This window comes from Streptomyces sp. NPDC044064 (assembly GCF_056434245.1).
Genome location: NZ_JBWKFN010000017.1, coordinates 172857 through 221373, shown reverse-complemented (window position 1 = coordinate 221373; position 48517 = coordinate 172857). Strand labels below are relative to the sequence as shown.

The window sequence follows — 48517 nt, the reverse complement described above, 5'->3', positions numbered from 1 at the left end:
TCAGCCCCTACAAGACCGTCGAACTGGGCGGCGTCCCCATGACACCGGCCCAGGCATACACGGCGGCACGCACCAAGCCCGACTCCGACGAATGACCTGAAACCCCGGTGCGGATATAGCCGTTGTACAGTTGCGCAATGTAGCAATCATGGCAACAGGTGCGGCCGTCCGGCGCGCACCGCTGCCCGGCGTGGAGAAGGGGTGGGTGGGATGCTGCGCAACGGACTGGAACCCTGGCACCTGCTGATCGTGGCGATCGTCGTCATCGTGCTGTTCGGCTCGAAGAAGCTGCCGGAGGCCGCTCGCGGGCTCGGCAAGTCGATGCGCATCCTCAAGAGCGAGGCCAAGGCCATGAAGGACGACGGCGTCGCGCAGTCGGCGGCTCCCGCCGACGGTGCGCCCGAGCAGTCGGTCCCCGAGGTCATCCAGACCGCCCCGGGCGAGGCGGCTGCGGCCCGCACGGTCGCCGAGGAGCCCGCCGCTCGCTGACATCCTGGGTAGCCGCGCGTGCGAACGTGAGTACGGCTACTCAGGCTTGTGTCGCCGTCCTCCGGGATCGTTGAAAGCCGGAAACGATCTCAGGAGGTTCTTCGGCGTGGACGGTTCGTCGCTCTCGCTCACCGCGAAGGTGCGCCACTACCTGCTCAACCGGGCGGCACTTGGCTATCTGGCGATGGTGGTCGGCGTCCTCGCCCATGTCGAGGTGGACGCGCACCTGGTCGAGCACCAGGACGCCGGCTTCGCCGGTCTGCTGCTGTTCCTGGTCACGGCGCCCACGTCCTGGCTGTTCCTGATGCTGCCCGAGCCCCTGCCGGTGACCGGGATCGTCGTGGGCGCCCTGTTCCAGGCCGTGGTGATCGGTGTCGCGTACCGAAAGCACTCCGACCGCCCCCGGCACCGCACCCGTCCGAGCGGTGCGTGAGGGGGCGGCCGAAGGCCTGCTGTCCGCCGGCTAGCGGGCGGTTCCGAAGTCCTGGGTCCAGTAGCTGTTGGGCTGCGCCAGGCCGACGCCTATCTCCTTGAACGAGCAGTTGAGGATGTTGGCCCGGTGGCCGGGGCTGTTCATCCAGCCCGCCATCACCTGCTCGGGAGTGGAGTAGCCGTAGGCGACGTTCTCGCCGTAGGCGCTCCAGCTGTAGCCGGCACGCGTGATCCGGTCGCCGGGGGAGGACCCGTCGGAGCCGGTGTGCGACATGTTCTGGTGGGCCGCCATGTCCTGGCTGTGGGCCTGTGCCGCCTTCGTCAGGGTCGAGTTCAGGGTCAGGGCCGAGCAACCGACCTTGCTCCGCTCGGCGTTGACGAGCGCCACGATGCGAGCGACGACCCCGGAGGCCGTGGCGGTCGGCTTCGGGGTGCTCGGCGGGGTGGGAGCCGCGGAGTGGGTCGGCGCGGGGGCACTGTGCGTCGCGGTGGGCTTGGGCCTGGGTTTCGGACTGGCGGTCTTGTGGGGGGCCGCGGAGGCGGTCGGAGTCTTCGACGGCGCCGCAGTGGGCGCGCCGCTCTCGCTGCCCTGCCAGTGGTGGTTCCAGTGGCTCTTGTGGTGGTGAGCGTGGTGCGCGTGGTACTGCCAGGTCTGGGCCGACTGGTTCCCGGCACCGCCGGCCTGGGGCCCGCCGCCGTTCTGCCAGTCGCCACAGGCCATGGCGACGGACGGTACGCCCACCGCACTCAGGACGACCGCCCCGATGACCATCCGCCGGTAGTGCTGCTTCTTACGATGCTTCGCCATGCGTGACCTCACCGGTAACTTCCTGCGGACCGTCATTCTTAGAAGGGCCTCACAGGGAGCGCAAAGAGCCCTCCTACTACCTTGCTTCGTAGATACGGAGGGCCCTTGCCAAGCGCAGGGGAGCGTGCTGGTCACGCGTTTGCAGTTTGCTCCGAGTGCTGTTGCCCCGTCAGAAACCCCATGAGTTTCGGAGAACGGGCGGGAACGCCGAGCCGATGGGATGTCGTCCCGCCTGACCTGTCAGGCGCTCGCATCAAACCGGACAAGTCCCATATGTCGCTAGAACGACATCTACTATTCGGCACCCCTAGCTCTCGGGGTGGCGTGACGGATGTCACGGAACCAAAGCTTCCGGTTCTCGTCGGCCGCCCACAGGGCGATCTGTGTGCGAGAGCGAAGGCCCAACTTGTCGCGCACCTTGTCCAGGTGCGTGGCCACCGTATGTACCGAAAGTCTGAGTCGTTCTGCTATCTGCCGGTTGGTCAACCCTTCCGTCACCAGCTCGACCACCATGAGCTCCCGCGCGGTCAGCCGTGACCGCTCGTCCGCGCCGCTCCTCGTCCGCAGGGCGTACGCGACGAGCCGCTCCCCGTGCAGCCCCCGTGCGCCGGCGACGGCGGCCTCCCGTGCGGCCGGCGACAGCAGTTTCCTGGCCCGGTCCGCCGCCTGCTCCATCGTGCGTCGCCAGGGTGCCTCGGGCTCGGTGTCCAGCCTGCGCCGTGCCTGTGCGCTCGCCTCGTACAACCGCAGGGCGCGCTGCGGGTCCCCGCGCTGGGCAGCCACGAGGGCCAGGCCCTCGACGGGATACAGCGAGTGGAAGCTCGTCCCTGGGGTGATCCGCAGAACTTCGGTGAACAGCTGCTCGGCGCTCTCCGGCTGCCCGAGGGCCACGCGTACGGCCCCCGCGGTGTGCAGCGCGGCCGCGGTCCGGGTCCAGGGCGCGTGCTCCCTGAGCACCGGCAGGCACCGCGCCATGATCGCGTCGGCCTCGTGCGCCTCGCCCGCCTGGAGCAGCGCCCAGGCCAGGTGATGGGCGCACCACGCGATCTCCTCGGGTGTGCCGAGCGAGGCGAGCACGTCCCGGCACTCGCGCAGGTCCGCGACGGCCTCGCTGAACTCCTCGCGGCACAGCCGCGCCGCGGCCCGGGCGTCCAGGGCGTTGGCCAGCCCGGCGGGGTCCCGGCGCGCCCGCTCCCTGGCCACTGCCTGCTCGCCCCGTCGCAGCGCTTCGTGCAGGTCGGCCTGCTGGCAGGCCACCCGCGCGGCGAGCGCGGGCGCCGCTCCGCCCGGCGCCGGGCCGTCGGCCGCACCCGGTGGTCCGGTCAGCAGCGCGCGGGCGGCCGACGGCTGCTCCTGCTGGTAGTGCACGCGGGCCAGCTCCAGCGTGAGCCGCGCCTGTACTGCCTCGTCGTGGCCGGTGGCGCAGGCCAGTACCGAGGAGAGATTGTCCCGCTCCACCGCCAGCGGGCTGCTCGCCTGGTCGGCGAACACATCCCCGCGGCCCCGGTCGGCCAGCCCGGTCAGCCAGGCGAGCGCTCGTCGCAGGGTGCCCGGCAGCTCGCCGGAAGCGCGGAGCCGTTCCAGGGCGTAGGCGCGGATGGCGCCGAGCTGTCTGAAACGGGTGGGCGCCGTGTCTCCCGGCAGCCGTACGACCAGGGACTTGGCTTCCAAGGCGCACAGAACGCGGAAGACCTGCCCCGGCCCGATGCCGCCGCCCACGCACACGGACCGTGCCGCGGCCACGTCGAACCCGCCGACCAGGACCGCCAGACGCCTGAACACGGCCTGCTCCGCCGGGTCCAGCAGCCGGTGGCTCCAGTCGACGGCGGCGGCGAGTCCGCTGTGGCGCCGGGGCCCGGTTCTGCTTCCGTCGGCCAGGAGGTCCAGCCGGCACAGCTGGTCGTCCAGCCCGGCCAGGATGTCGTCCGGCGCGAGGGCGCCGACGTGCCGGGCCGCGAGTTCGACGGCCAGGGTCAGGCCGTCCAGCCGCCGGCATATCTCGGCAACCGTACGGCCGTTGCCCCGGTCGAGGGAGAAACCGGGCGAGCGGCTCGACGCACGCTCGACGAACAGCCGCACGGCATCCGCCCGCAGCAGGTCCGCCACGTCGTCCCCGGTGTCGGCCGGGGGCAGGGACAGCTCGCCGACCCGGAACACCGTTTCTCCGGGCACCCGCAGAGCCTCCCGGCCGGTGGCCAGGATCCGCAGCCGGGGACAGCGGCCGAGCAGGGTCGCGACCAGCCGGGCGCACGGCTCGACCAGATGCTCACAGTTGTCCAGGACCAGCAGCCGGGAGGCGTCCCCGATGGCACGGACCAGACCGTCGGCACCGGTCCGGCCCGCTCGTTCGCCCACCCCCAGCGCGGCCGCCACGGACTGCGTGAGCAGGGAGCCGTCCTGCAGCGAGTCCAGCTCCACGAGGTCCACCCGGGCGAAGCGGTTCGGCAACCCCCGGGCGAACTCCAGCGCCAGCCGTGTCTTGCCCACCCCGCCCGCACCGGTCAGCGTCAGCAGACGTGTGCTTCTCAGGAGGGCGCGCAGGCGGGACATCTCCTGCTGCCGGCCGACGAAGGAGTCGAGCGCCGACAGCAGGACGGGGCCGTGGTCGTGGCCGGCAGCGGCCGACGGTTCGGACGGCGCGGGCCGCCGTGCTGCCAGTCGTCGCCGGAGCGCCCGTTGTCTGCAGGCGTTGGAACAGTACCGGGCCGGCCGACCGCCCTGCGGTCTCGTGATCAGTGCCGCGCCACATGCCTCACATGTTCGACTCCGGGTCATCCCCGATTCCTGGCCGCCCGCCGGGGTGGGAAAACCATCCCGTCAGGGCGTGGCGGCCGGGTCTATTCCGAGTACGACGGTTCCGGTCACGCCCTTGCCGAGGTCGCTGCCCGCCTGGGTGAGGGTCAGCAGGGTCGAGGACCCGCCGTTGCGGTAGATGCCGTCCCTGGCGTTGAGCGTGCGGGTCGCCGTGTTGTTCCGGTAGGGGGACAGGGCGGCGACCTTGGTGTTGTAGGTCTCCGGGAAGTAGAGCTGGCCCGTGTGGGACACATGGCCTCCGTGGTACGTCCCACCGGACACCGCGCCGCCCACATGCGTCTTGACGTGGATGTGCAGGGCCCGGCCGACGTACCAGCCCGGGTAGACGGTGGTGAACTCGGCCACGCCGGCTGCGTCGGTCAGCTGCACACCGCGCAGGAAGGTCGTGTCCGGAGTGGAACCGCCGGCCACGTAACCGGAGTAGATCCCGAGCGCGTCGCAGTGCCAGATGTCGACCGCAGTGTTGGGCAGCGGGGCGCAGGTGGCGCTGTTGACCACCGTGACGCGCAGGGTGAGCGGAACGCCGGCCCTGCCCTCCGTGATGTCCTTGCGGACCCTCTCCAGGTCCAGGTAATAGGGCCCCTCGGTCTGCTCGGGGGTGAGGACGCACGCGGCGGCGAGCCGGGCCGGGGTGCGGGGATCCGCGGCGGCCGCCGGCTGCGTTGCGGCGAGGCCCAGTGCCGCCACGCCGAGGGTGGCGCCGCCCAGGGTGGCGATGACCGATCTGCGGGTGGCGCCGGCCGGGGCGTCGGCCGGCTCGGGGGCACGCTGCGGTTCGGCGGTCTCGTGGTGGGGGGTGTCAGTCATGCTGCGACGATGGCGCGTGCGCCGGCGCCCGGGATCGTACGGACGACCGATGAAATCGGGGGCGTTACGAAACTACTGGGGCCCGTGCGGCAGACCTCAGGGAAGCGGCTGCCGCTCCGACTCGTCGGGAGCCGGGGGCAGTGCCAGGTGCGCGAGGTCGCCCGGCGGGGGCGTCTTCACCGGCCACAGCGGAGCGGCGACTCCGTCGGCGAGCGCGGCCGGTGCGTCGGTGAGGTTCATGCGCTCGCGCAGCCGGCCGTAGAAGTCCATGGGACCGAGCCGCACCGCCTTGAGCCGGCGGGGAGCGGCGTACACACCGATCCAGTCCCCGGGGCTGAGCACCCCGCGCACCTGGCCGTCGATACTGACGGCGGCCTGGCCCGACCGTTCCAGGACCCGCAGCGCGATGGGCTCGTCCGGGGCGGCCACGACCGACCGGTTGAACGTCATGTGCGGGGCCACCGGGGTGAAGATGAGGCCCTCGGCCCTGGGTGAGACGACCGGACCACCGGCGGCGAAGCTGTAAGCGGTCGAGCCCGTGGGCGTGGCCACCAGCAGCGCGTCGGCGGAGTACGACGCCAGCAGCCGCCCGGCGAGATAGACGCCGACCGACACCTGCCGGTCCCTTGCCAGCTTCTCCAGGACGACGTCGTTCAGCGCCGTGACGTTCAGGGCGACGCCCCAGTCGTCACCGGTCTCGCACTCGATGCGCACCGGGGGCGGGGGCAGCATCGGCCCACGGGCGTAGTGCACCAGCGCCTCCACCTGATCGGGCACCTCCAGCCGGCAGGACGCCCGCATGGTGAGGAGCATCCGGCTCTCGACGGTGATCCGGTCCTCCCGTACGGCGTCCAGCGCCGCGCGCACGGCCGTGGCGGGGACCTCCGTCAGGAATCCCACCCGGCCGAGATCGACGCCGAGGACCAGGGCGTCGTTCTCGGCCGCCAGCCGGGCACCGCGCAGGAAGGTTCCGTCGCCGCCCAGGGTGACGATGAGATCCGGATCGCCCGCGGTGTCCAGCTCCTCCCGGGCGCTGTGCCGCGCGCCCTCCTGCCACACGTCGATGTCGGCACACTCCACGGCGTGCTCGGCGCACCACTCGCGCACGGCGCTCGCGGCGGCCACGGCCTCCGCCCGTCCGCCGTGTACGACCAGGCCGATACGGTTCACGGTCATACCCGCCTCCAAAACGGCACTTACAGAGGGCCCTCCCCACCACGATCCCCGGCCCGCACCTGACACGCCACGCCGCTGCCGGGACAGGGGCCCGCCCGGCCCTAGCCTGTGCTTACGTGCCGATCCGACCGGATTTCTGTCACTGCCATGTCACAGCTGATCCGCAGCGGAACCCCTGGTCAGGTTGGTCTGTCTCTGTCCGTGACCACCGGCACGAGCCGGACGACCTGTTTGCTTCCGAAATCGGGGGACCCCATGCAGCACCGCAACACCATCCGCCTCACCGCCTCGGCGATGGTCACGATCGCCGCCGCCCTCTCGCTGAGCGCGTGCCAGTCGGGTGGCGGCGAACCGTCGGCCGAGAAGTCGTCCCAGGCCCCGTCCACCGCGGCTGCATCCCCGAAGGCCTCCGCTCCCAGCAGCCCGGCCACCGCGGCCTCGAAGCCCGCCGGCGGCACCTCCACCCCCTCGGGCGCGACCGTCACGCCGGCGTCCGACCCGTCGGGCGGCACCGCGCCGACGTGTCCGCTCACCGCCCTGAAGGTGGCGGCGTACCAGGCTGCCAACCGCCCGGCCGGCACCGGCACCGGAGCGGCGATCATCGAGTTCACCAACGCCTCCGGAAAGGCGTGCGTCCTGAAGGGTTACCCGACGGTGGCGGGGGCGGGCAACGGCGCGCCCGACCACAACGCTCCGATGAAGGTCACCCCCACTGGTACCGCGTCGAGCGTGAAGGTCGCGCCGGGCGGCAAGGCATGGGTGAAGCTGACCTTCGTCCAGGTGCAGGGCGAGGCCGACGGCTACTGCGTGTCCGGCGCGAAGCCCACCGTCTACCCGACGCTGGTGGTCGGCCTGCCCGGGTCGGGTGCCCACCAGGTCGCCCTGTCGGACGGTGAGATCGCCGAGTGCGACAACAAGGTCACCGCTACCGCCGTGTCGGCGGTCAAGCCTTCCTGACCTCGTCCGGAGCCGGGCGGTGTCAGCGGGCCGTCGTCGAGGAGACGGCGGCCCGGGCCGCCCGCTCCACCAGCGCGACGCCGTCCTTCATCGAGGTGTTGCCGTCCGACAGGACCGCGACGAGGTAGTGGTGCTTGCCGCTCGTGATCCGGCCGACGCTGTTGACGTCCCACAGCCCCGTCGTGTTGCGCTGCAGCCAGCCGTTCTTCAGGGCCCACTCGGAGCCGGCGGCGGCCGAGACGCCCCAGGACTGCTCGGGGGCGATGCGGCCCATCAGCGTACGGATGTAGCCGCGGGACGTGTCGCTGAGCGCCGGCGCGGAGCCCGCCTTCGGGGCGGGCCCGGTGTCGAAGACGGCGCACAGCAGACGTATCTGGTCGCTCGCCGTGGTCCGGGTGAGCCCCCACCTGACGTCCGGGCCGCCCTTGGTCGTGGTCAGTCCCAGCCGCTTGTTGGCCGCCTGGAGTCCCGGGGCGAGGCCGATGCGCCGCCACAGCGCGTTCGCCGCCGTGTTGTCGCTGTGTTCGATCATCGCCTGCGCCTGGGCGCGCTCCTTCGCGGTCAGGGCGTGCCCGGAGTCCTGCCCCTGGAGCAGCAACGCGGCGAGGATGTCGACCTTGATGATGCTCGCCGTGTCGTAGGCGGTGTCGTCGCCGTACAGCGTGGGCGTCCGGCCCGCGCCGTCCAGGTCCAGCACCGCGGCCGTCACCCGCGCCTTGCCCTTGGCCTGCACCGACGCGGAGAAGTCGGCCGGGGCGGAGCCGGAGCCCGTCGACATGGTGGCCGCGGCCACCGGTGCCGGGGCGAGCGCTCCGACCGCGAGCAGTACCGACGCGGCCGCGAGCACGCCGCAGATCGCCGCGCGGGGGCCTCGGGGGTGCGACGAGGAGCGGATTCGGTACGCCATGGAGAGGGCCTCGGCAGTTCGGGGACAGGGACACAGAACTGCGAACGTAAACAAAACGCCCGCTCCGCGAAGTGACCGCTGCCACGACAGGCCCCTTTAGGGCCGAATTGTGAGCAGAGCAACAGTGGGCGCACGTGAACAGAGCGCGACGGTCTGTCGCGCTACGTGAGCGTCGGTACGGCTTGCCCTCCGCACCCACGGGGAAGAAGGTGACCAGAGAGGCACACCGGGCCCGGGAGGCGTCATGAGCACATCAGCTGAGCCGAGAGTGTCGGGCCTGGAGATCCGGTCGATCGACTACGTCCCCCTGGACGAGCGGCACGGCAAGCTGTGGCATCTGGGCCCCCTGTGGTTCATGTCCAACGCCCAGATCGCCACCCTCGCGGTAGGGCTGATCAGCATCACCGAGGGCGGCAACCTGATCTGGTCGCTGCTGGCCATCGTCTCCGGTACCTTGATCGGCACCTTCTTCATGGCCTTCCACTCGGCCCAGGGCCCCCAGCTGGGCCTGCCCCAGATGATCCAGTCGCGGCCCCAGTTCGGCTACGTCGGCGCCCTCCTGGTGTGGCTCTTCGCCTACATCCAGTACGCGGGATTCAACGTCTTCAACAGCATCCTCGCCGCCCAAGCCCTGCACACCACGGTGCACGGCGGCGTCAAGCTGTGGGTGGTCGTGGTCACCGTGGTCGCGCTCGTCGTCGCCCTCGTGGGCTACGACGTCATCCACAAGGCCGAGCGGTTCCTGACCTACACCTTCCTCATCATCTTCGGGATCTTCACCGTCGGCGTCCTGGTCACCCTGCACTACCCCGCGGGCTCCTTCGACCTCGGCGCCTTCAAGTGGACGCCGTTCCTGGCCCAGTTCGGCGTGGTCGCCGGCTACCAGATCAGCTGGGCGATCTACGTCTCGGACTACTCGCGCTACCTCCCGCCGGACGTGACGGTCCGCAAGACTTTCTACTGGACGTACTTCGGCTCCGCCCTCGGCGGCATCTGGCTGATGGTGCTCGGCTCGCTGCTGGCGGCCTGGGCCGGCAAGGACTTCGAGACGATCGCCTCGATCAACGCCGCCGGGGACAAGGTGTTCAGCGGATTCGGCGCGATCGTGCTGCTCTTCTCCGCCCTGGGTCTGGTGTCCGTGACCGCGCTGAACATGTACGGCGGTTCACTGACCCTGATCAGCGCCATCGACTCGTTCAAGCGGGTCCAGCCGACGCTCGGCGTGCGGCTGCTGACCCTCGGCCTGACCGCGGCGCTCTCCCTGGTCGGCGCGCTCGCCGCGACCTCCAACTTCCTCGCGAACTTCAACAACTTCCTGCTGCTGGTCCTCTACCTGTTCATCCCGTGGACCGCGGTGAACCTCATGGACTACTACGTCGTACGCCGCGGGCACTACGCCGTCGCCGAGATCTTCAACCCGAACGGCATCTACGGACGCTGGGGCTGGCACGGCATCATCGCGTACCTGGTCGGCTTCGCCGTCATGATCCCGTTCTTCTCCGTCGGCACCCTGTTCGTCGGCCCCGCCGCCGAAGCGCTCGGCGGAGCCGACGTCTCCCTGTTCATCGGCCTGCCGGTCTCCGCAGCGCTGTACTGGTGGCTGACCCGCTCGATCGACGTGGAGGCCGAGACGCGCGTGGCGGAGGCGGAGGCCGCGGCACTGGAACGGGCGGCACACGAGCACCATGAACCCTGACGCGCGGACGCCGGCGCGCACGGTGCGTCAGGCGGTACGGGCCGGCGGCTCCTGCGACAGGGCCGGCAGGCGACGCGCGTCGTCCGGGCCGGCGGCGTAGCGGGCGACGCCGTCGGCCCCGCCGTCACGGCCTGAGTATCCGGTCCTGCTCCACCAGGGGCGCGCCGTCGTGCCAGGGCAGGGGCTTGCCGAAGCGGACCAGTTCGCCGTGGAGCGCGGGATCGACGCCCTCGGCGAACACCAGGTCGAGGACGGCCCGGGCCGCATCGGCGGGGGACTGGGCCTGGCTGAAGTCGCTGAACCACGGGCGGGAGGTGGCCGTGTCGACCATGCCGGGGCAGACGGAGGCGATCAGTGTGCCGTCGGCGAGGTCGTGTGCGCGGCGTTCGGCCGCGACCGCCCGGACGGCGGCGACCTGAGCCACCTTGGAGGGCACGTTGAGCCAGCGCGGCCAGCCCGCCTCCTCCGAGGTCCTGCCGTGGACCGCGCTGCGCCAGGACTCGACGGCGTACTCGACCTGGCCGAGGCTCGCGCCGTCGAAGAGGGGGTGCAGCCGCGCATCGAGGTGGCCGAGGGTGCCCAGGCTGCTGGCCACGACGAGCAGCCGGCCGCCCGGGCGCAGGACGGGTCCGAAGGAGCGCAGGATCGCGTGGGTGGCGGTGTTGGAGACGTCGATGAACTCGTCGGCGCGCTCGGACTGCGACTCGTCGGGCAGCACCCGGGCGACCGCGTTGGAGATCACCACGTCCACTCCGCCGTACTGCTGCTGGAGTTCACCGGCCAGCCGGTCGATGGCGTCGGTGTCGGTGACGTCCAGGACCCGGCCCTGGACCTGACTGCGGGTGGTGGGCAGTTGGGCCACCTCGGCGGCGGCCTCGGCGACGCGCCGCGCGTCGCGGCCGGTGAGCAGGACCAGGTCGCCGGCGTCCATCCGGGCCGCCAGCCCCTCGACTAGCGCGCGGCCGAGACCCTGGTTGGCGCCCGTGACGAGGGCGATTCGGGAAGCGTTCATGCAGGCAACGCTAGAAACGTGTGCGCCATGCGTCCAACGAAAGTTCGGCACCGCTAGTATGCGTAAACGTCATGGACTTCACAGATGTGTCGCTCACGGCGCTGCGCGTCTTCCGCGCGGTGGCCGAGCAGGGAACCTTCACCGCGGCCGCCGCGTCGCTGGGCTACACCCAGTCGGCGGTGTCCCGGCAGATCGCCGCGATCGAACGGGCCGCGGGCGCCGAACTGCTGGAACGCAGGCGCGACGGCGTACGGCTGACCGCGGCGGGCCGGGTCGTCATGCGCCGGGCGACGGTCGTGCTCGACGAGATCGACGCGGCCGCGCGCGAACTGTCCGGCCTTCCCGGGCAGGGCGGGACGGTCCGGCTCGGCTGGTTCCCCAGCGCCGGAGCGGTGCTGGTGCCCAGGGCCCTGACCGCGCTGCGCCGCACGGACCCCGGCCTGAACGTGGTCGGCCGGGAGGGCGGCACCCCCGCCCTGGTCCGTGCGCTGCGCGCCGGCAGCCTGGACCTGGCACTGTTGGCGTCGGCGCCGCCGTTCCGGCCGCCGGACGCCGAGTCGCCCCCGCTGGTGCTGCGCACCCTCACCGAGCGCGCCCTGCACCTCGCGGTGCCGGCCGCCCACCCGCTCGCCCGCGGCGACTTCGTCGATGTTGCCGACCTGCGCGGTCAGCGCTGGATCGCCGGGTCCTCCTCCGGGGAGGACGGGCTGATGGGAGTGTGGCCGGGCCTGGACGAACGGCCCGACATTGCCCACACCGCCCGCGACTGGCTGGCCAAGCTCCACCTGGTCGCCGCCGACTGCGGACTGACCACCGTGCCGGCCTCGCTGGCCCCCGCCGCACCGGCGGGCGTACGCATCCTGCCGGTCCGCGGAGGCCCTCAGGAGCAGCGCCGCCTGCTCCTGGCCCGGCTGCCGAACCCGCCGGACGAAGCGGTCACCCGCGTGGCAACAGCCCTGCGCGGCGCGGCCCTTGACCTCGACACACCGGAGGGGACACAGCCCTCCCCCTGATCGGCAAGGGTGCGGGGTCAGGCAGGTTCGCCCCGCCAGGCGCCGTCCCGTTGCGCCCAGCGCACGGCGGGGGCCACCGCGAACCCGGCCACGGCGAACACCACGCCGAGCACCGCCCAGCCGAGCGTGCCGTGGGCGATCGCGGTGACCGTGACCAGCGCCGGCCCCGCCATCATCCCCGCCGACATCCCGGTGCCGAACACACCCTGGTACACGCCGTGCGCCCGGGCGTCGGCGAGTTCGTACCCGAGGGTCCAGCCACCCGCAGCCGACAGCACCTCCGCGAAGACCTGCACCACCGCACCGGCGGTCAGCGACAGCACCGCCCACACGGGGGAGAGGCCCGCGGACAGGGCGTACACCGCGCAGGACACCGCCAGCAGCAGTCCCGCCCAGCGCATCGCCCTCACCGCGCTGGGCACTTGGGAGGCCCGGCGGGCGGCCCGCACCTGCAGGAGCGCCACCAGCACACAGTTGACGATCATCAGCAGCGCCGCCGTCCAGCGCGGCGCCTCGGTCCGCTCCACGATCCACAGCGGCAGCCCGACCTCGGAGAGCGTGTACTGCACGACCAGTACCGCGTTGAGCACGGTCACCGCGAGGAACGGCAGGTCACGCACCGCGCGCCAGCGGTCGACGGCCGGGGCGTCGGCGTCCGGCGCCACCCGCTCGCGCACATGCGACGCCAGCGGCATCCGCGGCACCAGCAGCGCGGGGCCCGCGAAGGACAGCGCGTTCACCAGAATCACCGTCAGATACGCGGCTCGCGTGTCCAGTTGGAGTGCAACCGCGCCGATCGCGCCGCCCAGACCCATCGCGACGTTCGTCACCATCCGCAGATACGCCCGTGCCTCCACCCGCGTCGCCGCAGGCAGCACGTCGGCGTAGAGCGCGCCCTGCACCCCACGGCTCGCCATCTGCAACGCCGTCGCACAGATCACCGTCACGAGGAACCCGGCGTAGGAGTGCACCAACGTGTACGCGGCCGTGGCGATGCCGGTGCCGCCCCACAGCAGGGCCCCCATCCGCCGGGCTCCCCACCGGTCCGCGGCCCGCCCGGCGGGCACCCCGGCGGCGACACCCACCAGACCCGCGACCGTCATCCCGACCCCGACCGCCGTCGCGTCCAGGCCGACGATGCGCGTGAAGTACAGGATGCCGAGCGGGAAGTACAGCCCGTTGCCGAGGGAGTTGACGGCGGTCAGTACGGTGGCGAGGCGCAGGACCGGGTCGGCCGGGAGCAGCCCGCCGGCCCGGGTCGCGCGGCTCGCCTCGGGACTGCCGTGCTGGTCAGGGGCGGGTGAGACAGGTGTCGTGGTCATGTCCGACAGCCAACCCCGTCCGCACCGGCGTCCGACAATGATTTAGCGTGGCACTCAATGATCGAGTTCCGCTTCGCCGTCGGCGACCTCGCCACCACCTCCTTCGCCTACTCCCCGCTGCAGGAGGCGGTGTTCTCGCTGCGCTGCCTGCACGACCCGGTCCGCTACCCGCACCACAGGCCGTGGCTGCGCCGCATCCGCCCGCGTCTGGAGACCCTCGACCGCGAAGTGCTCACCGCCCTGATCGCCCCCTGGCTCTGGGTGCCCGACTTCCTCACGCCGCGCCCGGCCCGCGCCCGCCCGGCCTTCGCCGAGGAACTCGACGAGGTGCGCCGCACCCCGCCGGAGGTCGTCACCGCCGACTTCCACGCCACGTACCGCACCGGTGACGCGCTCCCACCGGTCGTCGCACAGGGCCTGGCCGACCCCGCGGCCTTCCTCGCCCGGCTCACCGACGCCGTCGACACCTACTGGCACACCTGCCTCCACGACAGCTGGTGGCCGCGCGTGCAGAGCATCCTGGAGGCCGATCTCGCCCATCAGGCAAGGGTGTTGGCGGAGCAGGGAGCGGCGGGACTCTTCGTCGGACTCGACTCGCGCCTCGTGTGGACCGGCGCCCAGCTGCGGCTGACCCGCACCCGCGACACGGCCCCCTGGCCGCCGGCCGACATCCGCATCGCCGGGCGCGGCCTGGTGCTGATGCCGACGGTCTTCGCCCGCGGTGCGCAGACGGTGATCGATCCGTCGCGCCCGCCGGTGCTCATCTATCCGGCCCGCGGCCGTGCCACCCTCTCCGAGGCGCCGCCACCGGTCACCGACCGCGCCCTGATACGGCTCCTCGGCCGCCCCCGCGCCCGTCTGCTGAGCCTCCTCGCGGAACCCGCCTCGACGACCGAACTCGCCCACCGTCTGAACGTCACCCCCGGCGCGGTCAGCCAGCACCTGGCCGTCCTCTACGACGCTGGGCTGCTCAGCCGGACCCGCAGCGGCCGTACGGTGCGGTACGCGCGCACGGCCTTGGGCGACGAGCTGTGCCGTTAGATGTATTCGGGTGAAGATTTATCTCTGATGGTGTGTGGCCCCAAAAAGGGTCGGCTCGCTCCAGTAGTTTGGGACCATGGGGAAGTCCGGCCGGCCGCTCTCGTGCCGTCGTTCTTCTGCCGGGATCGCAGCAGTCGAGTCAGGACTCTGGATACGCCGGAAGTCTGCCACCCTATTGGTGTACGTCGTCATGGTGATGGCAATTTCGGGAATCTTTGCCCCCAGGGCGGCGGCTGCGCCCAGCTGCCGCATCGGGGCCTACATCACAGACCTGTATGGGCTGGACGTCTCGCCGCGTACCATCAACGCGGATTTCTGGCTCTGGAGCGTATGTCCGAGTGCCGACCTCGACGCCACCAAGCGCCTGGAATTCGTCAACGCCGCACAGGTGACCCAGAGCGACCGCTCCGTGGAGAAGATCGGCAACGAATACTGGTCCCAGGTGAAGGTGTCCGGCACCTTCCGGCAGCAATTCGACCTCAGTGAGTATCCGTTCGACAAGCAGGACGTCCAGATCCGGGTCGAGGACTCCGAGTACAACTCTTCCCAGTTCACCTATGTGCCCGACGCCGCGAACTCAGGATATGATCATGAAATCAGCCTCGGCGGGTTCAAGATCAGGGGTTTCAGTGCGCGGGTGGTGACACACACCTATCAGACTTCTTTCGGGGACCCGAGGATCACGCACGGGCAGAACAGCCGGTACAGCCAGTTCGTCATCGGTCTCGAGCTCGCCAGGGACGACGTGGCCGGATTCATCAGAGAGTCCTGGCCGGCCTACGTGGCTTTTCTCATCTCGTTCATCTCCTACTGGATCTGGTCGAAAGAACTTCTGTCCATCATCGGGGCACGCTATGGAATTCTTGGCGCATCTCTCTTCAGCGTCGTGGTGAACATGCGCTCCTCGAGTCTGGCAGGGACTCTCTTCGGAGTGACCTTGGTCGATCAAATCCAATTGACCACGCTGCTTTACACGCTGATCGCCGTGGGTTGTACCACCTACATCGTGTGGAGATGGGCCGATCACGAAACGGACCCGGCGGTGCGGCGGGTCAACAATTTTGTGGCGCTGTCGGCAACAGCCGCGTATCTGATCGCAAACGCCATCAGCATCGGTTTCGCGATCACGTAGAAGGGGACGCAGGCCGTCGGGACGCCGGCCTCCCCGGGCGCTTGACCGCCTGGCCGACGATCACCGTCTCCGCGCTCTCGACCCCCAGCCCGCCCAGGTCCTCGGTGATGAACCGGTACAGGTGGGCCAGATCCCGTACCCAGACGGCCACATGCAGGTTGTGCGCGCCGGTGGTGGCGAAGGCACCGTGCACCGCAGGGTGGCCGGCCAGGGCCCGTCCGACGTGGTCGAGGCGGCCCGGCGGGACGCGGGCCATGACGTTGGCGTCGATGCTGAGCCCGAGCCGCTCGGGGTCGGTCACGACATGGGTCAGCAGCCGCCCGGTCCGTGTGAGCCGGGCGATGCGGCGCCGCACGGTGGACTCCGGGTGGCCGGTGCGCGCCGCGACGGCTGCCGCCGGCGTCCGGGCGTCCTCCTCCAGCGCGCCCAGGATGTCGCGGTCGACCTCGTCCGGCTCGCCCGGTGGGGTCTGGCTTCCTCGTCGCGGCCCCCGCACTGCACGCCCCGCTGCGGCGGGCCCTGTCGGCCCGTGTCGGGGCCCGCGACGCCAGGGCCTGACGCCGCTCAGCGGAACGCGTCCATGCGCTGGGTGCCGATGACCGACAGCAGCCGCAGCGCCTCCTCGGAGGGCGAGCCGGGGGCTGCGGTGTAGATGACGACCTGCTGGTCCCGGTCGGTGATGTGGAGAACGTCGCAGTCGACGGTCACCGGGCCGACCACCGGGTGCTGGAACGTCTTGCACAGCGTGGGCTCGGCGGTCACGTCATGGGAGGCCCACAGCCGGGCGAACTCCTCGCTCCCGCCGCGCAGTTCTTCGATCAGGCCGGTCAGCTCGGGGTCGTCGGGGTAGCGGGCGGCGGCTGCGCGCAGGCGCCGGGCCGAGGCACGGGCGAACGCGTCGGCGTCGGACACCCCGTACAACCGCCGCCCACGGGGGCTCGGTCCGAGGAAGGCCCGGCGCACCAGGTTGCGCTCGCGTCGGGGCAGGGCGGAGAAGTCCTCCATGAGAGCGGCCGCCAGATCGTTCCAGGCGAGCACCTCGAAGGCCGCCGACGTCACGATCGCGGCGGCCTGCGGCAGCCGGTGCAGCAGGTCGAGGATGCTCTGGCGTACCTCGCGCGGAGGCCCGGGCGGCGGGCCCGGCGGCGCACCGGCGAGGTGGTGGAGGTGGACGCGCTCCGCGTCCGACAGACGCAGCGCCCGGGCCAGTCCGGCCAGCACCTCGCGCGAGGGGCGCGGGCCTCGCGCCTGTTCGAGCCGCGTGTAGTACTCGGTCGAGATGAACGCCAGCTGCGCCACCTCCTCACGGCGCAGCCCCGGGGTGCGGCGGCGCGGCCCGGTGGGCAGCCCCACCTCGGCGGGGGTGATCCGCTCGCGCCTGCTGCGCAGGAAGGCAGCCAGTTCTCGTCTGTCCACGTCCTCAGTGTGCGCGGGGTCCGGGCGGCCGATCCAGGTACAGCCGGTGCCTGGATCGGCTGCCCGGACCGACGCAGGCTCGCCGCCATGAACAACACATCCACCACCACTGCGCCGGGTCTGCTGGCCGGCAAGGTCGCCTTCATCACCGGTGCCGGGCGCGGCATCGGCGCCGCCGCGGCCCGCCTGTTCGCCCGGGAAGGTGCCGAGGTGATGCTCGCGGCCCGGACGGAGACACAGCTCCAGGCGGTGACCGAGGAAGTCCGGGCGGCGGGCGGCAGCGCGGACTACGTGCTGTGCGATCTGGCCGACGCGGCCGGTGTGCGCGCGGCCGTGGATCGCGTCGTCGACCGGTACGGCCGCCTCGACATCGCCTTCAACAACGGCGCGACCATCCAGCGCCCCGGGCCCATGGACCAGCTCCCGGAGGCCGACTTCGACCACGTCTGCGCCGTGAACCTCAAGAGCGTCTGGGTGGCCATGGTGGCCGAGGTCGCCGCCATCCGGGCCACCGCCGGAACCGGGGCCATCGTCAACAACTCGTCCATCGGCAGCCTGCGCGGCAACCCCGAACTGCCCGTCTACGGCGCGATGAAGCGGGCCGTCAACAGCCTCACCGAGTCGGCCGCCGTCACGTACGGCCCGGAGGGCATCCGGGTCAACGCCATCGCGCCCGGCGGCACGCTGACCGAGATGATCCGCACCTGGGAGGCCGAATCGCCCGGAGTCCTCGACCGGATCAGGGCACAGACCCCGCTGCGCCGCGCCGCGGACCCCGACGAGATCGCCCAGGCCGCCGCCTGGCTCCTCAGCGACCGCTCCTCCTACGTGTCCGGTACGGTCCTTCGCGTCGACGGCGGGGCGCGCGCCTGAGGCCCGGAACCGCATGGCCCGTGCCGTGTGTGATCTCTCCCATTGCGGTCGACGGGCCGATGCGGCCAACCTCTCGTCGAACGAATCTCCGAAGAACTGTTATCGGGGGCTCACCGGGCGGTCTCCCAGGTATCGGACAGCACCGTTCGGCATTCGAGGACAGGGAAGCGATTGATGAGTACAGAGCACACGGTGGCGTCGGCAGCCCTGGTGACCGCAGCCCGGGCGGGTGACGCGGCGGCCCAGGACGCCCTGGTCAGCGCGTACCTCCCGCTGGTCTACAACATCGTGGGGCGTGCTTTGAACGGCTCGGTCGACGTCGACGACGTGGTGCAGGAGACCATGCTCCGGGCCCTCGACGCGCTGGGCGGTCTGCGTACTCCCGAGAGCTTCCGCTCCTGGCTCGTGGCCATCGCGATGAACCAGGTCCGGACGCACTGGCAGGACCGGCAGTTCGCTTCGGGCGCCGTCGAGGAGGCCGAGGAACTCGCCGATCCGGGCGCGGACTTCGTGGATCTGACGATGGTCCAGCTCCAGCTGTCCGGGCAGCGCCAGGAGACCGCGCGCGCCACCCGCTGGCTGGAGCCGGACGACCGGGGACTGCTGTCGCTGTGGTGGCTGGAGTGCGCCGGCGAGCTGACCCGCGGCGAGGTCGCGGCGGCCCTGGAGCTGTCGCCCCAGCACACCGCGGTCCGCGTACAGCGGATGAAGGCGCAGTTGGAGGCGGCCCGCGTGGTGGTGCGGGCGCTGGACGCGCAGCCGCCGTGCACGGAGCTGCAGGGTGTGCTGGCCTCCTGGGACGGCCGGCCCTCCGCCCTGTGGCGCAAGCGAATAGCCAGGCACGCCCGCGGCTGCGTGCACTGCTCAGGGCTGTGGACCGGACTGATGCCCGCCGAGGGCCTGTTGGCCGGTCTGGGCCTGGTCGCGGTGTCGACCGTGCTGCTGGCGAAGATGGGTCACACCGCGGGCGGGATGGGCCTGGCCGGCTCGGCGTCCCGGCTGGACGAGTCGGCGGACCACGCCGCAGCGGGCCCGGCGGAAGGTCGCCGCGGCGCGCGCGGCAAGTCGGCTTCCCGGGGCGAGGTCCGCCGGCGCCGGCGCATCCGGCGCCGGGCCGTCGGCGGCGCCGTCGTGGCGGCCTGCGTCGCGGGCGGCGGCCTCTGGTACTTCGGGACGGACTCCGGGTCGGGCAACGAGGGGGCGACCGCCGCACGGGCCGCCGGCGATCCCGTGGTGGACCTCTCGGCACCCCGCGTCGTCGAGACCTCGAAGTCGGCCTCGGCCTCCCCGTCGCCGTCCCCGTCGGCCTCGAAGAAGGCGAGCAGTTCCAAGAAGACCCACCCGACGAAGAAGGCCACGCCGACTCCGCGGCAGTCCACCCGGCCCCCGCAGACCGCGCCCAGCACACCGCAGGCGCAGTCCGCACCCGCGGGCGATGTGGCGCAGGTGGTCGCGCTGGTGAACAAGGAGCGCGCGGCCGCCGGCTGCGGAGCGCTCACCGAGAACGCGCAACTGGAGAAGGCGGCGCAGGCCCACTCCGACGACATGGCCGCCCGCAACTTCTTCGACCACACCAATCCGGACGGCGCCGACCCCGGTCAGCGCATCACCGCCGCGGGCTACCGCTGGTCCACGTACGGGGAGAACATCGCGATGGGCCAGCAGACCCCGCAGTCCGTGATGGACTCCTGGATGAACAGCCCCGGCCACCGTGCCAACATCCTCAACTGCTCGTTCAAGGAGATCGGCGTGGGCGTTCACAGGGGTTCCGGTGGCCCTTGGTGGACCCAGGACTTCGGCGCCAAGCTCTGACGCCGGGCGGACCGGGAGGGGCGTTCCGGGCACGATGCGACGCCGTACCGGCAGGTGCCCTTCCCCACGGCCCGGCCGAGCCGATTCCAAGCGACGTTTCAAGGGACGTCTTTTCGACGGGCGTTGGGGCCAGGGCGGCGCAGGTACGCTGAGCGCGACCTCCCCCACCGCGAGAAACGGGACCGACCTCATGGACCTCACCTTCGCCGGTCGCGTGATCGAATGGCGTGGGCCGTCGCCCTACTACTTCGTCGCCGTGCCGGACGAGGAGTCCGCCGACATCCGTGAGGTGGCCGCGACGGCCACGTACGGCTGGGGCGTGATCCCGGTCGAGGCCCGGATCGGCGAGGTGACCTTCACGACGTCGCTCTTCCCGAAGGACGGCTCCTACCTGCTGCCGCTCAAGAACGCCGTGCGCAAGCCGCAGGGTCTCGCCGAGGGCGACGACGTGACGGTGGAGATGTCGGTGCGCCTCTAGCGCCGGACGCCGTTCTTCTTCCGCCGGACGCCGCCACCCGCCTCCCCGGCGGGCGAACCCCTGCACGGCCCTGGCTGACAGAAGCGTCGCGCAAGCTGACGATTGCCTTGACAATAGTTGCCGAGGCAATCATGATGGATGTGTGACTACGACACACGGACTGCACGACCACCTCGGCTACTGGCTGCGACGGCTCTCGGACGAGGTCCACGCCCGCTTCGAAGCCGAGATCGGCCGGCACGGCGTCACCGTCTCCCAGTGGGGGGTGATGGCGAGCGTGTCCCACGGTCACACCACCACCAAGGCGGTGGCCCAGCACATGGCCATCGATCCCGGAGCCGTCTCGCGGCTCGTGGACCGACTGGTCGCCAAGGGCCTGATCCGCCGCGAGCCCGATCCGGCCTCCCGGCGGACCGTGCTGCTCGTCCTCACCGACGAGGGCCGTGCACTGGTCCCCGTGCTGGCCGGCCTCGCCGACCGGAACGACGCCTACTTCTTCGGCTCGCTCGAGGCCCCGCAGCGCGACCAGCTGGAGAGCTGGATCCGTCGCCTCGTCGGCGAACCCCACCCCGCGCCACCGCACGACACCATGGAGGAGTCGTCATGATCGCCCGTTCCCGCACCAAGACCGTGAGCATCGACCGGCCCGTGGCCGACGTCTTCGCCTTCCTGGCCGACCCGGCGAACTGGTCGAAGTGGGCCGTCGTCAACGTCAAGTCGATCGAGCCCACGCAGGACCCCGACTGGTGGGCCATGTCGACCCCGGTGGGTCCGGCCCGGCTCCGTCTGCGCGCCGACGCCGAGTTCGGCATCCTGGACCACGACTTCCTGGACGACACAGCGTCCTGGCGGGTCCCCGCCCGCGTCGTCCCCAACGGCGACGGAGCCGAATTCATGATCACCTTCTATCAGCCGCCGGGCTTCAGCGACCAGTTCTTCGACGAGCAGATCGCCCTGGTCGACACGGAACTGTCCACGCTCAAGTCGCTCCTGGAATTCCAGGAATGACCACGTTCGATCGAGTGGGAACAGTCCGCGTTCACCAGTAATGTCGGCGGCCTGCCAGTGCATGACCCATGGAGCCCATGATCCACAGGACCGCGCCGATCACCACCAGGATGATGCCGATGGTCCACAGGATCGAAATGCCGGTGAGGAAGCCGACAATGAGCAGGATGATGCCGAGGATGAGCATGATGCGCCTCCTGCCGGTTTCGGGAGTTTCCACCCGTGCGACTGCCCCGAAATTCCGGAAAATATCATTTACGGCTCCGAAATTTTCGAGCGGCTGAATTGGCGCCGTGACCGAACGCGCCCTCCCGGCACTTTCAGTGGCGGCTGCCGCCCGACCGTGGAACGAGCCGCAGCGCGTGCAGGGCGGTGCCGAGGTCGACGAGGGCGGCTGGGTCGGAGAGCGAACGGCCCGTCAGCTTCTCTATCCGCCGGAGCCGATAGCGCACCGTGTTCGGGTGGATGAAGAGCCGGTTCGCCGTCTCGGCGGCGACGCCTCCCGCCGTGAACCAGTGGCCGAGCGTCTCCAGGAGGCGTGCCCGCTCAGGCGCCGGCAGCTCCAGCACCGGGCCCAGGACGACCTCGACCAGGCGTGCCGCCTCGGCAGGCGCGGCGGCCACCAGCATGGCGAGCGGACTGTCGTCGAAGCGGGCCACGCCCGGCCCGTCGCCCGGCAGCCCGGCCAGCGCCAGCCGGGCGAAGCGCAGCGCCTGCGGTGTGTCGCGCAGTGAGTCGAACCGGGGGCTGACCCCCACCCGCGCCTGATGGTGCCGCAGCGCCCTGCGGCTGACCGTCTCGGCCTCGGGATGAGCCAGTGAGAGCAGCCCGATCTGCTCGCCCGGCAGCAGCCGCCACGCCGACTGCACACCGGTCTGGCGCAGGGCCCCCTCGATACCGGGCAGCGGTTCCCCGCCCGGATCCGGCACGGAGGCGGCCACGACCGCGTAGGGTCCGCGCTCCGGCAGACCGAGTTGCCGTGCCGTCTCCCACAGCGTGGTCCGGTCCGCGAGCGCGCCCGTGAACAGCGCCTCGGCCAGCGCCGATCGGCGCGCCTCGCGCTGCAGCGCCAACTCGGCACTGGCCTCCCGGTAGGCCGCCGCGACAGCCTCCGCGTAACGGCCGAACTGCGCCCAGATGTCCGAAGAACCCGCCACCAGCTGGGCGTCCGTGACATCCGGATGCCGCTGCGCCTCGTCGACCATCTGTGACCAGAGGTACCCGAACCCGATCCGATAGGCGTGCAGCGTGTCCGCGAGCGGCACTCCCTGCTCGGCGCGGAGCCGGCCGGTCTGCTCCGCGGGCCGCACATCGGGTTCCGCGTCGAGCGCGAAACGCCCCAGCAACTGGTCCGCGTTGGCCGTGCAGGACTCCCGCAGCGAGGCGAAGGGGATCAGCGACTCGTCGGCGTAGGACTCGACCTCGGCGCGGATGCGCCGCGCCATCCGCTCACCCAGTTCCGGCAGCCGTCCCAGCAGGGCGGCACTCACGTCCGAGAGGCTCATCCCTGCAGCGTACGGGGCGCTCTTTGTTCCCCGGAACAATCTTCGGCCGGCTGAGCTGTCCGCCCGGCCATGGACGCTCCCTTACCTGGACGCCACGATGCCGTGAGCGCCGGCGGGGACCCGGCGCGCATGCGTGCGAGGAGGCATCATGGCCAATCTGGCGGAATTCCTGGCGGAGACGGCGGGCCGGCATCCCGAGAGCGCCGCCCTGCGGCTGGGGACGGCGACCACCACCTACGCCGAGCTGGACAGGCTGAGTGCCCAGGCCGCCGCCCTGCTGCGCACCGAGGGACTGCGCCCCGGCGACCGGGTCGCGCTGATGCTGCCGAACGTGCCCGAGTTCGTCGTCCTGTACTACGGCATCCTGCGCGCCGGCGGCATCGTCGTACCGATGAACCCGCTGCTCAAGACCCGGGAGACCGAGTACCACCTGCGTGACTCCGGAGCCGTGCTGCTCTTCGAGTGGCACCAGGCACCCGGTGAGGGCGTCCAGGGAGCGGCCGCGGCCTCCGTGCGACACATGTCGGTCGAACCCGCCGCCTTCGCCGCCGAGCTGGCACGGCTGGAGCCGCAGTACGAGATCGCCACCGTCGCCGGCGACGACATCGCCGTGCTGCTCTACACCTCCGGCACCACCGGACGTCCCAAGGGCGCGGCGCTCACCCACGCGGGACTTCGCCACAACACCGAGGTCAACGTGGTCAACGTGCAGCAGATGACCCCCGACGACGTCGTCGTGGGCTGTCTGCCGCTGTTCCACATCTTCGGGCAGACCTGCACGATGAACGTCGCCGTGCACAGTGGCGCCGCGCTCGTCCTCGTACCCCGGTTCGACCCGCAGACCGTGCTCGACGCCATCGCCCGGCACCGCGCGACCGTCTTCGAGGGCGTGCCCACCATGTACGCGGCGCTGCTCCAGCACCCCGGCGCCGACCAGGCCGACGTGTCCAGCCTGCGCCTGTGCATCTCGGGCGGCGCGTCCCTGCCGGTGGAGATCCTGCACGGCTTCGAGCGGCGCTTCGGCTGCATGGTGCTGGAGGGCTTCGGCATGTCCGAGACCAGCCCCGTCGTCTCCTTCAACCACCCCGACCGCCCGCGCAAGGCCGGATCGATCGGGACCCCCATCCAGGACGTCGAGGTGCGGCTGGTGGACGACGAGGGCCGGGACGTGACCCCGGGCCAGGTCGGTGAACTCGCGGTGCGCGGACCGAACCTGATGAAGGGTTACTGGAACCGCCCCGAGGAGACCGCCGCCGCGATACCCGACGGCTGGCTGCGCACCGGCGACCTGGCCCGTCAGGACGAGGACGGCTACCTGTACATCGTCGACCGCAAGAAGGACCTCATCATCCGCGGCGGCTACAACGTCTACCCGCGCGAGATCGAGGAGGTCCTGCACGAGCACCCCGCCGTCGCCCTCGCGGCCGTCCTCGGCGTGCCCGACGAGCGGCTCGGCGAGGAGATCGCGGCCGCGGTCGTCCTGCGCCCGGGAGCCGGGGCGAGCCCCGAGGAACTCCAGGAGTACGTGCGGGACCGGGTGGCGGCCTACAAGTATCCCCGCCAGGTGTGGCTGGTGGACGCTCTGCCCATGGGCCCGAGCGGCAAGATCCTGAAGCGGGAGATCTCGGCTCCGGTGCACTGAGCCCGCCATGTGAACCGGCCGGCCCAGGGGCTGATTCCCGAGCTGCGCGCCCGGCTCGAGAATCAGCCCGCACTGCCGCGGGCGGACAGTCGGTCGGCGATGCAGGCTGCGACGGCAGGGGTGATCGCGGTCATCTCCGGGCGCCAGCCCGGTACGGCGTTCACCTCGCAGACGGTGTAGGTGTCCTCGGCGGTGAACAGTAGGTCGACCCCGGCGATGTCCAGGCCCAGGGCGCGGACCGCGCGCACCGCCAGCTTCTCCGCCTGCGGATAGCGGCCCGCGCACAGCGTGGCGGTGCCGCCCTTGGCGATGTTGGACGCGAGGGTGCCGTCGCTGGAGGTGTGCAGTACGGCGCCCACCGGTTCGCCGTCGACCACGATCACGCGCAGGGAACGGCCGTGCGAGTGCGCCACATGCTCCTGGAAGAGGAACGGCGCCTCCCGGGTGAGGCTGCCGGCCACCTCGCGAAGCAGGTGCGGGTCGGGGGCGAGGAAGACCTGCCCGCCCTTGGCGCCGTTGACGGACTTCACCACGCACGGCGTCTTCAGACGGGGGCTGCGCACGACGCCTTCGAGCGGTGCGGTGGCGTAGGAGAGGGTGTCGGGCACCGGCAGCCCGGCCAGGGCGAGTTCCTGCAACTGCCACACCTTGTTGCGGCACTTGAGCTGGGCGGTGACCGTGTTGACCAGGGTGCTGCCCATGCGCTCCAGGTGCCGTAGCAAGGTCACCTCGCGGTCACTGTGCATGGGGCCGGCGACCTGGCGTACGCACACCACCTCAGGGGCGTGCAGGTCCGCGCCGCCCAACGTACGCAGCACCAGCCGTCCGCCCTGGACACCGAAGAGCAGCTCGTCGGTGTGCCAGACCGCGAAGCGAGAGCCGTGGGAGTCCGCCAGCGCTGCCGCCAGTTCGTGGGTGGACCGGCGCAGCACGGCCGGCCGCTGCCGCACCAGCAGCCACACGTCGGCGGGTGCCGGAACCGCCGGCAGAGCACGGTGCTGTACGACCACTGCGACTCCTCACGTCTTCGCTGCCCGCGCCCGAGGGCCGTCGACGCGGCCAGTCTCGCAGTTCCGTGATCGGGGTGTCACGTACGGTGCAACACGGCGGGCGGCACGCGCCTCTGACGTCATGTCAGGCGCCATGCCCGCTCGTCGGCCGAGCGGGCGCGTCACAGCGGGGCGGGCTCGGACCGTCCGGCCGGGGCGACGGCGTCGTCTTCCGCGCGCGTGGACCGTCCGAACAACGCCGTCGCGGCGCCCAGTCCGAGTACGGTCCCGAGCAGTTGGGCCACGACGAACGGGACCGCGGAGGCGGGCGCGATCCCCGCGGCCGTGTCGGTGACGACGCGGCCGATGGTCATCGCGGGGTTGGCGAAGGCGGTCGAGGAGGTGAACCAGTAGGCGGACCCGATGTAGCCGGCCACCGCTGCCGGCACCAGCCGGGCGCGGCCGGTGCGCTGCAGGCCGAGGACGAGCAGGATCAGCCCGGCGGTGGCGACGACCTCGCCCAGCCACAGGTGCCCGGCGGACCGCTCATGGGTCGAGAACTTCACCAGGGGGGCCGCGAACATGGCGTCGGCCAGGATCGCGCCGCCGACCGCCCCTGCCACCTGTGCCGGTACGTACGCGGCGACCTCCCGCAGGGTCGGTCCGGTGCTCCGGCGACGGCCCGTGTACCAGGCGGACAGCGTGACCGCGGGGTTCAGATGCCCTCCGGACACCGGGCCAAGCAGAGTGATGAGCACGCCGAGGCCGAAGACCGCCGCCAGGGAACAGCCCAGCAACTGCACACCGGCGTCCCGCGACAGCCGGGTGGCCTGGATCCCGGAACCGACGGCCACGACCACGAGCAGCCCGGTCCCGACAGCCTCGGCGGCGACGCGGCGGGCCAGGGAACGGGTCATGCCGTGCACGGTGATCGATGGGTCATGGGAGGCAGTCTGGGTGTCCACCCGAGCCCGGGGACAGTGGAGGAAAATCCCATCCTGCCCGGCATTTCCCGTCGGTTGCACGGTGCCCGACCACACGGCCGGCGCAGCGCCCTAGTGCTGGTGATGCAGCCGTTCGAGCAGAACGTAGGCGCGTTTCTCCGCGGCCGCGAGTTCGGCGGGGTCGATCCCGGCCGGCCACAGCTCACCGGCGGCGGCGTCGTCCGCGTCGCGCAGTTCCACCACCGCCACCGCGAGACGCACCTGGACGAGCGAGGCGGGCGGTCCGGCGGCGTGGCCCAGCGACCGTTCGGCCCGGTCGGCGGCCGCCACGCACGCGGCCAGCGCACGCTCCACCCGTACCGCGGCGCGGTCGTGCACCACCAGCAGCGCGCACAGCAGCCCCGTGCCGATCCCCAGGACGCTGCCCAGCACCCGGTCGAGGACCAGCTCACCGGCCGGTGCGGGCGCCGCCAGGTCGCTCAGCAGCAGCGCCATCGGCGTCAGGAAGACGACGCCCAGGCCGTAGTTGCGGACCACCAGGAACTCCAGCAGGAACTCCAGGGTCACGATCACCAGAGCGAGCGCCATGGGCTCCGGCTGTGCGGCCAGTACACCGAGCGCGATCAGCAGCCCGGCGAACGTGCCCAGGGTGCGCTGCACGGCACGCTGGGCCGTCGTACGCAGGTTGACCGAATGCAGGACGGCGGCGGCCGAGATCGCCGCCCAGTAGCCGTGCTCCAGGTGCAGCAGGACGGCCGACAGACCCGCCACGCCCGTGCCGAGGGCCATCCGCAACGCCGGAACGGCCAGGACGGCGAGGTGGTCGGGACCACCAGGGCGCCCGATGAGCAGCTCCGTGGCACGCAGCGCTGCGGCGTCGTACCGCGCCGCGGCCGACCCCGTCGTGCGTCCGGCCCCGCCGTACCGGGCCTGCGGCGGCGATGACGCCGCGGGAAGGAACGGCAGCTCCCGCAGCACAGCGGGGGGCCGGCGGCGCCGGTCGGTGAGGAGGGCGGCCTGCCGGCGCAGGTGCACGGCCGTCGTGGCGGGGGCGCCGGGCGCACACCGGGCGGAGCCGACCAGCAGGGCCCAGGACAGGTCGGTCAGGCGCAGGAAGACCGCGTCGGTGCCGGACCCGGTGCCACGAGTCCGGGCCGGCGGCGGAGAGCCCAGGCACTGGTACGCCTGAAGGACGGCGACCGTCGCCCCGTGCCGGGTCCGCCGGGGTACGTCCCCCGATGCGGAGGCCTCAAGCACCTCGGCGAGTCGGCGCAGGGCCACGGCCACCGCCAGGCGCTGCGGCCGTTCGGGATGCACGAACCGGCCGGAGACCGCAAGCAGCCACGCCAGCGCGGATCCGGCCGCCGCCAGTGCCGTGCAGGGGAGCACGTCGGCCCAGGTGGGGGAGGCGTTGGCCGCCACCGCGAACGAGAACAGGAGCAGCACCGCGCCGAGCCCGCCGAGCCGGGTGGCGTCGCAGACGTATTTGGCCGCGCCCGCGACCAGGGCCGTCGCCACCGCCACCGCGGCGGCACCGGTCGCCGACGCCCCGGGGCGGGCCCAGGCCGCGAGCGCCGACCCGCAGCCCACGCACGCCGTCATGGCCACGGCCACCACCGCGAGGACCCGGGCGCGCCGGGCGTAGGGCAGATTGCGGCCGAACGTGGTGGTGAAGGACCCCAGCATGGCGTAGACCGCGAGATCGGGCCGTCCCGCCGCCACGATCGGCACGGCGACCAGGCCCATGGCCAGGGCGGCCCGCACGGCGAACAGGAACGCTCCGTCCGCCTCGTGCAGGGTCAGCGCGCCGCGCGGGGAGAGCGCACGCCCCACGCCGGCGACCGGCCTCCGCCGGCCGTGCCCGCGCCCGGGAAGGGGGAATCGGCGCAAACCCGGCATGTTCGGTGTATACCCCGCGCTCCGGCCGGGTGCGAGACCTGCATGCGGCCGGCCGCCCGTGCCCGCCCGAGGCGGCGCGCTCCGGCGGGCCGACCGACGGTGACGGAACTACCCTGGTGGCGCATGAGCAGCTGGTTGCCGTTGGACGCCGTGCCCCGGCTGGCCGGTTCGGTGGCGCTCGGCGCCGTGGCCGGCGTGGTCGTCGGGCTGTCGGCCAGGGCGCTGCTGGGTGCGCTGGCCGCGATCGCCGTGACGGAGCTGGTCTTCGTCGTGGCGGGCTGGGCGGTGCTGTGGCCCATGGACGCCGCGGCCACCCACCGCAACGCCCAACGTGAGGACTTCCGGCCTCTCGGCGAGGAACTCGCGGTCGTGGCGGTCGCTTCGTGCGGACTGGTCGCGATCGTGCTGCTGCTCCTGCTGGGCGCCTCCGACACCGGCCATGTCGGTGCCGCGCTCGCGCTCTTCGGGGTGTTCATGGCCTGGGCGGCACTGCACCTGATGTACGCCACCCGCTACGCCTACGTCTACTGCACCGCCGACAGCGGGATCGACTTCAACTCCGACCAGCGTCCCGCGTACCGCGACTTCTTCTACTTCAGCTACAACCTCGGCATGACCTACCAGGTGTCCGACACCTCCGTCTCGAGCACGGCCATCCGCGCGATCGTGCTGCGGCACACCCTCCTGTCGTACGTCTTCGGCACCAGCATTCTCGCCACCGCCATCAACCTCGTCGCGGGACTCGTCACCGGCTGAATTCCTCGCGCTTTGACGCCGGACACAGCAGGATGGGACGAGCAGCCAACTCAGGAGGAGGCCGGTTCGTGCCCGAGTCGCAGGCCGTGATCGTCGAACCCGCCAGAGCCACCGTCTTTCTCGTGGCCACGATCGCGCCGGGCCACGAGGAGACCGTCCGCGACCTGCTGCAGGACGTCTCCGGCCTGCGCCGCTCGGTCGCCTTCCGCGCACCCGACGACCGGCTCACCTGTGTCGTCGGCATCGGATCGGAGGCCTGGGACCGGCTCTTCGGCGGACCGCGCCCACAGGAACTGCACCCGTTCGTGGAACTGCGCGGGGCCCGCCACCGCGCCCCGGCCACCCCGGGAGACCTCCTCTTCCACGTGCGAGCCCGCCGCATGGACCTGTGCTTCGAACTCGCCAGGCTGATCCTTGAGCGGCTGAGCGGCGCGGTCACGGTGGTGGACGAGGTCCATGCGTTCAAGTACTTCGACGAGCGCGACCTGCTCGGGTTCGTCGACGGAAGCGAGAACGCCGAAGGGGCGGTCGCGGCCGACCAGGTGTTCGTCGGCGACGAGGACCCCGACTTCGCCGGGGGCAGCTATGTGATCGTCCAGAAGTACCTGCACGACATGACGGCCTGGAACTCCCTCTCCTCGGACGAACAGGAGAAGGTCGTCGGGCGGACGAAGCTCGCCAACGTCGAACTCCCCGACGACATCAAGCCCGCCGACTCCCACGTGGCGCTCAACACCATCACCGACGAACACGGCGACGAGCGCCGGATCATCCGCGAGAACATGCCGTTCGGCAACCTCGGCAAGGGTGAGTTCGGCACGTACTTCATCGGCTACGCACGTACGCCGGACATCACCGAACAGATGCTGAGGCACATGTTCCTCGGCGACGGCCGGGCCGCGCACGACCGCATCCTCGACTACTCGACAGCGATGACCGGATGCCTGTTCCACGTGCCGACCGCCACCTTCCTCGACGACCCGCCCGCCGCTCCCCGCTGAGCCCGGACCGGGCTCCGGATCAGCCTGCGCCGAGGGACACCACCAGCGCGGTCAGCTGTCCCTCGGGCGCGCGGTAGCGCACCGAGTCTCCGGCCCGGTGGCCGAGCAGCGCGTGCCCTAGCGGACTGTCGGCCGTGATCAGCGCGGGGTCCAGCACGTCCGCCAGCGCGCCGATCTGGAACGTGTCCTCGGTGCCGTCCTCGAAGCGCACGGTGACGGTGCTGCCCACCCCGACCACATCGGCGGGAGGCGGGCCCGCGTCGGCAGCCTGCCGCAGTCGCGTGGTGATCTCGTCGATCCGGGCGTCCAGGCGGTCCAGATCACCGGCGCGCTGCAACTCGTCGGCCCCGTCCGCGAGGTCGCCGACCGTGTCACTGTCCCGCAGGGTCGCCGCGACCGAATCGCGTTCGCTGCGGACGTCGGCGAGTTCCCTTTCGAGCGCCTGACGGGCGGCCTCACTGATCGGCTCGGGTTCGCTGGTCATGTGTGCTCCTCGGGCGTGGGGGGAGAGGAATGAACTGACCGAAAATGTGGATTTTCGGTCATGTTAGTCGAGGTGCTACGGAAGATCCCCCGGCATAGCCTGGGGAGGAGCGACGACCGCCGGCCTCCGTGTGCCGAAGGGGTGAGAGCCGTGGCGATCTCCGAGCACGACCAGAAGCGCCGGGAGCCCCGGGTGGGCCCCGTGCCCAAGGAGGAGCCGGAGTTCCACCCGTACCACCACCCGGCCGCCGGCTGGGGCGCGGCCAAGAGCGTGAGCCAGGTGCTGATGCGCGAGGGTGCCCTGGTGGACGGGCCGCGGGCGATCATGCGGATGAACCACGAGGGCGACGGGTTCGACTGCCCGGGGTGTGCGTGGCCCGACGACACCAAAGGGCTCCACCTGGACATCTGCGAGAACGGCATCAAGCACGTCACCTGGGAGATGACCGGCAAGCGGGTCGGCCGCGACTTCTTCGCCGCGCACTCGGTCACGGAGCTGTCCGGCTGGAGCGACTTCGACCTGGAGGACCAGGGGCGGCTCACCGAGCCGATGGTCTACGACCCCGAGTCGGACCACTACGTCCCGATCCGCTGGCACGACGCCTTCGAGCTGGTCGGCCGCGCCCTGCGCGAGCTGGACGCCCCGAACCAGGCGTCGTTCTACACCTCCGGCCGGCTCGGCAACGAGGCCACCTTCCTCTACCAGCTGATGGCGCGCGAACTGGGCACGAACAACCTGCCCGACTGCTCCAACATGTGCCACGAGGCCAGCGGCCGCGCGCTGCAGGCGTCCCTGGGCACCGGCAAGGGGACCGTCGACCTCAAGGACTGGGAGAGCACCGACGCCCTGTTCATCATGGGCGTCAACGCGGCCTCCAACGCGCCCAGGATGCTCACCGCCCTCGCCGAGGCGTACCGCCGCGGTGCCCAGATCGTGCACGTCAATCCGCTGGTCGAGGCGGCCGCCACGCGCACCATCGTGCCGCACGACTTCACGGACATGGCCCTCTTCAAGACGACCCGGACCAGCACCCTGAACCTGCAGCCGCGCGTCGGCGGCGACATGGCGCTGCTGCGCGGCATGGCCAAGGCGGTCCTGGAGCAGGCCAGGACCGATCCCAAGGCGGTGGACCGGGAGTTCGTCGAGCGGTACACGGCCTACTTCGACGAGTACCGGGACCTGTGCGAGGCAACCCCCTGGGCGGAGATCGAGCACCAGTCCGGTCTCGGCCGGGACGAGATCCTCAAGGCCGCGCGCGTGTACCGCGACGCCGACCGCTCCATCTTCAGCTGGTGCCTCGGCGTCAGCCAGCACGAGCACGGCGTCGACACCGTCCGGGAGATCGTCAACCTCCTTCTGCTGCGCGGCAACCTGGGCCGCGAGGGTGCGGGGCCGTCACCGGTGCGCGGGCACAGCAACGTCCAGGGCAACCGGACCTGCGGCATCGACCACCGGCCCACCGAGGAGTTCCTGGACCGGCTGGCCGGGATCTGCGGCATCGACCCGCCCCGCGAGCACGGCCTGGACACGGTCGGCACCATCCGGGCCATGCACCGCGGTGACGTGAAGGTGTTCGTCGGCATGGGCGGCAACTTCGCCCTCGCCGCGCCCGACACCCCGTACACCTGCGAGGCACTGCGCTCCTGCGACCTCACGGTCCAGGTGAGCACCAAACTGAACCGCAGCCACCTGGTCCACGGCCGGCAGGCGCTGATCCTGCCGTGTCTGGGCCGCACCGAGAAGGACCAGCAGCGCGGCGGCCTCCAGGCCACCTCGGTCGAGGACTCGATGAGCATGGTCCACCTCTCGGTCGGCATGAAGCGCCCCGCCTCGAAGCACCTGCTGTCCGAGCCCGCCGTCATCGCGGGAATGGCCCGCGCCGCCCTCCCCGACAGCGACACCCCCTGGGAGTGGTACGTCGAGGACTACGACCGCATCCGCGACACCATGGCCCGGGTGCTCGACGGGTTCGAGGACTGCAACCGGCGTGTGCGCCTGCCGCTCGGCTTCCGCATCAAACAGCCCGCCCGCGAACTGGTCTTCCTCACTCCTTCGGGACGCGCCGAGTTCTCCGCCGCCCCGCTGCCCGACGTCGTCCCCGCCCCGGGCACCCTGGCCCTGGGCACCATGCGCTCCCACGACCAGTGGAACACGACCATCTACTCCGACAACGACCGCTACCGGGGCGTCAAGAACCTGCGCACACTCGTCTTCATGAACGAGGACGACATGCGGGAGCGCGGCATCTTCGAGTTCGACCCGGTCGACATCACCAGCACCGCCAAGGACGGCAGCCACCGACACCTCGACGGATACCTCGCCATCCCCTACGACATCCCCCGTGGCTGCGCGGCCGGCTACATGCCGGAGATGAACGTGCTCTGCGCGCTCGGCGACTACAGCACGCAGAGCGACCAGCCCCTGATGAAACACGTCAAGGTCACGATCACACCCGGGGCCTGAGCCGGGCGGCAGCCTCAGCGGCTCATCGGCTCACCGGCTCGACTTCTGGGACGCCACGATCGTGTCGACGGTCTGCTCCGCCCCGGCCAGCCGCTGCACGCGCTCCGCGAAGCCCGGGAACTGCGAGGCGATCTTGGTGAGGAACTTCAACTCGAGCGGCGCCACGTTGAGTTCGGCGACATCACGCTCGATCGCCCGGGTCACGCCCTTGACGACCTGCTCCGGCGCGACGGTCCGCACCCCGCCGGGCGTCGGCGAGCCCGTGTTCGCGAACATCCCCAGCTCGCGTACGAATCCCGGCTGGACGATGGAGACGCCGACGCCCGTGCCGTGCAGATCCTGACGGAAGGCCAGCGAGAAGCCGCGGAGCCCGAACTTCGTCGCGGTGTACATGGACGACGACTTGGTGGCCGCCATTCCCGACAGTGACCCGACGAAGCAGATGTGCCCGCGTCCGGCGGTCACCATGGCGGGGGCGAGCAACCGCGCGAGCATCGCGGGCGCGCGCAGGTTCACCGCGAGCGCCCGGTCGATCTGCTCCGGCGTGTAGTCGAGCACGTCCCCGCTGGAGGGCAGGGCGGCGTTGGCGATGAGGATGTCGGTCCCGGCGGCCTCCTCGGCGAGGCGCACCAGATCGTCGGCGTCACCGAGATCGGCCAGGATCGTGCGCGCGCCGTAGCGTTCGGCGAGTGGCTCCAGCGCCTCGCGCCGTCGGCCGGTGACTATGAGGTCCGCGCCGCGGGCGGACATCTCCGCGGCGATCGCGCCACCGATGCCGCCCGTGACCCCGGTCAGCAGAACAGTTGCCCCAGCAATGTGCACGACTACCCTCCCGTACTGTTCGTTCGAACGAACAATAGAGAGGGTGTGAGGGGCTGTCCACCCGGACGCGGATGGAAGAATGCGGGGCATGCCGAACGACGCTCCCGCCGCCACGACGCGCCAGCGCATCATCACAGCCGTCCTGCAGATCATCGGCGAAGGCGGGGTCGCGGCGGTCACCAACCGGCGGATCGCCAAGGAAGCCGGAGTGTCGCTCGGCTCGGTCACGTACCACTTCGAGACCCAGCACGATCTGCTGCGGGAGAGCCTGCTGCACTTCGTGCGCGAGGAGGCCCGGTACTTCACCGAACTGGCCGACCAGTGCCAGACCGAGGGCATCGCGGTCGAGGACGCGGCGTCCCTGGCCGGGCAGGTCGCGTGCGGCACGGCACTGGACAGCGCCCACCTCGCGCCGTTCGAGCTGTACATCCAGGCCGGGCGCGACGAGCGGCTGCGCGAGGCCGCGGCGGAGGCGTTCCGCGCCTACGACCGGCTCGCCACCCAGATCCTCACCGCGCTCGGTGTGCCGGACGCGGAACGCCTCGCAGCCACCACGGTCGCCGTGGTGATGGGGCTGCAACTACGGCGTCTGGCCACCGGCAGCCCCGCCGAGGACCTGGTCGACGCCCTCCTGCTGCTGGCGCGGGGCTGTCCGCCCGTTCAGTGACCGGCGGCGGGCCGCAGCAGGTCCGTCGCCTGTTCGCCGATGATGTCCCAGGCGGCGGACGGGAGATCACCCAGCGCTGTCCACCGCAGCGCGCCGATCGCCTCCTCGCTGCCGTTGTCGCCCGTGGCGCTGCCGCTGACCACGTCGTACCCGTCGCGCACGGCGACACGCAGGAGCCGCTGTCCGCCGGCGTCGGTGTGCAGCGCCGTGGCGACGACGAGCGGCGGCGCTCCGCCTGCTTCGGCCGGCAGTTTGCGGTAGGCGGTGGCGACGGGCTCACGCCAGTGGATGCTCAGCAGCAGCGGCCGCTTGGCCGTCGCCTCGGCCAGGTCGATCTCCTGAACACCCTCGGGTCCCAGCACCGACGCCCGCGCGTCCAGGACGAGCGCAGCGGGCAGCAGGCAACGCAGCGTGCTGCCCACGAGGTTGCCGCCGACCGTCGCCGTCCGGCGTACGGCGCCGGTCCCCACCGAGGCGGCGGCCAGGCGTATGACGTCCGGGACCCGTTCGTCGATCCGGTTCAGCACCACGGCGGCGCCCAGCATCCCGCGTCCGATGACGTTGGCCTCCGGGAGGCTGCGCAGCGACATGGCCAGTTCGGGGAACCCGTCCCGCTGCCAGTCGGCCCACACCAGTGTCGCCCCGCCGATCGGCACGGCCCCCTCGGCCAGACACTCCCGCGCCTCGGACACGGAGCTGGGCAGTCGCAACAGCATCGCAGCCGACCTGCCTTTCTGGGTAGTTGAGCAGCGGGGCCGTGAACCGGTCACCCGCTCACAGGCATGGCGCATTCTTGTCGCACGATGCGGGGCGCACACAGGGCTCACACGAGCATGCCGGGCGTCGTCGAAACGCAGGCCGCACAGGCATCGGATACCGGCCCCCTGCGGCGAAGGAGGCGTCCCGGCTCCCGCTAAGCTCGCGCGCATGAACGGTGAGGGAAGCGACAACAGCGGTAGACGGGTTGTCGACGGGCGGTTCGAGCTGGAAGCACGGCTCGGCGGTGGCGGTATGGGCATGGTCTGGCGCGCGACGGACCTGGTGCTGCATCGGAGCGTGGCAGTCAAGGAGGTCCGGCCGCCCGATCCCGACCTCGCAGAGTACGACCCGCAGGCCGCCGGGATGCTGCGCGAGCGGGTCCTGCGGGAAGCGCGCGCACTGGCCCGTATCGACCACCCCAACGTGGTGACCATCCATCATGTGGTCGACGGAGGTCCGGGTACCTACCCCTGGATCGTCATGGAACTCGTCACCGGCGGCTCCCTGGCCGACCGCCTGGCCCGCGGACCGATGTCCCCCCAGGAGGCGGCACGGATCGGACGTGAGGTGCTGGCCGCGCTGCGCGCCGCACACCAGGTGGGCATCCAGCACCGCGACGTGAAGCCGGCCAACGTCCTGCTGCGTCCCGACGGCCGTCCGGTGCTGACGGACTTCGGCATCGCGGCGATCCGCGAGGCGACCTCCCTCACGGCCACCGGGTCGGTCATCGGAACCCCCGACTACATGGCGCCCGAGCGCGTCTCCGGCAAGGACGGCGGTCCTGCCTCGGACCTGTGGTCGCTGGCGATGATGCTCTACACGGCCGTGGAGGGCCACCATCCGCTGCGCCGCGGCACGACACTCGCCACTCTGGCGGCCGTCCTCAGCGAGGAGATCCCGCCGCCGCTCAAGGCAGGTCCGCTCCAGGACGCCCTGACGCGGGTCCTCGTACGGGACCCCGCGGCGAGGCCCGATGCCGAGCAGCTCGACCGAATGCTGACCGACGTCGCCCGCGAGCCCGAGTCGCCCACGTCCTACCAGCTGCACCCCCCGTCGGCGCCGTACGTTCCCGGGCCCGCCACGGCACCCACGGGCTTCGGTCCCGCGCCCGCGATGTCCGGGGGGCCGTATGCCGCTCCCGGGGCCCCGACGACGTCCCAGGGCCCGCAGGACGCGCGTCCTGCGTCTGGCACCGTCCTGGTACGGCCGGACCGCGGCAGGCGCTGGAAGGTGGTGGGCCTGCCCGTCGCCGGAGTGGCGCTCGCCGGGGTTCTCGTCTGGGCGGGGCTGCCCGACGGAGACTCGAAGGCATCCGGTTCCACCACGTCCGGCAACTCCACCAGCAAGTCGCCCAAGTCGCCGTCGGGCGGCGGCTCGAACGCCACGGACGTCACGCCGTCGGCGAAGGAGTCGACCGGCGCGACGGATAGCGCCAAGGGGAACTTGCTGACCCCGGCCGGCATCCGCACCGCCATCAGCGCGTTCAAGCAGCAGACCGGACGGACCCGGTTCGGGGCCTTCGTCGTGTATCCGGACTACGTCTCCGCCGACCTGATGGTGAAGGGCAGCGACACCAAGAAGGACTCGTACACCTATCGTCCCGGCCAGGGCGTCCAGAAGGGCATCATCAGCGACACGCTCAGCGGCGAGGAGAAGCCCGTCAGCCTGGACGACTTCGACTGGGACAAGGTCCCGGGCCTGCTGGCCGAAGCCGAGCGGAAACTGAAGGTCGATCACGTCACGACCCGCTACCTGACGGTGATCCTGCCGGGCAATCCCTTCGGCGACCCTGCCGGAATGTCCGTCTACCTCACCAACGCCTACGGCCAGACCGGCTACCTCCAGGCGGACGCCCGGGGCAAGGTCACCAAGGTGATGCCCAACGACGGCTGACGCGACATGTGAGGCAGGTCACATGGCGGGGTGGAACTCGAGAGACGGCATCAGCGAACAGGAGGTGACCACGACACGGCTTTCGAGGGATACGAAATGAACCACAGAGGTGAGGCGTGACGCTCCTGCCGGGCACCGCTGCCGCACTCACCACGGCAACGGAAGCGGTCGCGGACTCCGACGGCTCGGTGATCGAACGGTCCTGGCGGACGCCCGAGGCGTTCGCCCTGATCTTCGACCGCTACGCCGACGACATCCACCGCTACGTCGCACGACGTCTGGGCTCCGACACCGCCGACGACCTGATGGCGGAGACGTTCGTGATCGCGTTCCAGCGTCGTCGGCGCTACGACCTGTCGCACGCGCACGCCCGACCGTGGCTGTACGGGATAGCCACCAACCTGATCGGCCGTCACCGCAGGGACGAGGCGCGCCGGCTGCGGGCGCTGTCGCGCATGGCCTCGCTGCCCGCGGACCGGGATCTCGAAGGTCCCGAGGACGGGATCACCGAGAAGCTCAGCGCCGACGGGACGCACGGCACCCTGGCCGGCGCTCTCGCCGCTCTGCCCGCCCGGTACCGGGACGTGCTGCTGGTGATCGCCTGGGGAGAACTCGACTACACGGAGGCCGCGCAGGCCCTGGGCGTGCCCGTCGGCACCGTGCGCTCCCGCCTGCACAGGGCCCGCACCAAGCTGCGGCGGGCGCTGGGGGCACCGGATCTCACCACCTCGACCGCGCCTCAGAAGGAGACGGATCATGGATGAACTGACGATGGTGCGCGGATGGGAAGCCGACGAGCACGAGCTGTCCGGCGACGCCCGCGTAGCCGCCCGGGCCCGCCTCGGAGCCGCGATGGCCGAGGAGTCCCGCGGCGGTGCAGCCCGTGGAGGTGCGCTGAGCCGACGACTCGTGTTCCGTACCGCGCTCGTCGGCGTGACCGCGGCGGCGGTGGGTGCGACCGTCGTGGTGGCCCGTGACGCCGGGGACGACCGCAAGCCCCGGCTGGGTGCGATCAGTGCGACGGAGGTACTGCGGAAGGCCGCTGACAGGTCACGTGCCGCGGGGAGCGATCTGCCCGTGCCGCGCAACGACCAGTACTTCTACTACCGGACCTACATCCTGCGGACGCCGGTCAAGGGCGGGAAGACGAGGACGTGGACCGACGAGAGCTGGATGTCGGTGGACGGTTCCAAGCCCTCCCTGCGTGAGGAGTACGGGAAGATCCACCACGATCCGCCGCTCGGCAGGCACGAGGTGCGCTGGCCCCCCACCGTCTACTCCAAGCTCAAGGCCATACCGACGGACCCCGACAAGCTCCTCGCCCGGTTCAGGATGGGCCGGCCGAGCTCGGCCCGCAACGACATGCGCGCGTTCTTCGAAGGATGCATGCTGCTCATGGGGCCGCGTGTGATGCCCCCCGGCCTGCAGGCCGCCGCGTTCGAAGCGCTGGCGAAGCTTCCCCTGATCCGCCTGGACTACGACGAGGTGGACGTGGCCGGCCGGACCGCCGTCGGGGTCTCGTACCCCAAGACGGAGTGGACCTTCCTCTTCGACCGCAAGACGTACGACTACCTGGGCCTGCGTACCAAGGGGAGCAGTCCGAAGAAGGTGCACGGCGAGTGGAAGCAGGCCAACTGGTACTACGAGACCAGGAGTCTGCAGGACATCCAGGTGGTCGACGGCATCGGACAGCACGGCTGAGAACCTGTGGGACACAGTCCGGCAGAATGACGGCCATGAACGAGAACCAGAACACCAGTGCGACAGCTGCCGAGTCCAGGCCGCCTCTGACAGCCGCCCTCACGGGTGGCGAGCTGCTGCGCTGGTACTGGACGCTGGACGAGCTCACCGGCCTCGCCCGCACGATGGGCGTCGCGCGGCACGGCGGCAAGGCGGCGGTCACCGCCCGCCTCGCCGCGGCGCTGGACGGCCTGCCGCTGCCGGCCGCCCCGGCCCGCCGCCGCCCGGCGACCGCGCAGTTGGCGGAGCCCGTCGACGGCGGCACCGTGATCCCGGCCGGCCAGCGGTGCAGCCAGGTCCTGCGGAGGTACTTCGTCGAGGCGATCGGCCCCGGCTTCCACTTCGACGCCTTCATGCGCGACTTCATCGCCGGCAATCCCGGCAGGACCCTGGCGGACGCTGTCGCCCACTGGCATGCCACCCGCCCGGACGCGGCCCGGCCCCGCGAGATCGAGGGGCAGTTCGAGTTCAACCGCTTCACCAGCGCCTGGCACCGCGAGAACCCGGCCGGCACCCGGGCCCAGGCTCTCGAGGCCTGGTACGCCCACCGCGCAGTCCCCAGAACCCCCGGCGGCAGCTGACTGCACACACACCTTGCGGGGACGGACCCGGCCGTCTCCGCCCGGCCCGAAGGGCACGTACGCCGATGGCGTCGCGGTCGGCATCATCGAGTGCCTGCCGCGACGCCATCGCAGCGCGTCACAGGGTCGCGGTCGAACCCTCCCCGGACGCGCTGCCGGCGAGCCACTCGTCCCATCCGAGGTTGAAGTCCGCGTAGCCGTTGTCGGGCGAGGCCTTGGCACGGGTCGAGCCGGTGATCGTGATGGGGTCGCCCTGCTTGACCTGGCCGTAGAACCACTTGGCGTCCGACATGGACAGGTGGACGCAGCCGTGCGAGCCACGGGCGCTGCCGCTGCCGGGGTTGGGGTCACCCGTCGAGAAGTGCACGTAGGTGCCGGACTGGGTCAGGTGGACGTCCCAGGGCAGCGTCAGGTCGTAGTAGTTGGGGCTGCCCTTGTCGCAGCTGATGCCGACGCTGCAGGAGGTCATGTGGACCTTCTCCTGCTTGTCGATGACGGCCATGGTGCCGTTCCACGTCGGGTACTGAGGGCTGCCCGCGTTGATCGACAGGGTGCGCACCGCCTTGCCGTTGCGGCTCACCTTCATGGTGTGGCCGGTCACCGAGACGTCCGCGCGCACGTCGTCGCCGACCTTGAAGGTGTGCGTGTAGGCGCGCACGCCGTAGCGTCCGTTGCCGTTGCTGACGCCCTTCATGTCGGCGTCGATCTTCACCGTCGTGCCGGAGGGCCAGTAGTTCTTCGGGCGCCAGTCCGCGCGCCTGTCGCCGAACCAGTGCCAGGCGCCGGCCACCGGCTGCGAGGCGCTCACCTTCATGTGCTTCTCGACCGAAGCCCGTGCCTTCGCCGCCACCGGGTTGGTGAAGATCACCGAGATCGGCATGGCCACACCGACCGTGTTGCCCGTCTGCGGGGTGATCGTCTCCAGCAGCATCGGCGGGCCCGCGGGCTTCGTCGGCGACGGAGAGGAGCTGGCGCTCGGCTTGCCCGGCGCCTTCGCGTCGCCCCCGCCGGCCTTGTCGCTGCCGCTCCCACCGCCGCAGGCAGTCACGCCCACCAGCATCGCACCCGTGACCAGTGCGATCCCTATGCTGCCCTTGCGCCGTCCCACGCCCCGCCCCGCTCTCTCGCTCTTCGGCCCTGACGGGCCCGACTCCCTGTCAGACAGTGTGGACCCGGGCCTCAGTTGCACGTGTCGTGTAAAGCATGTCCCAAGAATCAGCGCCTACCACCGGATCGGGCTGCTGACACCGGTCTTCTGCCTGATTTCACTCGATTCCACGCCGACGCCCCCCATGGGGCGCACGGGTTGCCGTGGCGGAGGGGCTGGTGCGGGACGTGGCAGGCGGGGCAGTGGAGCGGGAGCAGTTGGCGGGGGCGGCCCGGGCCGCGCTGGGCGGCGGACACCGCCGAGCACGACCTGAAGGAGGCGCTGGCCCTGGTCCTCGACCGACCCCCCCTGGATCAGTCGAGGACCAGAGGATCCGGCAAGGATGCCGAACCGTGCATCCGCAGGAGCGTGTGGACGACTCCTGCGAGGCCCGACATGAGGCTGGGGGAGAACGCCTCCCGGGCCAGGCCGCCGACCGGGCCGCGTTGTTCGAGGCTGGTGAGTATCTCGCCGTCCAGGTCGGCGGGGTCGCCGACGTTCATGGACGTGAGGAACTGCCAGAGGCCGAGGTCGCCGTGGCACAGCGTGTGGCTCCAGCCGAAGCCCTCCGCCGCACAGGCCCGTGCGGCGCGGCGGGCCATGTCCAGGTGGGCCGGATCGCCGGTGCGCCGGTGCAGGTCGAGCATGCCGATCCCGATGCCCGCGCTGCCGTGGCACCAGCTGGTGAAGAAGTCCTCCTCGGCGCCGATGCGGACGTCGAGCCAGTTGCCGTGGTTCGGCTGGTAGAGGGACTCCTGGTAGGCGAAGGCCAGTTCGGCGAGGTGGGCCCAGTCGTGGCGCTCGGCCGCGGAACCGGCTTCGCTCAGGGCGAGCCGGGTCAGCGCCCAGCCGATGCCGGTCGCTCCGTGGGCGAAGCCGCCGATGCCCTCCGGGTTGAGCCGGGTCGTCCAGCGGGCACCGCTCGCGTCGACCGTGGCCAGCCCCGTCAGCCGGCGGCCGATGTGCGCCGCCGCGGCGAGCCAGCGGTCCTGCCCGGTCGCCGCCGCCAGGTTGAGCAGCGGGACGATGCCACCGGCCGCCCCGTTGAGGAGATCCACCTCGACGTCGTCCTCGATCAGACGGCCCTCCAGCAGTACCGCCCTCGCGGCGGCCCGCTCCAGCAGCCGGCTCTCACCCAGCACCCGGTGCAACGCCAGCCACGTCCACACCTGCGACGCAACGCCGCTGAACGCCCCGGCCGACGGTGTGGGGGTCCGGTCCTCGGTACTCATCAGCACGCGCAGTGCGCCGTCGAACGTCTCGGTGACGCCGGGCACCTCGGCCGCCCGCGCGGCCCGTACCTCGGCCGAGTACTCCGCGAGCGTCAGCACCACCCCTCCCTGCCCGGTGTACAGGTCGGCGGGCAGCACCCTGATGGACCATCCGGCAGGGGTGAACACCGGGCTGATCCAGGTCGCCGTACCGTCCTCGCCGCGCACCGCCCCGTCGCACAGCCGCCGCACCATCCGCGCGGCCAGCTCCCGGCGGCGCCGCTCCCGGTCACGGGCGTGCGGCTCATGGGCGGCGGCCTGCACCCGCGCAGGCAGCGACCGCTCGTTCAGGTACGCACCCACCAGCGCGTCCTGGATCACCGACTCCTCCAGCGCGAAGTCGGCGGTGCGCCAGTCCTCGACGGTGTTCCGTACGGCGGCCTCGTCGACGGTGAAGCCGAACATCGGCACGTCGCCGGCCAGGAGGTCCGCGATCTCGCCGTCGACGGCCGTGCGCTCGGTCGGCGCACCGGGCAGCACCGCGGCGTTGCGCAACAGGATGTCCCGGGCCCGGTCGACGGCCGAGGTCTCGTCGTGCAACGACGCCGGATGCCACAGCATGCGGCCGATGTCGACGTACGCCTGGGTCGGTCGCAGGATCCGGCGTGCCCGGGCGCCTTCGAAGCGGGCCAGCAGACGGTACGGATCCGCGCCGGGCCGGCGCAGGTGGGTGGTCATCTCGCGGAAGCCGGCCAGGATCCGGTCCCAGTACGCGCTCAGCACGGGGGTCGGGCTCGGGTGATTTCCGGCGGTGGGCATCGCCACCAGGTCCACCTGGAAGCGGGCCGCCGCGGTGCCGCCGTCCGCGATCACCGGGTTCGGGATCAGCGGCTGCTGGCCGGGCAGGGCCCCCACCCCGGAGATGTCCACTCCGCCGAGCGCGAACCCGGTGCCGCGCACGGGCAGCAGCCCGGTGCGCAGCACCGTCCGGCGGATGGCCGCCGCTGCCACGTCCACCGCGTCACCCCGGCCACTGGGCGGGAAGGGCGCGGGGGAGTCGAAGAGCGTCTCGGCGTCCACGATCACCGGCACCGGACCCGCGGCGATCATGTTCTCGGCATGCATGTCGGTGCCGCCGGTGAAACGCAGCACGGCCAGCCAGTGTCCCATGTTGCGGTAGAAAGCACCGAGTTCGGCATCGTCCGCGCAGTACCGGTGGTGGACGAACTCGGCCCAGCCGTAGCCCTCGCGCGCCAGCGTCCTCGGCACGCGGATCCGTTCGTCCGGCGCCGGGGCGCCGGGGAAGTCCGAGAACAGCTCCGTCAACAGCGCGCCCAGAGCCACGTCCGCTTCGGACGGCCGGGGCTTGTACATGACGCTGCCGCCGGCGAAGTCGACCCGGCTCACCGTCAGGCCGCCCCGGTGGCTGTCGCCCGCCCCGAACGTCACCGCGTGCATCGGCCCGGCAGGTCCCCCGAGCAGCGGATGCAGCAGTGCCCGGTCCGCGGCGAGCCGCTGCGCGAACCCGGCCGCGGCCGCGACCGACATCCGCGCCACCGAGGCGACCCGCCGGCCGACGCACGGGTACCGGTCGGCCAGCTTGTCGAGATAGCCCTCCGCACCGGCCTGCTCGACGAACGCGGCCCACGTCCTCGTGTCCGCCGTACCCCCGGCGTCCGGACCGGCGCCACCGGCCAGGCGCAGCGCGTGGAGTTCGACCAGGAAGAGGCGGGAGAGTTTGGCGTGCAACGACCTGACCAGGGCGGTGTGGCCGGCCTCCAGCACCACCTCCCGCTCGTCGCGGTCCAGAGCGGTCACGGCCGCCAGACGCCCTGCCAACTCGTCCCGCCACGGCCGCGCCATGCTCCGTACAGGCCCGGCGAACCACTCGGACTCGTCCACGCCGTCCGGCGCCGATCCGCTCACCTTCCACCCTCTCTCTTCCAGTCGACCGAACGAGACGCGGGGAACCGCGCGAACAGCGCGCGGTTCCCCGGCCGGGGCCCGAGGGCACCGTGGACGATCAGCAGCACCAGCTGCCGTGCGACCCGCTCGGGCTGGAACAGAAGCCGTACAGGGAGTCGCTCGGGTCGGTGAGCGCGGCCTCCGCGGCGGCGCCGCCGACGTACAGCGGCCCGGCCGGGTTGAGCTGGCCGTAGGCGCTCTCGGAACCGGACAGCCAGGCTTCGAGCACTGCCGCGGTCTGAACACTGGTCTGGGGCATCAGTGGCCTCCGAAGGCGGGAGTTTGGGGCGGATTGCCCAGCCCTGAGTATCGCGATGTTCGAACACCCGTCAGATGCGCAATCCGGCCACAGTCGCGTGGGATTCCTGATGCCTCCTGTAGGAAACTGAGGCGTTCGACGGACGGCGGTCCGCCCTCACAACATGACGTGCTTGACCTGTGTGTAGTCGAGCAGGCCGGTCAGGGAGAGGTCGCTGCCGTAACCGGAGTGGCGCACACCGCCGTGCGGCATCTCCGAGACTGTCGTGCCATGGGTGTTGACCCAGACGATGCCGGTGTGCAGTGCCCGGCTCGCACGCATGGCCCGGTCGTGGTCGCGGGTCCAGACACTCGCGGCCAGCCCCTGGGGAACGGCGTTCGCCATCCGGAAGGCCTCGGACTCCTCACCGAACGGCTGCACAGTGACGACCGGGCCGAACACCTCGCTGCGTACGATCTCGTCCTCCTGCCGGGCCCCGGCGACCACCGTGGCCCGGTGGAAGTAGCCCGGGCGGTCCAGGGCGCCGCCACCGGTGACGACCTCGGCGTGCTCCGGGAGCCGCTCCAGCAGGCCGCGCACGGAGGCGAGTTGGGCGGCGTTCGCGAGCGGGCCGAAGTCGGCGCGCGCGTCGCCCGGGCCGCCGGGCAGCAGCCGCGCGGCACGGTCGGCGAAGGCGTCCAGGAAGATCTCGTACACACGCTGGTGGACGAGGATCCGGGTGGCGGCGGTGCAGTCCTGTCCCGCGTTGTAGAAGGCCAGCGACGACAACTGCGCCACCGCGTCGTCGAGATCCGCGTCCTCGTGGACCAACACCGGTGCATTGCCGCCGAGTTCGAGGTGCAGCCGCTTGAGGTCGGCGGCCGCCGCCGCGGCGATCTCCTGTCCGGCGCGGACACTGCCGGTGACGGCGACGAGCCGCACGTCCGGGTGCGCCACCAGGGCGCGCCCGGTGTCGCGGTCGCCGCACACCACGTTGAGCACTCCGGGCGGCAGATGCTCGGCGGCCAGCCGGGCGAGGAGCGTGGCCGACGACGGCGTGGTGTCGGACGGTTTCAGGACGACGGTGTTGCCGGCGGCCAGCGCGGGGGCGACCTTCCAGACGGCCATCATCAGCGGGTAGTTCCACGGGGTGATCTGCGCGCAGACGCCGACCGGTTCGCGGCGCAGGACGGAGGTGCGGCCCGGCGTGTACTCGGCCGCCGCGGCGCCCGGCAGGTTCCGGGCGGCCCCGGCGAAGTACCGCAACACGTCCACTACCGCGGGCAGTTCGTCCGCCAGGAAGAGCGCGCGCGGCTTGCCGGTGTCGGTCACCTCGGCGTCCGCCAGCGCGTCCGCATCCCGCTCCAGGGCGTCGGCGATGCGCAGCAGCGCGGACTGCCGCCGTGCCGGAGTCGTGGCCGACCAGCCGGGCAGGGCCCGCTCGGCCGCCCGGCACGCCAGGTCCACGTCCACGCGTCCGGAGAGCGGGGCCGTGCCGTGGGGGAGTCCGGTGGCCGGGTCGACCAGCGGCACGGTGGCACCGGAGGCCGCCGGTACCTCCTTGCCGTCGACGTGGTTGAGACGGACGTGGTCAGCCACGGCGCAGCGCCTCCTCGGCGGCGGCGCGCCCGGTGCGGACGGCGCCCTCCATGTACCCGGCGACCCACTGGTCGGAGCCGCAGACGTAGAACGGCGGCTCATGGGAGCCGTGCAGCGGGCCGACCGCCATGACCTCGCCCGGCGGCCACTGGGTGACGTAACCCTGCGTCCACGGGTCGGTGCCCCACAGCCGCAGATGGCAGGCGGTCGGCCGCAGCGCCTCGTCGCCGAACATCACGGCCATCTCGGCGAGCAGTTCGGGCGTGCGCAGCTGGGGCGGTGTTCCGAGCAGGACGCCGTAGCGCTCGGGCGGGACCAGCGCGGAGAGCACGCCCTCGTTCTGCGGCCAGGTGCTGCCCAGCACCCCCTCGGCCTCGGACAGGCCGTTGAGCCCGGCGGCGCGCCAGAAGGGACGGTCGTACACGGCGGCGAACTTCGCGGCCGTCGCCTGTCGTTGCCGGTGCAGCGAGGCCAGGCGGGCGTCGCTGACCCCGGTGACGGCGACCGACCGCAGCGGTCCCACCGGCAGGGCACTCACCACGGCCGCCGCGGTGAGGACTTCGCCGGTGACGAGGCGTACCGTGCAGTGGCCGGGGCGTATGTCCAGCGCGGCGACGGGCGAGCCGAGGCGTATGCGCGGCCCCAGCTCGCGGCCCAGGACCTCGGCGAGGGTGGCCGACCCTGCCGCCAGTCGCAGCCCCTCCCAGTTGTCGTAGTCGTAGTCGCCCGTACCGGGGACTGCCGCGCTCTTGCGGAGCGCGGCCAGCAGGGAGATGCGCTCGTACGATCCTCCTGCCAGGGCCAGTTGGCCGATGTCCCACAGCCGTACCACCGCGGGTGCGGCGTGGCGGGAGCGCAGCCAGTCGGCCACGGACAGCCGGTCCAGGGCGGTCGCGTCCGGGTGGGACCAGGGATCGGCGGGGTCGACCGTGGCGGCGAGTTCGGCGAACTCCTTGCCGAGCTGCTCGTGCTGGGTCATGTCGCCGGGCCCGAACCAGTGCGGCGGGTCGCCGGCCGAGAGGCCCTCGGGTGTGGAACGGGTGATACGGCCGGGTTCGGCGACGTAGCTGGCGACCAGCTCCAGGCCCAGTTCCCCGGCGAGTTGCAGATAAGCGGTGTGGGCACGGCCCACCACTTCGCCGCCCAGCTGGACGGTACGGCCGTCGGGCGTGCGGGTCTGCTCGACCCGGCCGCCGACGCGGTCCCGGGCCTCCAGGACGAGCACGTCGGTGCCGGCGGCGGCCAGGTCCCGGGCGGCGGCGAGCCCGGCCAGTCCCGCGCCGAGCACGATCACGTCGTGATGCATCAGCTTCGCTTTCGTGAGTGGGGCGGGCGGGGATCAGGCCAGGACCAGGCAGTGTTCGGGCCGCCAGCCGAACTCCACCGTCTCGCCGCCGCTCCAGCGGTCCTCCATGCGCGCGCGGGCCGTGTTCTGCTCCAGCACCGACAGCGTGACGCCCGGGGCGAGTTCGATCAGATAGGTCGTGGTGGGGCCGCTGTACACGGTTTCGCGGATGACGCCGGTCAGCATCGACATGCCCGGTTCGAAGTCGGACAGCCAGATCTTCTCCGGGCGCACGGACACGCTGACGGCGGTGCCGTCCGCTATGCCGCTCCGGGCGCCGACCGGCAGGGCGGGCCCCTGCTCCAGGGCGACCTCACCGCCCCGGTAGGTGCCGGCCATCAGGTTGGAGGTGCCCATGAAGGAGGCGACGAAGCGGGTGGCGGGGTGCTCGTAGACGTCCTCGGGGGTGCCGCACTGCTCGATGCGGCCCTCGTTCATGACCGCGATCCGGTCGGACATGGTCAGCGCCTCGTCCTGGTCGTGCGTGACGAAGACGAAGGTGATGCCGACCTCGCGCTGGATCTGCTTCAGCTCGACCTGCATCTGCCGGCGCAGCTTCAGATCGAGTGCGGCCAGCGGCTCGTCGAGAAGCAGTACGGCAGGACGGTTGACGAGCGCGCGGGCGAGCGCGACGCGCTGCCGCTGGCCGCCGGAGAGGGTACGGGGTCTGCGGTCGGCCAGCCCGGCGAGCTGGACCAGATCCAGCATCTCGCCGACGCGCTGCCGCATCTCGGCCCTGGCGACGCCCTTGCGTTTCAGCCCGAAGGCCACGTTGTCGGCGACGCTGAGGTGGTCGAACAGCGCGTAACTCTGGAAGACCGTGTTGACGTTGCGCCGGTTCGGCGGCAGCGCGGTCACGTCCTCACCGGCGAGCAGCACCGAGCCCTCGGTGGGGTCGCTGAACCCGCCGATCATGCGCAGGGAGGTGGTCTTGCCGCACCCGGAGGGGCCCAGCAGGGAGAAGAAGTGGCCGGACTCGATGTCCAGGTCGAGCCGGTGGACGGCGTAGGAGTCGGCGTACTGCTTGGAGACGCCGTCGAGCCGGACGGCGGGGGTCGCGTCCATGGATCACTCTCCGGAGAGGATGTCGAGGCCGCCGCGGCGGCCGAAGAGGCGCGGGATGAACAGGGCCAGGGCGATCAGGGCGATGGATCCCGCGAGCATCAGCGTGCCGACCGCGTTGATCGTGGGCTGCACCCCGAAGCGGATCGCCGAGTAGATGCGCACCGACAGCGGCTGGGGGTCGACGCCGGTGGTGAAGTAGGCGAGGACGAAGTCGTCGAAGACGAGGGCGAAGATCAGCACGGCGCTGGCCAGCACGGCGGGGAGCAGGGCGGGCAGGGTCACCAGGCGTACCGCCTGCCACCGGGTGGCGCCGAGGTCCATCGCGGCCTCCTCCACCTCCGGGTTCAGCGCGGCGACCCGGGACCGGAGGATGACCGTGACGTAGGAGATCGAGAAGGTGATCTCGGCGAGCATCACCGTGCCGGTGGACAGGGCCACGCCCAGGCCCTTGAACAGCAGCATGGACGCCACGCCCGTGACGATCTCCGGCGTGATCAGCGGCACCAGCATGATCAGTCCCGCCAGCGAACCGAGCCGGGTGCGGCAGCGGACCAGGCCGAGCGCCAGCGCCACACCGAGGACGACCGAACCGGCCATCGCCACCAGGGA

45 protein-coding genes (1 of these 45 running past the window's edge) are annotated in these 48517 nt (G+C 71.5%); 21 read left to right on the top strand and 24 right to left on the bottom strand.

The window, feature by feature from the left end:
• Positions 1-210 precede the first annotated feature (210 nt).
• Positions 211-489 (top strand): Sec-independent protein translocase subunit TatA, encoded by a 279-nt coding sequence (tatA, locus tag AC07DS_RS27275; protein WP_479149372.1) that lies wholly within the window; start codon positions 211-213, stop codon positions 487-489.
• 106 nt (positions 490-595) lie between these two features.
• A complete protein-coding gene (locus AC07DS_RS27270; protein WP_479149370.1) occupies positions 596-922 on the top strand; it encodes an SCO4225 family membrane protein in 327 nt (108 codons plus the stop codon).
• A gap of 30 nt (positions 923-952) precedes the next feature.
• On the opposite strand, the gene AC07DS_RS27265 is transcribed toward AC07DS_RS27270, so the two are convergent.
• From AC07DS_RS27265 to AC07DS_RS27250, 4 genes are all read right to left on the bottom strand, one after another.
• Positions 953-1729, bottom strand: a complete 777-nt coding sequence (locus AC07DS_RS27265; protein WP_479149368.1) for a CAP domain-containing protein — start codon at positions 1727-1729, stop codon at positions 953-955.
• 294 nt (positions 1730-2023) lie between these two features.
• On the bottom strand, positions 2024-4279 hold the full coding sequence (locus tag AC07DS_RS27260) for an ATP-binding protein (RefSeq protein WP_479149366.1): 2256 nt from the start codon (positions 4277-4279) through the stop codon (positions 2024-2026).
• 267 nt (positions 4280-4546) lie between these two features.
• Positions 4547-5350: an intradiol ring-cleavage dioxygenase gene (locus AC07DS_RS27255; protein WP_479149364.1), complete on the bottom strand. Its 804-nt coding sequence runs from the start codon at positions 5348-5350 to the stop codon at positions 4547-4549.
• Positions 5351-5446: 96 nt separating this feature from the next.
• Positions 5447-6526: an NAD(+)/NADH kinase gene (locus tag AC07DS_RS27250; protein ID WP_479149362.1), complete on the bottom strand. Its 1080-nt coding sequence runs from the start codon at positions 6524-6526 to the stop codon at positions 5447-5449.
• A 255-nt stretch (positions 6527-6781) separates the two neighbouring features.
• On the opposite strand from AC07DS_RS27250, the gene AC07DS_RS27245 reads away from it, so the two are divergent.
• Complete coding sequence (locus tag AC07DS_RS27245; RefSeq protein ID WP_479149361.1) at positions 6782-7483, top strand: DUF4232 domain-containing protein; 702 nt, start codon at positions 6782-6784, stop codon at positions 7481-7483.
• A gap of 22 nt (positions 7484-7505) precedes the next feature.
• Here AC07DS_RS27245 and AC07DS_RS27240 read toward each other — a convergent pair whose 3' ends face one another.
• Positions 7506-8390, bottom strand: coding sequence for a serine hydrolase (locus tag AC07DS_RS27240; RefSeq protein ID WP_479149359.1), 885 nt, complete (start codon positions 8388-8390; stop codon positions 7506-7508).
• 244 nt (positions 8391-8634) lie between these two features.
• Between AC07DS_RS27240 and AC07DS_RS27235 the strand changes: the two genes are divergently transcribed.
• Entirely contained in the window at positions 8635-10086 is a 1452-nt protein-coding gene (locus tag AC07DS_RS27235; protein WP_479149357.1) for a purine-cytosine permease family protein, read from the top strand.
• A gap of 124 nt (positions 10087-10210) precedes the next feature.
• On the opposite strand, the gene AC07DS_RS27230 is transcribed toward AC07DS_RS27235, so the two are convergent.
• Positions 10211-11098 (bottom strand): SDR family NAD(P)-dependent oxidoreductase, encoded by an 888-nt coding sequence (locus tag AC07DS_RS27230; protein ID WP_479149356.1) that lies wholly within the window; start codon positions 11096-11098, stop codon positions 10211-10213.
• Positions 11099-11169: 71 nt separating this feature from the next.
• Here AC07DS_RS27230 and AC07DS_RS27225 point away from each other — a divergent pair, with 71 nt between their 5' ends.
• On the top strand, positions 11170-12111 hold the full coding sequence (locus AC07DS_RS27225; RefSeq protein WP_479149355.1) for a LysR family transcriptional regulator: 942 nt from the start codon (positions 11170-11172) through the stop codon (positions 12109-12111).
• Between the two features lie 17 nt (positions 12112-12128).
• On the opposite strand, the gene AC07DS_RS27220 is transcribed toward AC07DS_RS27225, so the two are convergent.
• Entirely contained in the window at positions 12129-13433 is a 1305-nt protein-coding gene (locus AC07DS_RS27220; protein WP_479149353.1) for an MFS transporter, read from the bottom strand.
• Between the two features lie 57 nt (positions 13434-13490).
• Here AC07DS_RS27220 and AC07DS_RS27215 point away from each other — a divergent pair, with 57 nt between their 5' ends.
• Positions 13491-14474: an ArsR/SmtB family transcription factor gene (locus tag AC07DS_RS27215; RefSeq protein WP_479149351.1), complete on the top strand. Its 984-nt coding sequence runs from the start codon at positions 13491-13493 to the stop codon at positions 14472-14474.
• 178 nt (positions 14475-14652) lie between these two features.
• Positions 14653-15606, top strand: a complete 954-nt coding sequence (locus tag AC07DS_RS27210) for a ligand-gated ion channel (protein WP_479149349.1) — start codon at positions 14653-14655, stop codon at positions 15604-15606.
• Here AC07DS_RS27210 and AC07DS_RS27205 read toward each other — a convergent pair.
• Complete coding sequence (locus AC07DS_RS27205) at positions 15599-16102, bottom strand: Lrp/AsnC family transcriptional regulator (protein ID WP_479149347.1); 504 nt, start codon at positions 16100-16102, stop codon at positions 15599-15601. The two genes, AC07DS_RS27210 and AC07DS_RS27205, sit on opposite strands and share 8 nt — an antisense overlap.
• A 68-nt stretch (positions 16103-16170) precedes the next feature.
• Positions 16171-17022 carry a helix-turn-helix transcriptional regulator gene (locus AC07DS_RS27200; protein ID WP_479149346.1) on the bottom strand — a complete coding sequence of 284 codons (852 nt, stop codon included), beginning with the start codon at positions 17020-17022 and terminating at the stop codon, positions 16171-16173.
• Between the two features lie 87 nt (positions 17023-17109).
• Between AC07DS_RS27200 and AC07DS_RS27195 the strand changes: the two genes are divergently transcribed.
• From AC07DS_RS27195 to AC07DS_RS27175, 5 genes are all read left to right on the top strand, one after another.
• Positions 17110-17895 carry an SDR family NAD(P)-dependent oxidoreductase gene (locus AC07DS_RS27195; RefSeq protein WP_479149345.1) on the top strand — a complete coding sequence of 262 codons (786 nt, stop codon included), beginning with the start codon at positions 17110-17112 and terminating at the stop codon, positions 17893-17895.
• 174 nt (positions 17896-18069) lie between these two features.
• Positions 18070-19707 (top strand): sigma-70 family RNA polymerase sigma factor, encoded by a 1638-nt coding sequence (locus tag AC07DS_RS27190; RefSeq protein WP_479149344.1) that lies wholly within the window; start codon positions 18070-18072, stop codon positions 19705-19707.
• A 190-nt stretch (positions 19708-19897) separates the two neighbouring features.
• On the top strand, positions 19898-20185 hold the full coding sequence (locus tag AC07DS_RS27185; RefSeq protein ID WP_479149343.1) for a DUF1905 domain-containing protein: 288 nt from the start codon (positions 19898-19900) through the stop codon (positions 20183-20185).
• Positions 20186-20327: 142 nt separating this feature from the next.
• Positions 20328-20792 carry a MarR family winged helix-turn-helix transcriptional regulator gene (locus tag AC07DS_RS27180; protein ID WP_479149341.1) on the top strand — a complete coding sequence of 155 codons (465 nt, stop codon included), beginning with the start codon at positions 20328-20330 and terminating at the stop codon, positions 20790-20792.
• Positions 20789-21193 carry an SRPBCC family protein gene (locus tag AC07DS_RS27175; RefSeq protein WP_479149339.1) on the top strand — a complete coding sequence of 135 codons (405 nt, stop codon included), beginning with the start codon at positions 20789-20791 and terminating at the stop codon, positions 21191-21193. The genes AC07DS_RS27180 and AC07DS_RS27175 overlap by 4 nt, the downstream gene beginning before the upstream one ends.
• Before the next feature lie 31 nt (positions 21194-21224).
• Here AC07DS_RS27175 and AC07DS_RS27170 read toward each other — a convergent pair whose 3' ends face one another.
• Both AC07DS_RS27170 and AC07DS_RS27165 read right to left on the bottom strand, forming a co-directional pair.
• A complete protein-coding gene (locus AC07DS_RS27170) occupies positions 21225-21380 on the bottom strand; it encodes a DUF6131 family protein (protein ID WP_479149338.1) in 156 nt (51 codons plus the stop codon).
• A gap of 133 nt (positions 21381-21513) precedes the next feature.
• The gene (locus AC07DS_RS27165) at positions 21514-22698 is read right to left on the bottom strand and encodes a PucR family transcriptional regulator (protein ID WP_479149336.1); all 1185 of its coding nucleotides are present in this window, start codon (positions 22696-22698) and stop codon (positions 21514-21516) included.
• Between the two features lie 148 nt (positions 22699-22846).
• Between AC07DS_RS27165 and AC07DS_RS27160 the strand changes: the two genes are divergently transcribed.
• Positions 22847-24340 (top strand): long-chain-fatty-acid--CoA ligase, encoded by a 1494-nt coding sequence (locus tag AC07DS_RS27160; protein WP_479149335.1) that lies wholly within the window; start codon positions 22847-22849, stop codon positions 24338-24340.
• 62 nt (positions 24341-24402) lie between these two features.
• Here AC07DS_RS27160 and AC07DS_RS27155 read toward each other — a convergent pair whose 3' ends face one another.
• From AC07DS_RS27155 to AC07DS_RS27145, 3 genes are all read right to left on the bottom strand, one after another.
• Entirely contained in the window at positions 24403-25350 is a 948-nt protein-coding gene (locus AC07DS_RS27155; protein WP_479149332.1) for an ATP-grasp domain-containing protein, read from the bottom strand.
• A 161-nt stretch (positions 25351-25511) separates the two neighbouring features.
• Positions 25512-26246 carry an aquaporin gene (locus AC07DS_RS27150; RefSeq protein WP_479149330.1) on the bottom strand — a complete coding sequence of 245 codons (735 nt, stop codon included), beginning with the start codon at positions 26244-26246 and terminating at the stop codon, positions 25512-25514.
• Positions 26247-26384: 138 nt separating this feature from the next.
• The gene (locus AC07DS_RS27145; RefSeq protein ID WP_479149329.1) at positions 26385-28172 is read right to left on the bottom strand and encodes an FUSC family protein; all 1788 of its coding nucleotides are present in this window, start codon (positions 28170-28172) and stop codon (positions 26385-26387) included.
• A gap of 123 nt (positions 28173-28295) precedes the next feature.
• Between AC07DS_RS27145 and AC07DS_RS27140 the strand changes: the two genes are divergently transcribed.
• On the top strand, positions 28296-28928 hold the full coding sequence (locus AC07DS_RS27140) for a DUF1345 domain-containing protein (protein WP_479149327.1): 633 nt from the start codon (positions 28296-28298) through the stop codon (positions 28926-28928).
• A gap of 68 nt (positions 28929-28996) precedes the next feature.
• Positions 28997-29929, top strand: a complete 933-nt coding sequence (locus AC07DS_RS27135; protein WP_479149324.1) for a Dyp-type peroxidase — start codon at positions 28997-28999, stop codon at positions 29927-29929.
• 19 nt (positions 29930-29948) lie between these two features.
• Here the strand turns inward: AC07DS_RS27135 and AC07DS_RS27130 are convergent, their stop codons facing one another.
• Entirely contained in the window at positions 29949-30413 is a 465-nt protein-coding gene (locus AC07DS_RS27130; protein WP_479149322.1) for a GreA/GreB family elongation factor, read from the bottom strand.
• Between the two features lie 150 nt (positions 30414-30563).
• Between AC07DS_RS27130 and AC07DS_RS27125 the strand changes: the two genes are divergently transcribed.
• Positions 30564-32876: an FdhF/YdeP family oxidoreductase gene (locus AC07DS_RS27125; RefSeq protein ID WP_479149320.1), complete on the top strand. Its 2313-nt coding sequence runs from the start codon at positions 30564-30566 to the stop codon at positions 32874-32876.
• Positions 32877-32906: 30 nt separating this feature from the next.
• On the opposite strand, the gene AC07DS_RS27120 is transcribed toward AC07DS_RS27125, so the two are convergent.
• Positions 32907-33698, bottom strand: coding sequence for an SDR family NAD(P)-dependent oxidoreductase (locus AC07DS_RS27120; RefSeq protein WP_479149318.1), 792 nt, complete (start codon positions 33696-33698; stop codon positions 32907-32909).
• A gap of 88 nt (positions 33699-33786) precedes the next feature.
• Between AC07DS_RS27120 and AC07DS_RS27115 the strand changes: the two genes are divergently transcribed.
• A complete protein-coding gene (locus AC07DS_RS27115) occupies positions 33787-34365 on the top strand; it encodes a TetR/AcrR family transcriptional regulator (protein ID WP_479149316.1) in 579 nt (192 codons plus the stop codon).
• Here AC07DS_RS27115 and AC07DS_RS27110 read toward each other — a convergent pair.
• Positions 34359-35081 (bottom strand): FAD binding domain-containing protein, encoded by a 723-nt coding sequence (locus AC07DS_RS27110; RefSeq protein WP_479149314.1) that lies wholly within the window; start codon positions 35079-35081, stop codon positions 34359-34361. The genes AC07DS_RS27115 and AC07DS_RS27110 overlap by 7 nt on opposite strands.
• A gap of 211 nt (positions 35082-35292) precedes the next feature.
• Between AC07DS_RS27110 and AC07DS_RS27105 the strand changes: the two genes are divergently transcribed.
• From AC07DS_RS27105 to AC07DS_RS27090, 4 genes are all read left to right on the top strand, one after another.
• Positions 35293-37017: a serine/threonine-protein kinase gene (locus AC07DS_RS27105; protein WP_479149312.1), complete on the top strand. Its 1725-nt coding sequence runs from the start codon at positions 35293-35295 to the stop codon at positions 37015-37017.
• Between the two features lie 116 nt (positions 37018-37133).
• Positions 37134-37781 carry an RNA polymerase sigma factor gene (locus AC07DS_RS27100; protein WP_479149310.1) on the top strand — a complete coding sequence of 216 codons (648 nt, stop codon included), beginning with the start codon at positions 37134-37136 and terminating at the stop codon, positions 37779-37781.
• Positions 37774-38718, top strand: coding sequence for a CU044_5270 family protein (locus AC07DS_RS27095; protein ID WP_479149308.1), 945 nt, complete (start codon positions 37774-37776; stop codon positions 38716-38718). The genes AC07DS_RS27100 and AC07DS_RS27095 overlap by 8 nt, the downstream gene beginning before the upstream one ends.
• Before the next feature lie 35 nt (positions 38719-38753).
• Entirely contained in the window at positions 38754-39338 is a 585-nt protein-coding gene (locus tag AC07DS_RS27090) for a DUF6434 domain-containing protein (RefSeq protein ID WP_479149306.1), read from the top strand.
• Between the two features lie 118 nt (positions 39339-39456).
• Here AC07DS_RS27090 and AC07DS_RS27085 read toward each other — a convergent pair whose 3' ends face one another.
• The 7 genes from AC07DS_RS27085 to AC07DS_RS27055 form a co-directional block, all read right to left on the bottom strand.
• The gene (locus tag AC07DS_RS27085; RefSeq protein WP_479149388.1) at positions 39457-40398 is read right to left on the bottom strand and encodes a L,D-transpeptidase; all 942 of its coding nucleotides are present in this window, start codon (positions 40396-40398) and stop codon (positions 39457-39459) included.
• A 401-nt stretch (positions 40399-40799) separates the two neighbouring features.
• Positions 40800-43622, bottom strand: coding sequence for a type 2 lanthipeptide synthetase LanM family protein (locus tag AC07DS_RS27080; RefSeq protein ID WP_479149304.1), 2823 nt, complete (start codon positions 43620-43622; stop codon positions 40800-40802).
• 97 nt (positions 43623-43719) lie between these two features.
• The gene (locus tag AC07DS_RS27075) at positions 43720-43920 is read right to left on the bottom strand and encodes a DUF6229 family protein (RefSeq protein ID WP_479149302.1); all 201 of its coding nucleotides are present in this window, start codon (positions 43918-43920) and stop codon (positions 43720-43722) included.
• Between the two features lie 156 nt (positions 43921-44076).
• Positions 44077-45498 carry an aminobutyraldehyde dehydrogenase gene (locus AC07DS_RS27070; protein ID WP_479149300.1) on the bottom strand — a complete coding sequence of 474 codons (1422 nt, stop codon included), beginning with the start codon at positions 45496-45498 and terminating at the stop codon, positions 44077-44079.
• Positions 45491-46804, bottom strand: coding sequence for a flavin monoamine oxidase family protein (locus tag AC07DS_RS27065; protein WP_479149298.1), 1314 nt, complete (start codon positions 46802-46804; stop codon positions 45491-45493). The genes AC07DS_RS27070 and AC07DS_RS27065 overlap by 8 nt, the downstream gene beginning before the upstream one ends.
• Before the next feature lie 33 nt (positions 46805-46837).
• Positions 46838-47908 (bottom strand): ABC transporter ATP-binding protein, encoded by a 1071-nt coding sequence (locus AC07DS_RS27060; RefSeq protein WP_479149296.1) that lies wholly within the window; start codon positions 47906-47908, stop codon positions 46838-46840.
• Positions 47909-47911: 3 nt separating this feature from the next.
• Positions 47912-48517, bottom strand: the 3' portion of a protein-coding gene (locus AC07DS_RS27055) for an ABC transporter permease (RefSeq protein ID WP_479149294.1). 276 nt of this gene lie beyond the right edge of the window; 606 of the gene's 882 nt are visible here — the last part of the coding sequence; its start codon lies off the right edge, out of view — the gene reads right to left on this strand; the stop codon is at positions 47912-47914.

Excerpts from the sequence above, each read along its gene's own strand:
- AC07DS_RS27105 (WP_479149312.1), top strand. The coding sequence starts at position 35,293 with ATGAACGGTGAGGGAAGCGACAACAGCGGTAGACGGGTTGTCGACGGG.
- AC07DS_RS27065 (WP_479149298.1), bottom strand. The coding sequence starts at position 46,804 with ATGCATCACGACGTGATCGTGCTCGGCGCGGGACTGGCCGGGCTCGCC.
- AC07DS_RS27230 (WP_479149356.1), bottom strand. The coding sequence starts at position 11,098 with ATGAACGCTTCCCGAATCGCCCTCGTCACGGGCGCCAACCAGGGTCTC.
- AC07DS_RS27240 (WP_479149359.1), bottom strand. The coding sequence starts at position 8,390 with ATGGCGTACCGAATCCGCTCCTCGTCGCACCCCCGAGGCCCCCGCGCG.
- AC07DS_RS27115 (WP_479149316.1), top strand. The coding sequence starts at position 33,787 with ATGCCGAACGACGCTCCCGCCGCCACGACGCGCCAGCGCATCATCACA.
- AC07DS_RS27150 (WP_479149330.1), bottom strand. The coding sequence starts at position 26,246 with ATGACCCGTTCCCTGGCCCGCCGCGTCGCCGCCGAGGCTGTCGGGACC.
- AC07DS_RS27170 (WP_479149338.1), bottom strand. The coding sequence starts at position 21,380 with ATGCTCATCCTCGGCATCATCCTGCTCATTGTCGGCTTCCTCACCGGC.
- AC07DS_RS27160 (WP_479149335.1), top strand. The coding sequence starts at position 22,847 with ATGGCCAATCTGGCGGAATTCCTGGCGGAGACGGCGGGCCGGCATCCC.
- AC07DS_RS27250 (WP_479149362.1), bottom strand. The coding sequence starts at position 6,526 with ATGACCGTGAACCGTATCGGCCTGGTCGTACACGGCGGACGGGCGGAG.
- AC07DS_RS27225 (WP_479149355.1), top strand. The coding sequence starts at position 11,170 with ATGGACTTCACAGATGTGTCGCTCACGGCGCTGCGCGTCTTCCGCGCG.
- AC07DS_RS27140 (WP_479149327.1), top strand. The coding sequence starts at position 28,296 with ATGAGCAGCTGGTTGCCGTTGGACGCCGTGCCCCGGCTGGCCGGTTCG.
- AC07DS_RS27220 (WP_479149353.1), bottom strand. The coding sequence starts at position 13,433 with ATGACCACGACACCTGTCTCACCCGCCCCTGACCAGCACGGCAGTCCC.
- AC07DS_RS27110 (WP_479149314.1), bottom strand. The coding sequence starts at position 35,081 with ATGCTGTTGCGACTGCCCAGCTCCGTGTCCGAGGCGCGGGAGTGTCTG.
- AC07DS_RS27235 (WP_479149357.1), top strand. The coding sequence starts at position 8,635 with ATGAGCACATCAGCTGAGCCGAGAGTGTCGGGCCTGGAGATCCGGTCG.
- AC07DS_RS27090 (WP_479149306.1), top strand. The coding sequence starts at position 38,754 with ATGAACGAGAACCAGAACACCAGTGCGACAGCTGCCGAGTCCAGGCCG.
- AC07DS_RS27075 (WP_479149302.1), bottom strand. The coding sequence starts at position 43,920 with ATGCCCCAGACCAGTGTTCAGACCGCGGCAGTGCTCGAAGCCTGGCTG.
- AC07DS_RS27260 (WP_479149366.1), bottom strand. The coding sequence starts at position 4,279 with ATGTCCCGCCTGCGCGCCCTCCTGAGAAGCACACGTCTGCTGACGCTG.
- AC07DS_RS27215 (WP_479149351.1), top strand. The coding sequence starts at position 13,491 with ATGATCGAGTTCCGCTTCGCCGTCGGCGACCTCGCCACCACCTCCTTC.
- AC07DS_RS27095 (WP_479149308.1), top strand. The coding sequence starts at position 37,774 with ATGGATGAACTGACGATGGTGCGCGGATGGGAAGCCGACGAGCACGAG.
- AC07DS_RS27145 (WP_479149329.1), bottom strand. The coding sequence starts at position 28,172 with ATGCCGGGTTTGCGCCGATTCCCCCTTCCCGGGCGCGGGCACGGCCGG.
- AC07DS_RS27265 (WP_479149368.1), bottom strand. The coding sequence starts at position 1,729 with ATGGCGAAGCATCGTAAGAAGCAGCACTACCGGCGGATGGTCATCGGG.
- AC07DS_RS27085 (WP_479149388.1), bottom strand. The coding sequence starts at position 40,398 with ATGCTGGTGGGCGTGACTGCCTGCGGCGGTGGGAGCGGCAGCGACAAG.
- AC07DS_RS27195 (WP_479149345.1), top strand. The coding sequence starts at position 17,110 with ATGAACAACACATCCACCACCACTGCGCCGGGTCTGCTGGCCGGCAAG.
- AC07DS_RS27060 (WP_479149296.1), bottom strand. The coding sequence starts at position 47,908 with ATGGACGCGACCCCCGCCGTCCGGCTCGACGGCGTCTCCAAGCAGTAC.
- AC07DS_RS27245 (WP_479149361.1), top strand. The coding sequence starts at position 6,782 with ATGCAGCACCGCAACACCATCCGCCTCACCGCCTCGGCGATGGTCACG.
- tatA (WP_479149372.1), top strand. The coding sequence starts at position 211 with ATGCTGCGCAACGGACTGGAACCCTGGCACCTGCTGATCGTGGCGATC.
- AC07DS_RS27130 (WP_479149322.1), bottom strand. The coding sequence starts at position 30,413 with ATGACCAGCGAACCCGAGCCGATCAGTGAGGCCGCCCGTCAGGCGCTC.
- AC07DS_RS27185 (WP_479149343.1), top strand. The coding sequence starts at position 19,898 with ATGGACCTCACCTTCGCCGGTCGCGTGATCGAATGGCGTGGGCCGTCG.
- AC07DS_RS27255 (WP_479149364.1), bottom strand. The coding sequence starts at position 5,350 with ATGACTGACACCCCCCACCACGAGACCGCCGAACCGCAGCGTGCCCCC.
- AC07DS_RS27175 (WP_479149339.1), top strand. The coding sequence starts at position 20,789 with ATGATCGCCCGTTCCCGCACCAAGACCGTGAGCATCGACCGGCCCGTG.
- AC07DS_RS27190 (WP_479149344.1), top strand. The coding sequence starts at position 18,070 with ATGAGTACAGAGCACACGGTGGCGTCGGCAGCCCTGGTGACCGCAGCC.
- AC07DS_RS27165 (WP_479149336.1), bottom strand. The coding sequence starts at position 22,698 with ATGAGCCTCTCGGACGTGAGTGCCGCCCTGCTGGGACGGCTGCCGGAA.